Source organism: Aeromonas sp. BIGb0445 (genome assembly GCF_024809075.1).
In the GTDB taxonomy this organism is placed as follows: domain Bacteria; phylum Pseudomonadota; class Gammaproteobacteria; order Enterobacterales; family Aeromonadaceae; genus Aeromonas; species Aeromonas rivuli.
The window spans coordinates 1-56,003 of record NZ_JANUES010000014.1; the positions used below are offsets into that span (position 1 = coordinate 1).

The window sequence follows — 56,003 nt, forward strand, 5'->3', positions numbered from 1 at the left end:
CAAAAATTAATTTTGATGCTCGATGCTGTGAGTGCCCACACAGATTGCTTGATTCAAATTGTTAAAGAGCGTTGCAACGTTTCGTCGCTGCGGGATTGGCATTCTACTCAACCGCCTTCTCGAGTCAAGCCTTATTTGGTAAGGCTTTTTTCGAGGCACCGACCAGCTTGTTTGCGTTGCCGCTTGCCCTGTCGATGTGGCGCATTATAGAGAGATTGATCGCGCTGGCAAGGGGCCAACTGCAATAAAACTGTAAAAATCGGCACTTTATGAGTTATTCATAACCAACCACAGCTTTTATACAAACTTATCCACAGAATCCGCACCGAATTGCTAGAATGGCCGAAAACAAGGAGGCCGAGATGGACCTGAGACTGAGACCTTACAAGGGAAAAAGCCCACAACTGGGAGCCCGAAGCTATGTAGACCCCTGCGCCACCCTGGTGGGAGACATCCAGCTCGGTGACGATGCCAGCATCTGGCCCATGGTGGCCGCTCGGGGGGACGTGAACCACATCCGCATCGGCGCCCGCAGCAATATTCAAGATGGCACCATATTGCACCTCAGCCGCAGGAGTGCCAGCAACCCCGATGGCTATCCCCTGCTGATCGGCGAGGATGTCACCGTCGGTCACAAGGCCATGTTGCATGGTTGCACCATAGGTAATCGGGTGCTGATCGGCATGGGCGCCATCATTCTCGATGGGGTCGTGGTCGAAGATGAGGTGATGGTGGGTGCTGGCAGTCTGGTGCCGCCAGGCAAGCGACTAGCGTCGGGCTTCCTTTATATGGGCAATCCGGTGAAGCAGGCTCGCCCCCTCAAACCCGCCGAGATAGCCTTCCTCAAGACGTCGGCCGATAACTATGTCCTACTCAAGGATGAATACCTGCAAGAAGCCTGATAATGAAAGACCCGGCCCTGATGTGATCTCGGGCCGGGTCTGCATTCACAATGTGTCCTCTATATAAGGAGGAGAGCTACGCCCTTGCTATTAATGGGCCTGATCCCAGTTGTCACCCGTTCCGGCTTCCACGACCAGGGGGACATGCAATTCGGCCGCCCCCGACATCAGTGCCTTGATGAGGGGCACATACTCTTCAACCTTGTCCGCCCGGACTTCGAACACCAGTTCATCGTGAACCTGCATCATCATGTGGATGGAGTCATCCTCAATGCCGTTCAGCCATGCCTCGACCTGGATCATGGCGCGCTTGATGATATCCGCCGCAGTCCCCTGCATGGGGGCATTGATAGCCGCGCGCTCGGCACCTTTGCGCAGCCCCGCGTTACGGGACTTGATGTCAGGCAGATAGAGGCGACGGCCGAACAGGGTCTCGACATAGCCCTGCGCCTCGGCCTGCTGGCGAGTGCGCTCCATGTAGTCGAGCACCCCCGGGTAGCGTTCGAAATAGAGATCCATGTATTTCTGCGCTTCGGCACGGCCGATCCCCAGCTGCTTGGCAAGGCCAAAGGCGCTCATGCCATAGATCAGGCCGAAGTTGATCGCCTTGGCACTGCGGCGCATGTCGGTGGTCACCGCATCCAGTGCAACGCCAAATACCTCGGCGGCGGTCGCCTTGTGGATATCCTTGCCCTCGGCAAAGGCGGTCAACAGCCCCTTGTCTCCGGAGAGGTGCGCCATGATGCGCAGCTCAATCTGGGAGTAATCCGCCGCCACCAGTTTGTAACCCGAAATGGGCACGAAGGCCTGACGAATACGGCGTCCCTGTTCGTTGCGGATGGGAATATTCTGCAGGTTGGGATCGGTGGACGAGAGTCGGCCGGTCGCCGCCACCGCCTGATGATAGGAGGTGTGCACCCGTCCGGTCTGGGACTTGATCATCAGCGGCAGCTTGTCGGTATAAGTCGACTTGAGCTTGGCTAACGTGCGGTGTTCCATCAGAAGCCGTGGCAACTCATAGTTCTCGGCCAGCTCGGCCAGCACCTCTTCCGCCGTGGAAGGCGCCCCCTTGGGAGTCTTCTTGATGATGGGCAGTGCCAGCTTGGTGAAGAGTATCTCTCCAAGCTGTTTCGGGGAGGAGAGGTTGAACTCCTGACCCGCCAGCTCGTGAGCCTGACCCTCCAGCTCTTTGAGACGCTGCTCTATCTCCTGGCTCTGTTGATGCAGCAGCTTGGGATCTATGGTGGTGCCCAGCAGTTCCATGCGTGCCAGCACCGGCAACAAGGGCAGCTCTATCTCCTGGAACACCTTGACCAGGGAAGGCTCCTGAGCAAGCTGGCCCCAGAGAGCGTGATGCAGGCGCAGGGTAATGTCGGCATCTTCCGCCGCATAGGGGGCGGCTTGTTCCAGCTCAATCTGGTTGAAGGTAAGCTGCTTGGCGCCCTTGCCGGCGATCGCCTCGAACGAGATGGTGTCCACCCCCAGATACTTCTTGGCCAGGGAGTCCATGTCGTGACGGCTGGCAGTGGAGTTGAACACATAGGATTCGAGCATGGTGTCGAAGGCGATACCCTGCAGGTCGATGCCATGATTGAGCAGCACGTTACGGTCGTATTTGAGATTCTGACCCACCTTGAGGCGGGTGCTATCTTCCAGCAGCGGCTTGAGCTTGCCCAGTACCACCGCCTCGGTCAGCTGAACCGGCGCCCCCAGATAATCATGGCCAAAGGGCACGTAGGCGGCTTTGCCTGGCTCGATGGCGAACGAGACGCCGACGACGCGCGCCTCCATGTAATCGAGACTGGTGGTCTCGGTGTCGAAGGCAAACAGCTCGGCCGTGGCCAGCTTGCCCAACCAGCTGTCAAATTCAGCCTCGGTCAAGACACACTGATAGTCGGTCTCGATGACAGCGGCCTTGTCTGACTCGGCCTGTACGTCTTCATTAGCAGTGGCATCGTCACTCCCCTCCAGCTCCTTGACCAGGTTGCGCAGCTCATATTCCCGGTAGACGGCCAGCAGTGACTCCTTGTCGATAGGGCCCAGCACCAGCTGCTCAAGGGATTGCTCCAGCTCAACGTCGGTCTTGATGGTCGCCAGCTCATAGGAGAGCCGCACTTGCGGCTCCTGCTCGCGGAACTTGTCGGCAAATGCTTTGGAGCCACGAAAACCCAGGGCGGCGACCTTGTCCAGATTGGCGGCGATCTGGTCGATGCTGCCGATCCCCTGCAGCAGGGCCAGCGCCGTCTTCTCACCGACGCCCGTCATGCCGGGGATGTTGTCGACCTTGTCCCCCATCAGGGCCAGATAGTCGATGATGAGTTCCGGCGGCACGCCAAACTTCTCGATGACACCCTCCCTATCGGTCTTCACATCCTTCATGGTGTCGATCAGGGTGACATGGTCAGAGACCAGCTGCGCCATGTCCTTGTCACCGGTGCTGATAAGCACCGGCAACTGCTTCTCGGTCGCCTGGCAAGCCAGGGTCCCTATCACATCGTCGGCTTCGACCCCCTCGATCATCAGAAAGGGGAAACCCATTGCCTTGATCATCTTGTGGATGGGGGCAACCTGACTGCGCAGATCATCCGGCATGGGCGGGCGCTGAGCCTTGTAGTCCGGATAGATGTCATCGCGGAAGGTCTTGCCTTTGGCATCGAACACCACAGCCACATGACTGTCGGGGTACTGTTTGCGCAGGCTGCGCATCATGTTGGCCATCACCCGCACGGCGCCACTTGGCAATCCGGTCGAGGTACGAAGGTCAGCCTGTTGGGAGGCGAAGAAGGCGCGATACAGGTATGAAGAACCGTCGACCAGAATGAGGGGATTGCTAGGGGCCATGAAGTCGTCCTGCCAGAGAAATAAACAGCCGCTAGGATGCCACAGGGGCACGGCAGCACCAAGGGGGCTGGTCTAGCCGATTACTGGCTGAATGCCAACCAAAATCTGTGGATAACTCTGTGTCTAAAATAGCAATGCAGCAGCCAACCCTGTGATAAAACACAGAGACAAACAAAAAAAACATTTAAAACCAAAGACATACAAAGCAACAGCGATGTGATGTTGCAGCTTTGATGATCTAGGCAAATGTGGAAAAAATTTTAAGGGGATTGGTAAGGCAGGATCCAAAACGAAACAATCCTAGCACAGCACTGTGACTTGACCAGTCGGGGGTGAACGATAACCATACCAAAGTGCCAGTTTCCATCCTGGCTCACATTTTCGACAACCAGGAGTATCCCCATGAAAAAAGTGGCCGTGATCTTGAGTGGCTGTGGTGTGTTTGATGGCAGTGAAATCCATGAAGCGGTGATCAGCCTGCTGGCCCTGGCACGCCAAGGCGCAACGTATCAGTGCTTTGCCCCCGATGTTCCCCAGCTGCATGTCATCAATCATCTGACCGGAACGGTCAGTGAGGGAGAGAGCAGAAACGTGCTGGTCGAGGCGGCCCGCCTCTGCCGCGGCCAGATCCGTGATGTGGCCGAGCTAGATGGCGCCGACTTTGACGCCCTGTTGCTGCCAGGAGGCTTTGGTGCGGCCAAAAATCTCTGTGATTTTGCCGTCAAGGGCGCGCAATGCCAGATCCAGCCGGACGTGCTCAAGGCGTGTCGAAGCTTTGCCAATGCCCGTAAGCCCGCCGCCTATATCTGCATCTCCCCCGCCATGATCCCCCTGGTTTATGGCGCTGGCACCCTGGCCACCATAGGCAATGACCCAGATACTGCCACCGCCATGGAGACCATGGGCGCCAGCCACCTCGACTGCCCGGTCAACGAATGCGTGGTCGATGAGGAACGCCGGGTTATCTCGACCCCGGCTTACATGCTGGCCAATAACATAGTCGACGCCGCCGATGGGATAGAGAAGACGGTCAAGCGGCTGCTCGCTATGTGTTGAACGCTACTCCAGAGAGTCAGGGACTGGTTGAGGGTCTGCGAGCTGCATCACACACCTTGGCACTCTGATGTCAGCAAAGAAAAGGCCGCTCCATGAGCGGCCTTTCAGCGTGCAGCGGCGGATCGTTTAGATGGCTTCGTCCATCTGATCGATCTTGCCGAGCAGGGCGCGCAGACGCTCTTGCCAGGCAACGTGCTCATTGCGCAGTTGATGGTTCTCATCTTGCAGCTGATTGTTCTGCTGCTTCAGATCGTCCAGTTCCATCTTCAGCAAAGAGATGTTGTCGACGGCGGATTGGACTTTGGATTCGAGTTGTTCAAGGACTTCTAATGACATGATGCCTACCTATTTGTTCAATTGCGATGCCCCACAGAGGGCGATTCCAGCGCGTGAGGCCAGCATACCCTGAGCCGCTCGGCACAAACAAGCCGGAGCGAGGGAAAATGGGGTCTCAACGCCCTCCCAGCTCAAATCTGCGTCTATTTCCTTCACATCAGCCTCTGCCTCAGCCAGACCAGGCCAGGTAACCCCCAATCAACAGGCAGGCGACCAGATACATGAGGGCTCCGTAGAGCAGATTCCAACGCAGCAGCAGGGCAGCACTCAGGTTGTAGCGAGCGGCCAGCGCCAGGTTGGACCCGGACAGCGGGCTGGTCCCCGTCGCCAGTCCCCAGCCAAGCAGGAAGCACATGCCGAGCAGGCTGGGATCCGGGTTCAGGGGCCAGATCAGGGGAGCCAGACCCGAGATGCTGATCAACGGATGCACCCCGAAGATGGCGACCACCAGCATGAACAACAGGGTCAAACAGGCTTCGAGCCAGCCGAAGTGATTGAACAACGGCAGACCGTGATCGCCGAAGGCAAAGGTGGAGAGAGCGCTGTTGATGCTGGCCGCCAGCAGACCCGCCCCGAGGAACAACACCAGCTGGCCACCAATGGCGGGGAAACGCTCCACCACCTGGCGCTTGAGCGCCATGGCACGCCCCTGAGACGGCATGAATACCAGGGCAAGGGCGGGTGCCACCAGGGCGATCACCGCCAGAATGCTGAGTGCAGGCCAGAGCTGCTTGACCACTACCACCACCACGGCCAGGGCCACCGGCAGGAGCAGGGTCTGCAAGCGCAGCGGGTAGCCTTGAAATTCCGCTATGGCTCCCAGCCTCTCCACCTGCCAGGCGGTGATCCCCATGGCCAGCAAGGCACCGACGATACCGAACGGCATGATGCTTGCGAGCTGCATCCCTGGGGCATAGGTCAGGGCAACGGCCATGGCCACGAAGAAGGGTGACCAGAAGGCGGCAGCGCAGAAGATACGGCTGAGCACCATCACCTGACGCCGCTCCAGGCTGTTATTGCGCTCCAGGCGATCACCGATGATGAAGAGCACAGACAGGTTGATGACGGCGCCGAGCAAATTCAGGCTCGCCATCGTGCTCCACAGTCCTTTGCGCCCCGACCATGCGTTAGTGCCGCCCTGCAGGCCGGCACTGGCCAGGTTGAGGGTACTCACGGCGGCAAACATGGTCAGCATATTGATGTTGGGTAGCAGCCAGTCCCCGAGGGAGAGACTGGCGCCGCGCCAGAGGGAGAACAGCAGTAGCAACAATGCGGCGCCATAGAGTGCCATGGCTTGCCGTTTTGCCGCCCCCGCCAGCCTGGGCCAGGTCAGCAATGAGGCGAGCCAGGCAGCCAGCGCCGCTGGCCAGGGCGAGACCCCCCCGTAAAGATGCAGCAGGTTGAGCAGCCACATTGCCAGGATCAAGTATCCCGACCACAACTTGGCCATGAGCCCGCCTTAATGAGAGTTCAGAGACACTGGTCCATGTCCAGCGAGGGTTTGTCACAGTCGGGATGGCCCACTATCTTGGCGGGCACGCCGGCGACGGTCGTATGGGGGGGCACCGGGTTGATCACCACGCTGCCCGCCCCTATCTTGGCGCCCATGCCGACCTCGATATTGCCGAGCACCTTGGCGCCCGCCCCTATCATGACCCCTTCACGGATCTTGGGATGGCGATCGCCACCCGCCTTGCCGGTCCCGCCCAGGGTGACGCTCTGCAAGATGGAGACATCATCCTCGATCACCGCCGTCTCGCCGACCACAATGCCGGTGGCATGGTCGAACATGATGCCCTTGCCGATCCGGGCCGCGGGATGCACATCCACCCCGAACACCACGGATATCTGGTTTTGCAGATAGAGCGCCAGTGGCCTGCGCCCTTGCATCCATAGCCAGTTGGCAACCCGATAGCCCTGCAGGGCATGGAAGCCCTTGAGATAGAGCAGTGGCGTGGAGAAAAACTCGACCGCAGGATCGCGCTCCTGCACGGCGCAAATATCCGCAGCCACCACGGCCAGCAGGCCAGGATCGCTACGCAGCGCCAGTTCTATTACTTCGCGCAGGACGATGGCGGGCATGGTGGCGCTGTCGAGCTTGTTCGCCAACTGGAAGCTCAAGGCCGAGCGCAGCGTCTCATGATTGAGAATGGTGGAGTGGAAAAAGCTGGCCAGCATGGGCTCTTCCGCCGCCATCCTGCCCGCTTCCTGCTGAATTTTTTGCCACGTGTGGGCAACCAGATCATCCATGTTACTGCCTACTGTTGTTCGATTGGAGGGCCTTGCTGTTCCTTGAGCACCACTGAGATGGGGTCCATATGTATGATGACATCCATCCGCTCAAACCCTTGGCGCACCGCCATTTCCGCCTCATCGGCGATCTGGTGGGCCTTGACCAGGGGGAGCTGATCATCCAGCTCAAGGTGCAACTGTACAAACCGGGTGGGGCCGGATTGGCGAGTACGCAGGTCGTGGACCCCATGTACGCCTGGGACCTGACAGCAAAGAGTTATTATTCTCGCTTGTTCCTCCTCTGGCAACTGGCGATCCAGCAGCGCCTGTACCGATTCATAGCCAATCTGGATGGCACCCCATACCAGGAACAAGCCAATCACTATGGCAAAGAGACCATCCGCCCAGAACCAACCCTGCCCCGCCAACACCAGGGCGAGCAAGACGCCCGCGTTGAGCAGCAGATCGGATCGGTAGTGCAGCATGTCCGCCTTGATGGCCACACTGCCGGTGCGCGCCACCACCCATCGCTGGAAAGTCACCAGTGCCAGGGTCAACACTATGGATCCCGCGCTCACCCATATCCCCGCCTCCAGCCGCACTATGGGATCCTGCTTGAGGAGAGAAGAGATGCCGTGCATCACCAGCAGCAGGGCAGAGCCCGAGATGAAGGCTGACTGGACCAGCCCGGCCAGAGACTCTGCCTTGCCGTGACCGAATTTGTGCTCTTCATCGGCGGGTACCAGGGCATAGCGGATGGCAAACAAGTTGATGAGGGAGGCACTGACGTCCATAAAAGAGTCGGTCAGTGAGGCCAACAGGCTGGAGGAGTCGGTCATCAACCAGGCAATCAGCTTGGCGGTGATAAGCAGGCTCGCGGTGCCGACGGCAGCCACGCTGGCCAGGGTGACCCAGCGGGAATATTGTTGATGGCTCACAACCGGCTTTCCTCTTGCGGTTAAAAAACTATTATACCCTGACCCTGCCTTCTCTTTGGCGCGAAAAATGATCGGAACTGGCGACAGATGAACAGAATCCTGCTGGTCGATGACGACCTGGACCTCACCCAACTACTGCACGAGATCCTGACCCTGGAAGGCTTTCAGGTCACCGTGGCCGACGACGGTGAACAGGGGCTGCAACGCCTGGCAGAGCAGGCGTTCGACCTGATATTGCTGGATGTCATGATGCCCAGACTCAACGGGTTCGCCATGCTGGCCCGCCTGCGCGAGCACCTCGACACCCCTGTGTTGATGCTGACCGCCCGGGGAGACAGTCAGGACAGAGTCAATGGCCTTGAAGCGGGCGCCGATGACTACCTGGCCAAGCCATTCGACGACCGGGAATTGCTCGCCCGCATTCGCGCCATACTGCGCCGTACTCAGCACTCCAGCACGCAAAAGCTGGGTGCCGATGAAGTGTCGTTTATGGACATTCAGCTACAACCCGGCTTGCAGCAAGCTCGCTGTGCCGGAAGAGAGCTGGATCTGACCGCAACCGAATTTGGCTTGCTCGAATGCCTGCTGCGCAGCCCGGGCCAGATCATCAGCAAGAAACTGCTGTCCGAGCAAGTACTTGGCAAGAAGCTCGAACCCTTTGATCGCGCCATCGACATGCATCTGAGCAACCTGCGCAAGAAGCTGCCGGAGCGGCCCGATGGCCAGCCCCGCTTCAAGACAGTGCGGGGCCGCGGCTATCTCTGGCTGGAAGCAACATGAAACCCCACAACATCCACGGCCTCTCCAGCCAGATCTTTCTCTGGTTCTGGAGCATGTTGCTGCTGATCCTGGCAGTCGTGATCAGCCTGCCATCCCTGGATCCCCGCAACACCATCCCCCTGCCCCCCAAAGAGCAGCTCTACATGAAGCAGCACGTCAGTGCCCTGCTGCAGGGGACCCCCCCCGACCAGGCGTTCGACTTGCAGCAGGCACTGCAGGTCGCCGGTTTGATGCAGGTGGGCAGCATCTATGTGCGGGACCAGGATGGTCAGGTGCAGTCCACCACGCCACCGGACAAGTTCGTGATGCGCTTCATGTTGGAGGTGGACCAGCTGACCAGCCCCATGATGGGCCGGGACCATGATGACGCCATCGCCGGCCCCTTCCTGCTCGAGCACAATGGCCACAGCTACCATGTCTACTTCGGGCTCAATGTCGATAACCCTTATCTGTTTCTGGTGATCCAGATCCTGGATCACCCCGTGCTGATCCTGCTGGTCGCCATGTTGATCAGCACGCCGCTCTGCCTGCTGCTCGCCATGCGGCTGACCCGCCCCATCCAGCAATTGCAGCAGTCTGTCTCCCAAATTGCGGCCGGTGAGCTGGAAACGCGCATCCCCAATCTCGAGAGGCGGGATGAGATAGGCCAGTTGGCCGATAACGTCAGCCACATGGTGGAGACGCTCAAGCTGATGATCCAGAAGCAGAAGCAACTGCTCTCCGATATCTCCCACGAGCTGCGCAGCCCGCTCACCCGCATCCAGCTCGCCCAAGCCCTGATCCGCCGCAAGCAGGGTGACAGCAACGAGCTGGCAAGGATCGAGTCTGAGATTGGTCGGCTCGACAAGCTGATCGGCGACCTGCTCGATCTCTCCCGTGCCCAGCAACACGTGGAAGCGCCGGGCCACCATCAGCTCGCCGACCTGCTCGATCCCATACTGGATGACGCGCTGTTCGAGGCTCACCAGAGCGGCAAACAGCTCAGAGTGCCTCCCTTGCCCGATATTGCCCTGCGGATGTGGCCGGAGCTGCTGGCTCGCGCCCTGGAAAACCCGCTGCGCAACGCTCTCAAATACGCCACTGACTTGATCGAAGTTGACTGGAGCAGCACGGATCAGCACTGGATCATGACCATACGCGATGATGGCGCCGGGGTACCCGCCGATCAGCTGGCACTGCTGTTCCAGCCTTTCTACCGGGTCGATGATGCTCGTAACAGTCAGACCGGGGGCACAGGATTGGGACTCGCCATCGCCGCCGAGGCGGTGCGCCGCCACTGCGGCACCATCACGGCCGGCCATAACGAGCCCCATGGCCTGCTCATCACCATCACCTTGCCGTTGACCTGAGTCTCTTTTCATTGCCGCGGGTGCTGGGTATGCTGGCGCCCCTTCAGGCCCCTATCAGGATGTTGTCATGCTCGACATAGTGCTCTACCAACCGGAAATTCCCCCCAATACCGGCAATATCATCCGACTCTGTGCCAATACCGGCTATCGGCTGCATCTGATAGAACCCCTGGGTTTTGAGTGGGACGACAAACGGGTAAAGCGCGCCGGACTGGACTACCACGAGTTTGCCGAGGTGAAGCGTTGGCCCAGCTTCGAGGCTTTCATGACCGGGATAGCCCCTGCCCGCGTGTTTGCCTGTACCACCAAGGGCAGCCGAGCGCACTCGGCCGTCCACTTCGCCCTCGGTGATGCCCTGCTATTTGGCCCGGAGAGCCGTGGCCTGCCCATGGAGATCATCGAGAGTCTGCCCCCCGAGCAACGGTTGCGCATCCCCATGGTGCCCCAGAGTCGCAGCATGAATCTCGCCAATGCGGTGTCCGTGTTTGTCTACGAGAGCTGGCGTCAACTGGGCTACCAAGGCGCCCAGTAATCGACCCGGAAAGGGTATGCCCTAAACAAGAAGAGCCCCTTTGCTAGCAAAGGGGCTCTCTCATTCTGGCGGAACGGGGCAACTGTGCGGCCACTTAGCCGCAGGAGGCAAGCAGTCGACCATCGCGCTCCATGCGCCAGCAGAGCAGGCCAAGACTTAAGCCCCGGCCGACCATGAGCGCCGCCATCGCCGCCCAGAGCGCACTGCTGCCCAGCGGCTGACATAGCCACCAGACCGGGAAGAAGCCAGCAAATACGGCGATCAACATGCTGTTACGCATCTCTCTAGCCCGGGTTGCACCGATGAAGATCCCATCGAACAGGAAGCACCAGACCGCCAGCAGCGGCATGACTACCAGCCAGGGCAAGTTGCGCTGCGCCTCCAGTATCACCTCTGGCAGAGAGGTGATACTGGCGATCAGGGCCTGGCCCGCCAAGCCAAATATCAGGGTGAAGCCCGCGGCTACCAGCAGGGCCCACCCCAGATTGAGCACTATCACCTCCCGCAGCCCCTGCCTGTCACGACGACCGATGGCACGCCCCACCATGGCCTCGGCGCCATAGGCAAAACCATCCAGCCCGTAAGAGATCAACATCAGCAGATTGAGCAGGACAGCATTGGCCGCCACCGTCACATCACCGAGCCGGGCCCCTTGCAGCGTCATGAAGGCAAAACAGAGTTGCAGGCAGAGAGAACGGATGAAAATATCCCGATTCAGTCCCAGCAAGCGCAACAAGGCTGGCCACTGCCGCCAACGGCTCAAGGCACCTTGCCAGACATCTGGCGCAAGGGATCGCAGGCGGCGACTCACCAGCCAGATGCCCACCCCGAGTGCACAGTAATCGGCGATGAGGGAGGCTGCCGCCGCCCCCTTGACTTCCCAACCCAGCCCCAACACGAATAGCGCATCCAGCACCATGTTGATGAGATTGCTCAGGATCAACAGTGCCATTGGGCTGCGCGCATCCTGCAATCCCAACAGCCAGCCCATGATCACCAGGTTGCACAGCGCCGCAGGCGCACTCCAGATGCGCACGGCCACATACTGACCCGCATAGTGTTGCACTTCGGCCGAGCCCCCGCTCAAGCCGATGATATGTGGCAGCAGCGGCAACACCAGCGCCATGACCAACACTCCCATGACCAGGGCCAACCCCATGGCTCGGGCCAGGGTATCGAGCAGATCCCGGCCGCTGGCCGCGCCATGGGCTTGCGCCGTCAGCCCTGTGGTCGACATGCGCAGGAAGCCGAGCAGCCAGAAAATCAGGTTGATCAGGGTCGCACCGACCGAGACACCGCCAAGAAACCAGGCCTGGCTCAGATGACCGATGACCCAGGTATCCACCAGGCCGAGCAGCGGGGTAGTGATGTTGGAAAAGACCATGGGTAGCGCCAGGGCGAACACGGCGCCATGGCGGGCGGGGTCCCGTAACCAGGCTGGCAAAAGAGACATGAACTCAGCTGCCGGACAGGGTCAGAATGCGGGAAAAATCCGATACCAGCGTTTTCATCACCACATGAGGCACCTGACCCGGGGCCGAGTCGGGCCGGAAGATGGCCTGCAACTGCCCCTGCGGATTGACCAACACTATGGAGGCTGAGTGATCGATCAGGTAGTCCTTCTCGCCCTGATCGGCGATGGAGTAAATGAGGCCGAGGTTGCGCACGAAAGGGAACAGGTTCGCGTGGGGGGCAGTCGCCGCCTTGAATTCAGGCTGGAAGAAAGCGACATAGCTCTTCAGACGCTCTGCGGTATCCCGCTGGGGGTCCGCCGAGATAAATACCACTTGGCTACGGGCATCCAGCGCCTTCAAATCGGGATAGATGGACCTCAGATCAGCTAGCGTGGTAGGGCAGACATCGGGGCAGAAGGTATAGCCAACAAACAGGAAACTCCAATGCTCCTGCAGACTGGCGGGTGTGAAGGGTTGGCCATCAGCATCGGTCAGGGCGAAGGCGCCGAGATCGCGTCCGACCGGATAATAGGTCGCCTCCTCAGGCTCTTTGGGTTTATGGATAAACCAGGCGGTGGAAACACCCGCAACAAATACCAGCAACAACAGGGAAAAACGCCACTTAACCATAATCAATCCAGTGATCCGCCAACAAGACAATGAAGAGTACCATCAGGTGTGTGATGGAAAATTTGAAGCAGTGTATCGCAGTCTGTGCATCCGGCGAGAACTTGAGGCGCCAGGCCCACTGAATGAACCTCAGGTTGAGGCAGACACTTCCGAGCAGATAACCCCACCCAGCCATGCCAACCACCCAGGGCAACAGGCAGATCAGGGTCAGCAACAGGGTATAGAGCAACACACAGGTCTTGGTAAATTCGATGCCATGGGTCACCGGCAACATGGGGACATTCGCCCGCGCATATTCATCGCGCCTGTGAATGGCCAAGGCCCAGAAATGGGGGGGGGTCCAGGTAAAGATGATGGCCACCAGCAGCAGGGCGTGGGGATCCAGGGAGCCCGTTACCGCCGTCCAGCCAAGCAGAGGGGGCATGGCGCCCGCCAAGCCGCCGATCACTATGTTCTGCGGTGTCGCTCGCTTGAGCCAGACGGTGTAGACGACGGCATACCCGATCAAGGAGCAGGCCGTCAGCCAGGCGGTAAGCCCGTTAACCCCCAGCCAAAGCGTGCCTATACCGCCAACACACAACAAGAGAGCGAAGGCCATCGCCTGCTGCGTCTCTATCCGGCCCCGCGCAACCGGTCTGTGATGGGTACGCGCCATGCGCAAGTCTATGTGCCTGTCCAGCACATGATTGATGGCGGCCGCCCCTCCCGCCGCCAGGCCAATCCCGGTCAGCGTCAAAAACACCCGACCGAGACTAGGCACCTGACCGGTGAGGTACATACCCACCAGCGCGGTCAGTAACAGGAGAGCAACCACCTTGGGTTTGGTAAGCATCAGATAATCTTGCCAACGCGACCAGGCCGTGGCGTACAACCCATGGGTTCGAATCATGTCATATCTCCCTTATCCGGCCTGACTGGCGACCGAGCGCAAACCAGATGGTCACCATGGTGAGTAGCAGCAAGGCAGCAACCCCATGATGGGCCAGTGCCACCGGAAGCGGCAGCAACAAACCTATGTTGCTCACCCCCAAGACTATTTGCAGCAATACCAGGCTCGCCAGCACCAATCCCAAACCCAACCGGCCCTCTCGACCTAGTCGCCAAGCCAGCAGCAGCAGGGTAAGCCCGGTGACGACGGCCCAACTTCTATGGGTTAGCTGTATCGTCATGCGAGCACCATATGGCAATACGCCGAATTGATAACTATCGCTAGGCGGCGGTATGGGGTCGAAGGCCTGGATAAAATCGAGCCAGCGCCACCAGGGCCCATCACACCAGGGCAGTTGATGGCAGGTGAGCGCCGCATAGTTGGCCGAAGTCCAGCCGCCTAATGCGATCTGCAGCACCAAGACCCCTAAACCGATGCGGGTCAGCCAGAGAGTGCGGAGGGGATAGGGCGTCGAGGGCGTTGACTCGGTGCCCGCCGACCAATGCCTCAAGTTAGCCAGCCAGAGCAGCGCCAATATGGTCATCCCCCCCAATAAATGGCCCATCACCACCAAGGGGAAGAGATTCATGGTCACCGTCAGCATACCCAGTGAGGCCTGGCCCAGTACCAATCCAAACGTCAGGCAGGCGAGCAGTCGGCCCTGTCGCCGGAGGAGGGAAACCAGTGTCATGGCAAGGATGATGAGACCAAGCACCCCGGCACAATAGCGATGGAGCATCTCATTCCAGGCGAGGTGCGGCTGCAATGGGGTATCAGGGAAACGATGCTCGGCCAATGTCAGCTCATGGCTCTGACTGGGAACCATGTGAAAACCATAGCATCCTGGCCAGTCCGGACAGCCGAGGCCCGCCTCCGTCAGACGGGTATAGGCCCCAAGTACGACTACCACGGCCGTGAGCAACAAGGCACACAGACTGATCCAGCGCATATCACCCCCAAGGCCCATGAGGCCAGATGGTTTATTGTTTTTATCCGATTCTTGATAATTTCAATAACTTGCGAAGGTCTGCCAACAGAGCCTCCCCGGCCGACAGTTCATTTCCTGCGGTAAGGGCAATGGGATAACGCAAGACCAACTGTCCTCTGGGGTCGGCGATATAGATGTAACCCTCCGCCAGCCCGGTCTGATTCACCGCAGTCTTGATCAGTGGATCCAAACTCTCGCTGCCCAGGCGCATGGGAACCACCCGGTCCCGCTCCTGGCCCAGTGCTAACCAGCTCTGGTGCAACAGATAGACGCCCGCCGAGCAGCGGGCATCGCAAACGGTATCGGTTGGCAACAGCAGATGCCAGCGGCCCTGTTGGGGCACCTGGCCCTGCACCCATTCTCCCTGGGCGGTTGCCCCCCCCTGAAACCAATGCTGGCTAAGCACCAGCCAGGCAATAGCAGGAGACGCCAAAAACACCAGCACCAGGACCAATAGTGGTGTCGCCTTCATTTCGCCTCCTTATCTCTGTGCGCATGTTCAGCCTCAACCTCGTGGGCTGTCTTGCGCCACCACCAAACAGTCAGGCCAATCAGGGTCAACGTCATGACAAACCACTGCACGGCATAACCTATATGCCGGGATGGTGCCATCGGCATCTCAGGCTGGCGATGTACCAACTCAGGCCAGGCCCCTCCTTCCTCTAGCACCAGTACGAAGGGCAATACCGGCTGATGCCACTGCTTAGCCAGCCAGGGAACATCTATCGCCTGGAGCCGATGTGGCCACTCTTCCTCCGCGTCGCCGAGGTGCAGAGGGGGACGATAGGGGCGAGCCACCCGTCCTCGAACTCGGTACTCTCCTGCCGGTTGTGAAACAGCTGGTATAACCTGACGATCTTGTCCTTGGGGCAGCCAACCCAGATCGACCAGCAATAACCCCTGTGCCGTAACCATAGGGCGTAAAACCTGGTAACCCGGCCGCCCTTGATAAACCTGGTTATCGAGGAAGAGGGTGATCCCTGGGGCAAATCCCCCTTCCATTGAGAGTTGATAGCCATACCTGTCCTCCTTGACCAACAGGTCCTGCAGACTCAGTTCGACTTGGCCACGCTGATGCATCTGGTCAAGCAACTGGCGCTTTTGCGCTGCACGAGTCAGCTGCCAACTGCCTAGCCAGACCATGAGCAACGCCATGGCAAAGGCCAGCACTAGCAGACCAACTCTTCCTTTTGCCCCTGCAAAGCCACCTATAATCACGTCATCGCCCGGAGAGTAACGACCATGATCATCAAATTGCTCCTGTTATCACTGCTCGCCATGGTACTGATTTCCCTGTTCAGGGCCCTGTTCCAACTGGTCAAGGGCCAGACTCACCTGCCAGCAAGCCACTACCTGGGACGCAGAGTGCTCTTCTCCGTGCTACTCGTCGCCCTGTTACTGCTGGCCATGCTGAGCGGCATGTTGACCCTCAACCCTTCGCCTTTATGAGCGCTCTCTAAAGGATATAGACGAAAACAAACAGGCAGAGCCAGACCACATCAACAAAATGCCAGTACCAGGCGCTTGCCAGAAAGGCAAAGTGTTGATGAGCATTGAAATGTCCCTTCATCACCCTGAGCCACATGATGAAGAGCATGAGGGAGCCGAGGAATACGTGCATGCCGTGGAAGCCGGTCAGCATGAAGAAAGTATTGCCATAGATGCCGGATTTGAGGGTCAGCCCCATCTCTGTATAGGCGTGGTAGTACTCGAAAACCTGCAATGAAAGGAAAAGAAGACCGAGCAGGACAGTGCTGCCGAGCAATACCTTGACCCTATTCCTATGTCCCTGTTCCAGGGCCTGGTGGGCAAACTGCAAGGTCACCGAGGAGCTGAGCAGTAACAGCGTGTTGGCCAGTGGCAATCCCTGCCAGGGCATGGCTTCAGTACGGGTGCCGCCGGGAGTGGTCACCAATGGCCAGATGGCCTTGAAATCAGGCCAGAGCACTTCGTGAGTACTGAGGTGATGAAAATGTTCCCCACCCAGCCAGGGAACAGATAGCACCCTTGCATAGAACAGCGCACCGAAGAAAGCGCCGAAGAACATCACCTCGGAGAAGATGAACCAGCTCATTCCCTGACGAAAAGATCTGTCCATCTGCTCGCTGTAGAGCCCGCTCATGGACTCATTGATGACGTGACCAAACCAGCCAAACAGCATGACTATGATGGTCAAGATGCCCGCCAATAACAGCCATCCTCCCGGGCTGCCATGACTTATCAGGGTACCGGCTCCGGATGCCATCAGGAACAGACCCACAGCCCCCATGATGGGCCAGGGACTCTGCGCCGGGACATAGTAGCTATTCGCCATACTCGCCTCCGATACGGGGCTCGAGGCCTCGTCATGTGGGATCTCTTCAGCCATTCTGACCACCCTGCCCCATCGCCTTGGTCACGTCATACAGGGTGTAGGAGAGTGTCAGGGTATGCATCTCGGCTGGCAGGGCCTGATCGATATAGAAACGCAGCGGCAGCTCCGCTCTCTCCCCGATGGCCAAGTGCTGCTGCTGAAAACAGAAGCACTCTGTCTTGTGCAGATAACGGGCCCCCAGCCCGGGGGTCACTGAGGGTACGGCTTGCAAGACCCTGGCACTATCCGCCAGATTCTCGACCATGAAATGGGTGCTACTCAGCTCGCCAGGATGCACTTCTATCCGTTGTACGATCGGGGCAAATTTGCCCTCGAAGCCCGGGAAGGGATAGGCAACCAGTTCCAATGTCACTGTGCGGGATCGGTCAACCTCTCCGCTGGCGGCCGCAGCCGCCACCGGCTCAGTCTTGCCGTTTATCCCCGTGATCTGGCACAGAACGTCATACAAAGGCACAAGCGCATAACCAAACCCGAACATCAGTAGCGTGATCAGCACCAGTTTGAGGGTGAGCTTTGCATGCATGTCACTTCACCTCGGGAGGAGTTGTGAAGGTGTGGTATGGCGCTGGCGATGGCACTTCCCACTCCAGACCCTGGGCACCATCCCAGGGTTTGGCTGGTGCGGCGGCGCCACCTCGGATGCATTTGATCACCACGTAGAGAAAGATGAATTGGGACAGACCGAATGCGAATCCCCCCAGGCTGACGATGCTGTTCACATCGGCAAACTGGATTGAATAATCAGGGATCCGCCGTGGCATGCCTGCCAGACCGAGGAAATGCATCGGGAAGAACAAGACATTGACCGAGATGACGGAACACCAGAAATGCCACTGGCCGAGCCGCTCGTCATACATGTGCCCTGTCCATTTAGGGAGCCAGTAATACGCCGCAGCCATGATGGAGAAAATGGCCCCCGTCACCAGTACATAATGAAAATGTGCCACCACGAAGTAGGTATCGTGATACTGAAAGTCCGCCGGTGTGATGGCCAGCATCAGCCCGGAGAATCCCCCCATGGTAAACAGCACTATGAAGGCAATGGCGAACAGCATGGGCACCTCAAAGCTGAGCGACCCGCGCCACATGGTAGCCACCCAGTTGAATACCTTCACGCCAGTTGGCACCGAAATGAGCATGGTGCAATACATGACGAAGAGTTCGGCGAACACCGGCATGCCAGTGGTGAACATATGATGAGCCCACACCAGGAAGCTCAGCCCGGCAATCGAGGCGGTGGCATAGACCATGGAACTATAGCCAAACAGTGGCTTGCGAGAGAAGGTGGGGACTATGGCCGAGATGATGCCAAAACTCGGCAATATCATGATGTAGACCTCGGGGTGACCGAAGAACCAGAAGATATGCTGGAACATGACGGGATCCCCACCGCCGGCGGCATCAAAGAAGCTGGTACCGAAATATTTGTCGGTCAACACCATGGTCACCACGCCGGCCAGCACGGGCATGACGGCGATCAGTAAGAAGGCAGTCACTAGCCAGGTCCAGACGAACAGAGGCAGCTTCATCCAAGTCATGCCTGGCGCCCTCAGGTTACAGATGGTCACTATGACGTTAATGGCCCCCATGATGGAGCTGATCCCCATGATATGGATGGAAAAGACAAACAGTGCCGTGCTGTCAGGGGAGTAGTGGGTAGAGAGCGGCGCATAGAAGGTCCAACCGAAATTGGGGCCCCCACCCTCGGTGAACAGTGACCCCAGCAGGATCAGGAAAGCGAATGGCAGTATCCAGAAGCTCCAGTTGTTCATGCGCGGCAATGCCATGTCTGGTGCCCCAATCATCATGGGGATCATCCAGTTGGCCAATCCGGTGAACGCGGGCATGACGGCGCCAAATACCATCACCAGACCGTGAACCGTGGTCATCTGGTTGAAAAAGGCGGGCTCAACCAGTTGCAATCCCGGCTGGAACAGCTCGGCCCGGATCACCATGGCCATGGCTCCCCCGGTTAAAAACATGGCGAAACTAAACCAGAGATAGAGGGTTCCAATGTCCTTGTGGTTGGTGGTCAGCAACCAACGCAGCAAGCCTCTGGGCTTATGGCCATGTTCTGCCTGATGATCGACATCCGTGACGACACTCATCTTGCTCTCTCCTACCTGGTTTTTCCCTTGAGGAAGGCATCTACATCCTTGGCCTGCACTTCATCGCCCTTGTTATTACCCCAGGCATTGCGCTCATAGGTGATCACGGCTGACAGCTCCTGCAGACTTAGCTGATTGGCGAAGGCCTGCATGGCCGTCCCTGGTTTTCCGTGCAGTACCCGCTCCAGGTGATCCGCCTTGGGGCCCATCGCAATGGGGCTGCCTTTGAGAGCGGGGAAAGCACCAGGCACCCCTGCTCCATTCGCCATATGACAGGCGGCGCAGTGGCCCAGATAGATCTTCTCGCCAAGTTTCATCAATTCGTCCCGACTCATGGTCATGGCCAGCAGTTTCTGCTCCTGCTCCTTGGCCGCCAGCTGCTCGGTTCGGGTCTTGCTCAACCACTGATTAAACTCGTCCTCAGACTTGGCGATCACCACTATGGGCATGAAACCATGTCCCTTGCCGCACAACTCGGCACATTGGCCGCGATAGATACCGGGTTGATCGATACGGGTCCATGCCTCGTTGATGAAGCCTGGGTTGGCATCCTTCTTCACCGCGAAAGCGGGCACCCACCAGGAGTGGATCACATCTTGGGAGGTGATGAGAAAACGTACCTTCTTGCCAGTGGGCAGCACCAAGGGGCGATCCACCTCGAGCAGGTAGTTCTCTCCTTTGTTGCGCTTGTTATCGATCTGCGCCTGAGGCGTCGCCAGCAGGCTGTAGTATTCGACGCCATCATCGAAGTAGCGGTAATGCCACTTCCACTGCGACCCCGTTATCTGCACAGTCAGGTCGGCATCGGTTGTATCTTCCATGGCGATCAGGGTACGAGTGGCCGGAATGGCCATGCCAATGAGGATGAGGAAAGGGATCAGGGTCCAGAGGATCTCGACTCTGGTACTCTCGTGGAAATGGGCGGCTTTCGCTCCCTTATCCTGCCGATGGTGCCAGATGGCCCAGAACATGACCCCGAACACCACCAGACCTATCAAGGCGCAGATGATGAGAATGGTCATGTGCAAGTCATAAACGTTACGACTGACGGCGCTGACACCCTCCGTCATGTTGAAGCGCATACCATTGCCGAGCGCAACACCGCTCCAGGCACACAGGAATATTGAGAGAGTAATCAGGACTCTTTTCACTCTGCCCCCATTTTTAGCGCTGCCCTGTCGGGCATTTCTTCCCTGAGATTGGTCTTTGGTGCCAATCGACAGGTTAAGTAAAGCAGCAAATGAGAATGTGTGAAAAAAGTGTTAAAAAAGAATTTGAAAAAACAGGCGGGAATAACAAGGCCCCTCAACGGGGCCTGGGGTTACATCCAGTCAGCGTTGCGGATCACGCCAACCGCCAACCCCTCAATGGTGAGATGCTGACTCGCCAGATCGACGGCGATGGGTTGTAACTCTTCGTTTTCGGGTAGCAGCCACACTTGGCTACCTTTACGCTGGAAGCGTTTGACAGTCACATCCTCATCGAGGCGCGCCACCACGACTTGACCGTTGCGAACCTCTTGGGTCTTGTGTACCGCGAGCAGATCACCATCCATGATACCGATGTTCTTCATACTCATGCCCTGCACGCGCAGCAGGAAGTCGGCTCTCGGGTGAAACAGAGCGGGATCGACTTTATAGTGGCTCTCGATATGTTCCTGGGCCAGGATGGGCTCGCCGGCCGCGACCTTGCCGATGAGCGGTAAACCCTGATCTTCGTTCGCTGCCGCCTCGACATCGTCGAGCAAGAGACGAATGCCACGGGAAGTGCCTGGTAGTATCTCTATGGCCCCTTTCTTGGCCAGGGCTTTTAGATGTTCTTCAGCAGCATTGGCCGACTTGAAGCCGAGTTTCTGGGCGATCTCGGCACGCGTCGGCGGCATACCGGTCTCGCTCATGTTGGCCTTGATAAGATCCAGCACCTGAGCCTGGCGGGGAGTAAGGGGTTTCATAAGATTGGCACCTGTTTTTTTATACAGCACACTGGCAGTATATACAGTGTGTTGACCAAGGCAAGGTTCGACTGACAATTGTCGCGCTCTGAGCTCAAATAACCCGGATCCCGTCCCCTAACGCGGACTCATCGTACCTCTCGGCGACAAGCACGGCATGATTTGCTATGCTCACGCCGCCTTTTTTTGGAGAGCAGACGCATATGTCCCTTGGGCAGAGAATTTCCAGAGCCATACTGCAGTGGCCGGTCAGTGGCTTGGTCAATCACAAGAGCCTGCCGGAAAATCCCATCGCAGAGCTCGACCTGGACCCGGCCAGACCCATAGTCTATGCCCTGAAAACCAGTTCAATCACCGATCTGCTGACCCTTCAGCAGTGCTGTGAAGATCTCGACCTGCCGGGCCCTTTCACCCCCCTGACACTGGGAGGAGAAACCGTCCCTCGCTACGTCTGCCTCGACCGCCCCCCCCCCCTGTTTGGTGCTCGCAGCAAGCCACTCCCCTTCCTGCAAGAGTTTCAGCAGTTACTGGATCTGCATAAGCGTGATGCCGGGCTGGACGTACAGATAGTGCCCATCACTCTGTTCTGGGGCCGCGCCCCGGGCCGTGAAGGAGAAGAAGCCTCCGGCTGGAACATCATCAGTAGCCTGGCCCCCAACCGGCTCAAGAAAGCGCTGATCGTGATCCTCAAGGGCCGGGAAAACCTGGTGCGCTTCTCGCCGCCGCTCTCCCTGCGCCAGATGGCTGACAAACATGGCACAGATCAGGCCATCGCCCACAAGCTGGCGCGAGTCGCTCGCATCCACTTCAGTCGCCAGCAGCTGGCCGCGACCGGCCCCAAGCTGCCTAATCGCACCCTGTTATTCAGGCAGCTTCTGGACTCCGGGGTGATTCAGCAGGCCATAGAGGAAGAGGCTGAGCGCGATAATATCAGCCTCGACAAGGCCCAGAAGCGCGCCCATGACTACATGGATGAGATCGCGTCTGACTTCTCCTATCGGCTGATCCGGCTAGGGGAGAGCTTCCTCGGCTGGCTCTGGAACAAACTCTACCGCGGCCTCTCGGTCAATGGCGCCGAGAAGGTACGGCAACTGGCCCAGGAGGGCCACGAGATCGTCTATGTGCCCTGCCATCGCAGCCACATGGACTATCTGCTGCTCTCCTACGTCATCTACCACCAGGGCATGGTGCCGCCTCATATCGCCGCGGGCATCAACCTCAACTTCTGGCCGGCCGGTCCCCTGTTCCGCCGTGGCGGTGCTTTCTTCATTCGCCGCACCTTCAAGGGCAATCCCCTCTACAGCACTGTGTTCCGTGAATACCTCAACCTGCTGTTTGCCAAGGGTTATTCGGTGGAGTTCTTCACCGAGGGCGGACGTTCGCGCACCGGTCGCCTGCTCCCCCCCAAGACCGGCATGCTGGCCATGACGCTGCAGGCCATGATGCGTGGCCTGGACAGGCCGGTGACTCTGGTTCCCGTCTATCTGGGCTACGAACACGTGATGGAGGTCAACACCTACCATAACGAGCTCAAGGGCAGCCGCAAGGAGAAAGAGAGCTTCCTGCAGGTGCTGGGCATACTGCGCAAGCTGCGCAACTATGGCCGTGGCTTCGTCAACTTCGGTGAGCCACTGACCCTCAATGGTTATCTCAACGAGCATGTGCCCGAATGGAAGGCTGATATTGGTCGGGACGAACGCCCGGAGTGGATGGCGCCCACCGTCACCCGGCTGGCCGAGCTGCTGATGACCCGCATCAATGACGCCGCCGCCGTCAACGGCCTGACCCTGAGCGCCCTGGCACTGCTGGCCGCCGAGCGTCATGCCTTGACCCGCGACGAGTTGCAGGCCCAGCTCAATACCTATCTGGATTTGCTCAAACAGGTACCCTACAGCGAGCACAGCACCTTGCCGGAAGCGGATGCCAAGGATCTGCTGGATCAGGCCATGGAGCTCAACAAGTTTCAGGTCAGCGAAGACAAGCTGGGGCAGATCATCAGCCTGGACCGCTATCAGGCGATCCTGCTGACCTACTACCGCAACAATATCTTGCACCTGTTCGCCCTGCCCTCCCTGGTGGCGGCGTTGATCGAGCGTTGCGAGGGGATCTCTCGCAACGAGATTGTGGCTCGCTGCATCGACATCTATCCCCTGCTCAAGACGGAGCTGTTCCTGCGTTATGAAGAGGATGAGCTGCCCAGTCTGATCGATGCCCTGCTGGCCGAGCTGCAACGCCAGCAACTGATCGAGTCCCGAGATGGCGGTCACTGGGTCAACCTCGGTAACCAGATGCGCCTGCTGTTGCTGGCCGAGAGTATCCAGGAGACGCTGCAGCGCTATGCCATAGTGCTGACTCGCATGCTTGCCCAGCCTCGCATAGAAGCTGAACAGCTGGAGGCTGACGGCCTGATGATGGCGGAGCGACTCGGTACTCTGCATGGCATCAATGCCCCCGAGTTCTTCGACCAGAAGCTGTTTAGCACCCTGATCCATACCCTGCGCAGCGAAGGGTATCTGGACTCGGGCAGCAAGCCCGACCTCGGGCGCTTCCAGGCCCTGGCCGACAACATACTGCCCCTGCTCAGCAACAAGATCCGCCGCACCATACGGGCGGGCAACCAGTAAGCCAGACCCGCTGATTGAATGGGAGTGCAAAGCAAGAACCAAGGGGCCCCAGCACGGGGCCCCTTGTCTATGCCGCGCCCCCATGACGCGGCCCACACCAATGCAATGAAGGCCGCACGGGCGGCCTTCATTGCACTCAATCGTCCAGGGTTTACCAGTAGTGCAACACCAGACCTGCAAACACCAGGGCGCCGGCATAGTTGTTGTTCAAAAAAGCCTGAAAGCAGGCCGCGCGATCTCGCTCGCGAATGAGTCGCTGCTGGTAGACAAACAGGATGGCGGCACCGAGCAGGCACCAGTAATAGCTGGCGCCTAGCGCCATCATTTGGCCGATCCCCAGCAGGATCAGCAGGGTCGCCAGTTGCAGTACTCCGATGATCAACTTGTCGAAGCGACCAAACAGTATGGCGCTCGACTTGATGCCGAGTCGCAGGTCATCATCTCTGTCCACCATGGCGTACTGGGTGTCATAGGCGATGGTCCACAGCAAGTTGGCCAGGAAGATGAGCCAGGCTACCGGCGGCAGCGCATCGGCCGCCGCCGCATAGGCCATGGGAATGGACCAGGAGAAGGCCAGGCCGAGCACCAGCTGGGGAATGGAGATAAAACGCTTCATGAAGGGGTAGCAGACAGCCAGCAGCAGACCGGCAAACGACAAACCTATGGTAAGCGCATTCTGGGTCAGCACCAAGGCAAACGAGAGCAGAGCCAGCACAGCAAACAGCAACAGCGCCTCTCTCGGGCTCACCTTGCCCATGGGCAGAGGTCGCCCCGCGGTACGCTTCACATGGCCATCGAAATGGCGGTCCGCATAGTCGTTGATGACACAACCCGCCGAACGCATGGAGAAGACCCCGATCACGAACACCAGCAAGGTACCAAGATTGGGCAGGCCGTCGGCCGCCAGCCAGAGCGCCCACAGGGTCGGCCAGAGTAGCAACAGCGTGCCGATCGGCTTGTCGAGCCGGGCCAGCTGGGCATAGGCCAGGCCACGCTCCTTGGTCAATACAGTCACAGCAACTCCTTGTATAAATTCGGGAAAATCAAGGCTGACAGAGAAAGCAGCCTGAGGGCTGACGCCCCCGCCCTGGGGCAACCGGAGCCTCTCCATCACCCCAGTTGTCGAGGGGAGGATTGCATCGCGCATCCCAATCCGGGCAGCAATACCTCATGCACCAAGAGGGGCCAGCCGTTGAGATAGAGCCGTGAGCGTCGCCCCCAGACCACGCCAGCATCACCCGCCTCATCCATCAGCTCGAAACGGGCCAGCTGCAGGCAGTCACGCTGAGCGGGGGCCACCCCGAAAATGCGATCGCCCAAAGGCTGTTCGCCCAGCTGGTCGAGTGCGGCTCCGCTCAGGGCCGCATCGGCAAACAGAGTCCAACCTAGGACGGCAGGCCCGCCATCCCCATGCAGGATCACCTCCCGCCGCAGTCCGGTCACGACGCCGAGCAGATCCTGTTCATCCGGCGTCAGTGCCTGATGGTGGTGACCGAGCAGCTCCAGAGAGAAGTGAGCATTGTGGCGGCGCAGACGCGCCGTCATGGACCCGGTATCGAGTAGCCAGGGGGTCAGTTCGGCTGGCGGCATGGCACTGGCTGGCGCCAGCCAGTCGCTTATCCGCATGAGGGGAACAGTCAGCTCGGATTTCACCGCATCACCATCCAGAGAGTTCCGTTATCAGGTTAAAATCCGGTTTATTATCCGTAAATCGATCGAAAAATGTAAGGAAATCCGTGCTTGACGCCCCAGCAGGCAACATCAAAAATGGGACATCTCACCAGTCTGAGTCCCCTACCATGCCCTATGTACTGAAACACGCTCGCCAGCTCGTCATGTTGCTGCTTGTTCTGCTGGCCAACCCGGCTTGGGCAGAAGAGTCCACCACCGATGCCGCCGCCCAACAGGATGGGGTTGCCTACCATCCCCTGGAGCCGGATATCATCACCAACTACCTGAGCGAGGGCAAGACCCTGGGCTATGTGCGGGTCACCGTCGAGCTCATGGCCGAAAACCATGGGGATCTCAAGTTGCTGGAGACCCATGATCCCTTGATCCGTGACGCCATCATACGGCTGATGGGCAGCAAGACCGCCGAACAGATCAAGTCTCTCCCTAGCCGCGAAGAGCTGCGCAAGGAGTGCGAGGCCAGAGTCAATGAACTGCTGGTGCGTGAGACGGGCAAGAAAGCGGTCAAGGAGCTGATCTTCACCAAATTCCTCTACCAGTGAACCCGTTGCGGGCCCACTGTATTAGTAATGCAAATCGATTAGAATACGGCGATACATTAGCCAAGGTGGTCGGATCCTATGGGCAACAAGACCCTCTGTGAGTGGCGCCGCCACGAGATCCCCTTCGATCTCAAGGCCCTGCGCAAGATAGTGCGCAAACCCAAGTTCATCTGCGGAAAATGCGCCCGCAGCGCCAATGACAAGAGCTACCTCTGCCAGCCGCTGCGCCTCAAGGAGTAGTCACCCGGCCTCCTTCCTGTCACACGGATCGGCAGGAGGCGGTGGCTATCCTCGTCAGCACCATCATGGGCAGGGTGAACTCACCATGCCCCCTGAACCTCTACTGATCTGTCCAGCTCTGGCGCCCCTGAGCAAACAGCTTGCGCGCTTGCGCATCATTGGGGCAGACCCCGCGATACTCCTCGCCTGAGCGCCCCGCCAGATAGAGGTGCTCGGGGCGACAATACCAGGCCAATCCCCTCTTGCGGCCCTGTTCCCAGAGAGCTTCATCGACCTTGATACCGCACTGGGTCTGATGGAACTCGACCCTCTGTTCGGTAAACCCCAGCTTGCCATCGGCTTCGCCAACCTGATCCCACTGCTTTTCACAGGGGTCATCCGAGTTGGAAACACAGCCGCCAAGCAGGGCGGCGCAGAGTATGAGTAATGGGCGCATCTTCATCCTTGAGCGTCATTCGGGCTTTCATTCTAACGAGCCGATGCCCCACCACCAAGCCCGCTTTGCGGGTGCCAAACAAATCAGGCGGGCCCTTGGCCCGCCTGAACTTTTACTACCCGGTATCATTGGTCGTCTAGGTCGTCGTCAAACTGCCAACTGTCGTCGTCCAACTCCTCCAACTGCTCTTCCCAGGATTCCGGCTCCCAGTCATCGTCGAGCTCGTAATCCGGCTTGTGTCCACCCATGCTCATTCTCCTTGGATAGTGCACCCGCCCTCAAAGTCTATCCAGAAAAATGGAGGCTGCCAGTCAGGCAGGTTCTAGCCTTGCAGCTTAATCACCGTCCAGGCTGGCTAAACAGCGGGAGAGCGTGCGCGCCAGTGCCCCTTGATTGCGCAGCACCACGGCACGGGCCTGCTCACCCATGGTGCGGCGGGCGCCTCCATCGGCGAGCAGTGCGCTCACCCGGTTTCCCAGCTCGTGCTCATCGGCCACCACCAGGCCCCCGCCCTGAGCCACTAGCTGACGGGTGATATCACTGAAGTTGAAGTAAGCGGGTCCGGTCAGGCAGGGCTTGCCCAGGGCCGCCGGTTCCAGCAGGTTGTGACCGCCGACCTTCACCAGACTGCCGCCGACGAAGGTCAGATCGGCCGCCGCCAGCATCAGTGGCAACTCCCCCATGGTATCGCCGAGATAGACCTTGTCACCCTCTTCGACCCGTTCAGCCTGACGCTGATGCTGAGAGCGACGCACGCAGCCATAGGAGGCACACAGCGCCGCCACGCTGTCGAACCGCTCCGGATGGCGCGGCACCAGGATCAGCAGGGCAGACGGATGTGCCCTGAGCACCCGATCGAAGGCGGCCAGCACCTGCTCGTCTTCCCCCTGATGGGTGCTGGCGGCGATCCAGACCGGCCGTTCCTGTCCAAGCTGCTGGCGCAGGGCGTGGCCCTTGCTCTGCACCTCATCACCAAACTGGATATCGAACTTGATGGAGCCCGTCACCGCCAACCTCTCTTTGCCTATGCCGAGCCGATGAAAGCGGTCCGCATCATCCTGATGCTGACAGAGCAGCAGACTGAGCGGACGACTCAATGCATCAAAGGCCCCCTGAAAGCGGCCATAACGCTGGCAGGAGCGCTCGGAGAGACGCCCATTGATGATGGTCACAGGCAAGTGATGATGGGCGCAGGCGTGCAGCCAGTTCGGCCACAGCTCGGTCTCCATTATCCAGAGGGCACGAGGCTGGAAGCGCTTGAGGAAGGCGGCGATCGCCCAGGGATAATCGAGGGGCGCATAGCGGTGCACCACCAGATCCCCGAGCTTGGCCGCCTGTTCGGCGCCGGTACGGGTGGTGGTGGTGAGCAGAATGGGCAAATCCGGCCGCTCGGCCTTGAGGGCGCGAATGAAAGGGCTGATGGCCAGGGTCTCACCCACGCTGACCGCGTGGATCCAGAGTGGCGCCTCCTGGCCGGTCGGCGGTACGCGGCCCAGATGCTCGGCCCAGCGCGCACCAAACCCCGGCTTGCCTCGCTTCGGCTTGTAGAGCGCCAGCAGCGCCAACGGCAAGCCCAGATGGATCAGCAGGTTGTAGAGCAGCCGATAGAGCATGCTATTCCGGCTCCGACCGCTTGCCCGCATTGGCAACAAAATGCGGTGGGTCAACCAGCTGTAGCGCTATCGGCTGAGCCGCCGACTCGCCGCACTCCAACCGCTTGCCCGCCTCTATCACCTGTTCCGGCATCAGCTCGATCAGGCACTTGAGGTGACCAAACTTGCAGGTGCGCTTGAAGCAGGGACGGCATTCGATGTCGGTGTGCACTATCTCGACCCTGTCTGCCAGCGGTGGCGTATAGAGTGGCGAGGTGGAGCCATAGACCCCGATCAACGGCCGGTTGAGGGCGGCGGCGATGTGCATCAGGCCGGAGTCATTAGAGATGACCCGCCCGGCCAGCGCCATCAGATCGATCGCCTCATACAGGCTGGTCTTGCCCGCCAGTACATGGCAGTTGGGCCGTGACAGGGGATTGATCCGCTCGCGGATGGTATTGGCCACAGGCACATCCTTACCCGAGCCGAAGATCCATACCTGCCAACCTTCATCCAGATGCTTCTGCGCCACCACAGCATAGTGCCCTTCCGGCCAGCGCTTGGCCGGACCGAACTCGGCGCCTGGGCAGAGCACCAGTACGGGACGAGCACTGCTGAGCCCCAATCGCTCCAGCGCCTTGCCCTGATTGACCAGATCGACATTGAGCGACGGATGGGGAATGACGGGAATATCGGCCCGGCTCTTCATCTGCGTCTTGGGATAGGCCAGCGCCAGATAGGCCTCTACCATCAGCGGAAAGGCAGACTTGTTGCTGCGCATGTCGTTGAGCAGGCCGAAGCGGTGCTCCCCCTTCCAGCCGGTGCGCACCGGTATCCTGGCGAACCAGGGGATCAGTGCCGACTTCATGGAGTTGGGCTGGATGATGGCCTGATCGTACTTCTCGGCAGCCAGCAGCTTGCCGAGCCGACGCCGCTCCCCCAACTTGAAATCACCGTGACCAAGGGGCATGGCGACCGCCTTGTCCACCTCGGGCATGCGTTCGAGCAGAGCCCTGCACCAGGCCGGCGCCATCACATGCAGCTCACAGTCCGGGTGGTTGGCCTTGATCGCCTTGTAGAGGCTCTGGGACATCACCATGTCGCCGACCCAGGAGGGGCCGATCACCAATATCTTCATGCTTGTTCTGTTCCTGCGTCTTGCAACATGCCGCTCACGAAGTCGTCGCCAGATACCCAGCTGAACACCTCATGGGCCTTTATGTGAGTCTGAAAATAGCTGTGCAGACCATAGTGATGATAACCATCTCGTCTGACAGTACGGCCCCACCAGCGTTTGAACCGCTTCTCCAGCCGGTCCTTGGCATGCAGATCGTGCATCGTCTCCATGGCGACCACTTTCTCTTTTTGGCGCGCCAGCGTCAGGGGGTGGCTGTAACAGTGCCAAGGCCCCAGCCTGGAGTGTTCACTCTGCCAGGGGGGCAAGGTGGTGCCCGCATGCTCGGGGCCATAAGGGAAATCATGGACCTTGCGCAGGTGATTCGCATAGAGCAGCACCCGGGACGGGCAGTGCCCGCTCTGCTGGATAGCCAGCGCCAAGGCTTGGGCAGTGGCAACGTGGTCGCCATGGGGATCCACCTCGGGGTGGGTCACCAGGACGCTGCTCGGACGCACCCGCATCAGCAGCGCCGCGAGATCGGCCACCAGCAACCGTCCGCGGTTGGCAGCCTGCTCGTCACCCGGCAAGGGTTGGGGATTCCAGCGCCGAAACGGCGCCGGTGTCAGTTCGGGTAACTGAGCATGGGCGACCAGGCTGTCCGGGTCAGCTACCAGCTTTGCCAGGCTGTCATTGAAGTAACCCAGGCAAAACAGGCGAGCGGCGCTCACCCCAGTCAGCAGAGGCGTGGTCACACTGTTCCAGGCCCGGATCATCCCCTTGCGCGCCGAGGCGCTCGCCAAGTCGCCATCCAGGCCGGGGATATATTGGCGATCCAGCCGGCCAAGCTTCTCCCCCGCACTCAGGGTCACTATCCAGCTTCGTTCGGCATGGTCGCTGTAGAGGCCAAAGGCGGCCAGCTCGGCATCGTCCGGATGAGGGGAGAGAATAAGCACGGCCCCATCTTCCAGTGCCGGATTGGCAAAGGCCAACAGGCGGGCTTCTGCTTGCCAGCGACAATCCCGTCCCTGCAGCGCTATCTCGTCCAGCCGGGTCAAGCCGGTCAGATTGAGGAAACGCCGGCCACGCTGGTTCGCCTCGAAGAACTGCTGCTGGCCAGACGCTGCCCCGGCGATGCCGATGCGCCCCTGGCGCCGTTTGTGGGTCGCTTCATAACCAAACTCCAGCAACAGGGTGTGATTGACCAGCTCACCCACGGCGCTCGCATCCAGTTTGCCATCCGGCGACAGCGTGACGGGGGAAACCCAGCTTGGGGCCAGGGGGTAACTGTGATCCAGCATCGTCATGATTTAATCCTCAATGAGGGCGAGGAAACGGCGGGCAATCTCGCCATCGTCGAACCGGTCAACCCAGTGGGGCTGGATCTGGACAGGGTCAGCCAGGGCTTCACGCATCTTGGCGGCCAGGGCGGCCTCATCATGGGCGGCCAACAAGCGGGTCTGTTCTTCGATCAGCACCTCGCGAATGCCACCCGGTACATCGGTGGCAACGGCCTGGGTGCCGCAGGCCAGGGCTTCAATAAGCACCAGCCCAAGTCCCTCGGTCCTGGAGCTGAGTATGAAGGCCTCGGCCCCTGCAACCCAGGGATAGGGATTGGCTTGATGGCCGAGCAGTATCACTCGCCCATCCAGCGCCAGAGTCTGTATCAGCCGCTCCAGCGAGGCTCGCTCGCTACCCTCTCCGATAATCACCAGCTTGCAATCGAGTTCGGCCCGCTTGAAGGCCCGCAGCAGCAGGGCCTGATCCTTCACAGGTACCAGGCGTGCCACGTGCACCAGGAAAGGTCCCGTAATGGGGGGATCTTGAGCGAGCTGCGCCAGCCGACGCACCCGCGCCAGCGGGACACCATTGTGGATCACCGCCTGTCGTGCCGGCCGGACCGAGAAGTGTGACAGCATCTGTTGCAGCACCTCGGCGATACCCTGGGAAACGCAGATCACCTGCTTGTCCTGGAACAGCTTGGCGGCGAGCCAGCCGCCGAATCGATAGTGGCGCAGCTTGGAAGAAGGTCCCTCCACCAGTTGCCAGCAGCGTGGGTCATGCAAGTCCCACAACAATTCGAATGCCCCCTGGCCCCGGATCAGGATCTGATCGAAGGCACCATATTGCGCCTCCCACTCGGCGATCCTGCGTCTGGCCAGCGCGCTGGTGCGCCAGCCCGTCCAGACGAAGCCCGAGCCAGGCAGCAGATGCTTGAGCAGACCCCGCCCGAGCAGATCGCAACTCAGCCCCAACAAGCCGCGCCGGGCTTCCCGCTCGATATCACCGCCCGCATGGAGATGCACCGCGGGATCCGGCATCAGTCTGGCCTCGCCACGCAGCACCCAGACATGCACCTCATGACCCTGGGCTACCATGGCGTTGGCCAGCGTGATAGTGGCCTGCTCTATGCCTCCTGCCTGCAAGCGACGCAATATGATCAGAATGCGCTTCATCTGACTTGATCCGTACAACCCTGCGGATAGCGGCGGCGCCAGCAGAGAGTGATCAGACCCCCGAGGATGATGTTGAACACGAAGGTACCGGTACCAAACGACATATAGGACTCAAAGTTGTTCACAATGACCCAGAAGACGAAGAAGCAGAAACCGAACACCAGTACATCGGTCGGCATCAGCCGTGCTCGCCAGGTAAGCCAGCAGTCACGGCCGATGACAATGGCCAGGGCGAGCAACATGAGCGAACCAGCCAAGCCATAGCTGAGCTGAACTTCGAGGAAGTAGTTGTGCAGATGACCAAACTGCTGTTTGACCCAGTCGGGCAACACATCGGAATGACTGATGACCCGACTGCGGGCCTGGGAGCCCCACCCAAACCAGGGACGCTCAGCTATCTTGTCGGCAGCCACTTTCCAGGTGTTGGCCCGTATTCCAACGCTGGTATAGGGGATATCGTCCCAGTCACCATGCAATAGCTGCTGAATGACAGGGGCCTCCTGCTCATACCGCTTCTCGACATGGGAGAGACCCCGTTGTCCCAAGCTGACAAATAACAGGGCTGTGCCCATCAGCAGCAACGCCAGCACCCAGCAGCGCGGTCGCTTGAGCCAGATCCAGAACACCAGAGCCAGCAGCAGAGCCGCGAAAATCGCGATGAAAATGGCCCGGGTCTGGGTCACGATGATCCCCAGTACCGCCACCCCCAGCACCCCAGCCCAGAGCGGCAGCCGCCACCAGCGCTGTGCGCCGACCGATAACCAACGCTGGCTAAAACAGAGGCAACCCAGCATCAGGGTACCGAAATACATGGCGATATGCTGGGCGTTGCGGATGCCAAAATCGACTCTCTGCCCTGACAAGCCTTGCTGCCAGGTGCTCCAGTCGGCTGGCGAACCCAGCACACTAAACAGCAATCCCAAGGCGGCGATGCCCCACAGCCAGAAGACATTGCGCAGCCTGCCCGCCAGCAACACGGCGGTGGCAAAGAAGAAGAAGATCTTGGTCAGCCGATCGAGATGGGGGTTTGAGCTGGTAATGACGGTCGGTTCCAGCAGGCCCAGTAGCCAGGGGATGAGCTGGACCAGCAACGCCAGCCACACAAACTTGAAGTAGACGTCCAGACCCATGCGCCTGTGGGAGCTCAGCATCAGCAGCAGCGTCATGGCAAGGAACCCGACTTCCATCGCCTTGCCTATGCCACCGAACCAGATACGACAGAGCGCATAGATAAGCAGGCAGGCCACCCCCAGCATTCTCAAATAGGGGGTCATCCCTTCCCCAGGGACGCTGCTCCATTGCCCATCCAGACTTTTTATTATGTTTTTATCCAATTTATGGTGCTCGGTCAGGCAGGGACAGGGCCTCAAACTGAGGCAATACGCTCTCGGCGAGGAAAGCCTGGTAATAGTCGGCAGTGATAGTCACAGGAGAGGCATCCATCCGGCCGATGGCATCGGCCAGCGCCACCTCATCTTGCAATGGCACCAGGAAGGCGGCCAACTCGCCGGTCAGTATCTCTTTCGGGCCAGAGGGGCAATCGACACTGACGATAGGAGTACCCAGAAACAGCGACTCGATCAATACCCTGGGTAACCCCTCCCCATCCGAGGTGAGGATCAGCGCCTTGGCATGCTTGATATAAGGATAGGGATTGGTCTGATAGCCGGGCAGGATCACCTGCGCCTCCAGATCCAGCTCACGAATGAGCGCTCGCAATCGCGCCTCCTCTTCCGGCTTGCCCTTGCCAAGCAGCAGTAGGGGAGTGCTCACCCCGCTGGCTTTATAGGCTCGCAACAGCCGATCATGACGCTTGCGATGCTCAAAGGTGCCCACGTTGATCAGATAGTCCCCGGTCGGCACAGCGGCAGGTTCGGCAGCCATGCGCACGAAGCCATCTCGCTCATAGGGGTTATAGATGGCCAGGATCCGCTCAGGTTTGAGCTCGGCATCCTGCAGCAAACCGTCGACCACCCCCTGAGAGCAGCCGATCACCTTGCGGCCATTGTAGAAGCGCTGCAGCTTGGCCTTGGCTTTCGCCTTGCTCTTGGCGGTATAGCGGGAGGCGAGCATGTTGCTCTTCACCCAGAACCAGAGGTTGGGGTGTTTGATATGGCGAGTGATCTTGTCACAGGAGCAGGAGAGCACCACATGGGGATCGAGACGGCGAATGGCCCGGGCGATGAACCAGGCTTGCCACTTTTCAACCAGCACATTGGAGATGGCCTTGGTGATGCCATTGACCAGCGCCAGGTTGATCACCTCGAGGCCGGGGGGAAGACGATGCTCGATCAGGTCACGCAGTATGAAGACAGTCACCTGATGACCGCGTTGACGCAGCCCTTCCGCCGTGTTGATGAGAGACTTCTGCGCGCCGCCACCATACAAATCTTCAATCACGAATACGAAACGCTTGGAGTTCATGCATCATCTCATCAAGGAATAACATCGATAACCGAGTCGGCTGCTGGCCGACCCGTCAGCCGTGCTCCTATAGCCAGTCACACCCGCGGATGGGCTGCTTGCGACAGGGGTGAATAACACCCTGGTCCGGGTGAATATTCATCCTGGCTGCCAAAAAATTAATTGCCACAGCCATAAATCTGCGCAACTCATGCTTGGCGAGCAAATCATATCCGGCGATTTTCCGTGACCCCCTGCGGCAAGTCAAACTTTGCCCACCAAACTTGAATCAGGATAGAATGGGGCTCACCTCCCTTTGCCGGTTATTTCCATGGAACAACAAGAAGCTGTCACCCTGGCGGTGGCCCTGACCACCTTTAACAGCATGCGCTGCCTGCCAATGGTACTGGACAGTGTGCAAGGGCTGGCGCAGCGTATCGTGGTCGTCGATTCAGGCTCCACCGATGGCACCCGCGAGTATGCAACCGAGCGCGGCTGCATCGTCATCGAACGTCCCTGGCCCGGCCCGCTCAAGCAGAAAGTCTTCGCCATGGAACAGTGTGCTCCGGCCAAGTGGATCCTGCTGCTCGATTCCGACGAATCCCTCGAGCCCGAGCTCAGAAGCGACATGGAACGGGTACTGCAAGAAGACGATCTGACCATCAGTGCCTGGGAATTCCAGCGCAAGATCTGGTTCCTCGGCGGCTGGCTGCATCACATGTATCAGCCGGAATGGCGTCTGCGCCTGGTGCGCAGCGATCAGTGGCGCATGGAGGGCAAGATGGACCTCTATCACGACAAGCTGGTCACGGACGGCAAGGTCGGCAAACTCAAAGGCATCTGCCGCCATGACTCCTATGCCGACATCAAAGATGCGGTGATGCGGGCCCAACGCTACGCCGAACGCGCCGTTGGCCGGGAAATGAAAGGGGGCCGCTGGTATGACTTCGCCTGGTGCATCGTCGATGTGCTATGGCGTCACGGTATTCGTCAGCGCGCCTTCCTCGATGGCAAACGCGGCCTCATCATGCTCGGCATTACCATGGCCTCCAAGCTGATCCGTCAGGCCTACTTCTGCCAGCAGCGTCTGCAACCGCCCAAGAAAGATTGGGAAAACCCGGTCGTCTAACCGACCCACTTGACCAACAGGTTATCATCAGGGCCCATAATGGGCCCTGAATCATTTCTGTCACCGGTCAGCTCGCCTGCCAGAGCGGCTTGCCCCATTGGGCGATGGCACTGGCCATGGTCTTGGGATCGAGCTGACTCATGTCCTCCGGATGATCGCTGTCCTCCGGCGGGCTGAAGGCCAGGTGGCGTCCCTCTTGATTGAGGGGGCGCCAGCGCAGCGGCGTGGCAGAGCGATGGGCCGGGAAGAAGCCCACCGTCGGCACATCCAGGGCGGCGGCAATGTGCAGAGGGCCTGTGCTACCGGCCATAAACAGAGCGGCATTGGCCAGCACCTGGCAAAACTTGGGCAAGCCTTCATCCGAGCGATAGATCCAGCCATTGCCGCCATGGGCCAGCAATTCGGCCGCCAACTGCTCCGCCTTGCTCTCTTCCCCCGGACCTGCCGTCAGCACACACTGCAACTCGGGACAAGCCTGGTTGAGTTTGATAATGAGCCGGGCGTACTGCTCGATGGAGAGGTTATTGGCCGAGCCGCCACTGCCGGCATGGACCATCAACCAGGGACGCGTCACATCGAGGCCCAGCTTTTGCGCCGTCTGACTGCGTACCTCCACAAGGGACTGGCCATCGAAGCGCAAGTAGGGCGCTTGTGGCTCAATCACCTTCGCCTGTTGATCGGTCAGGAAGTGACGGATCAAGTCGAGATTGTATTCATACTCCGGCTTCTGGGAGCGAGAGCGGCGCTGCACCAGCCGCTGATTGTAGAGCACTTGCGCCAGCTTGGTCGCCGGCGCCAGCCGGTAAGGGATATGGGCTTTCCACACCAATTTTGCATTGCGGGTATTGGAGAAGAGGCAGATAGAGGCATCGAAGGCGGCGGCCTTGATGCGTGCCAGCAGAGCACGCTGCTGCTCCTTGTCGGCCTGGGCGCCCGGATCCAGGATCACCTCGTCAATCCAGGGACAGAGCCGGGCCAGCGGTGCCGTGTAGCCGGGAACCAGGGCCGTCACATGGCAGTTCATGGAGTGCTTGAGCATGGCAAAACTTGGCCAGGCCAGCATAAAGTCACCAATCTTGTCATTGCGAACGACCAGAATGCGTTTCATAAGAGATCCCTTTGCTCCCCACACCCAAAGCGGGGAGGCTGAATGCGCGATGGGGGTATTCTTGCCTGATGCACTGCTATTCTCAAGCGACGACCTTATAATGCGACCAATTTTCCGGTTGCAGGACGCCAACACATGAGCACCAGGGTTATCTATCCGGGGACTTTTGATCCCATCACCAATGGCCACACCGATCTGGTGGGCCGTGCCGCCCAGTTGTTTGACGAGGTCGTGGTCGGCGTCGCCAACAGCCCCAGCAAGCGGCCGCTGTTCGATCTGGCCGAGCGGGTCGCCCTCGCCCGTGAAGTCACGTCTCATCTGGGCAACGTCACCGTGGTCGGCTTCTCCGGCCTGCTGGTCAATTTTGCCCGGGAGCAACATGCCAATGTGCTGATCCGTGGCTTGCGTGCCGTCTCCGACTTCGAATACGAATTCCAGCTGGCCAACATGAATCGCCGGCTGATGCCGGAGTTGGAAAGCGTCTTCCTGACCCCGGCCGAGGAGAACTCCTTCATCTCCTCCAGCCTGGTCAAAGAAGTCGCCCTGCACGGCGGCGACATTCATCAATTTGTCGATCCCAGAGTCTGCCAGGCAATCGCCGCCAAGCTCGCCAAGTCGTGACCCAGGCCCCCTAAACCACAAGATTCATCGCAAAAGAGCAGGCCAGGCCTGCTCTTTTTCATTCACCCCGGTAAAACAGCGCCCGGCCGGATAGCGCCAGGGTATCCAGCCACTCATAACGGCGCCGATACATGGCCCGCTTCTTCGAGGCTATCTCCTGCAGCGACTTGCGCCCAGCGGGCATCAGGGTCACGAAGTTGCTATCCAGCTCCTGCGCACCAAACTCCTGCCACAACTCGTCATAATCCGCCTGCAGGTTTGCCTTCTGTTTGCTGCTGTAGCGCCTGGCCTGAAACACATGAGCCCGCTTGCACACCGCATCGACTCGCACTGCTCCCATCGCCTCGGCCAACCCCAGCACCAGCATCACCACCAGGGACTTGGGTCTCAGACCATGACCCTCCTTGGTCAGCTCCCGCACCCTGTCCTGTGCCTGCGCAACCCCGGGTTCGGGGCCCTGCACCGAGCCAATCACCAGACGCAGGGCATCAGGCTGTCCGGCAAAGGAGAAGGCGCAGCTATAGAGCCGCCGCCCCTGCTTATCAATGATGGAGACGGCCAGCTCGGCCTCGCGCCTGAAGGTACCATCGTGACGCAACAGGATGCGGCAGCCACTCTGGGGATAGAGACCCAATTCGATTCCCTCCGCCAGATAGAGAGGGGCTATCAACGCCGGGTAGCAGAGTTGCAATAGGCGATAGTGCTCGACCAGCATGGCTGCCCGCTGGCGAGCATTGGAGCAGGCAAAACGATAGGGGCGCAGCGGCTTGTCGAGCAGCTCTGGATATTGACCTGGCAGGGCCTTGAGTGGCTCGCTGCGAAACAGTTCAAACACCTGGCTCATGGATTTGCGGTAAAACAGACTGCGCAGCACGAATTTGCCACGCTTGAAGTGCAAGCGACTGCCACCATCCGGGTAGAGGTAACGCGCCATGGCGAGCGCGCCGTAATGGGGCTGACGGGATAGTTGCTCCCAACCGAACGAGTTGCTGGTCATACCTTGCTCTCCAACTGCCTGAATGGAGGGCGATCCTAGGGATGACGCTCTGGCACTTCAATCGACTGGCAACACTTGCTTACAACTTCCCCAAATAAGTCCTAGTGCTGGCAGTGGCTGCAGAACACGGTGGTGCGCTGACCGATCCGGATCTCGGTCAGTGGCAGCTGACACTGATAACAGGGTTGGCCGCCCCGGCCATACACTTGCAACTGCTGCACGAAATAACCGGGTTTGCCATCGGCACTGGTGAAGTCCTTGAGGGTGGTGCCCCCCTGCACGATGGCGGCGGCCAACACCCGCTTGATCTCGGCGACCAAGGTTGCCAAGCGCTCGCCGCTCACCTCACCTGCCGCCCGCCTGGGGCTAATGCCAGAGGCAAACAACGCCTCGTTGGCGTAGATGTTGCCAACACCGACCACCACATGGTTATCCATCAAGAAAGTCTTGATCGCTATGCTGCGTCCCTTGGCCCGGCTCTGCAGATAATCGGCATTGAAGGCATCGGTGAGGGGCTCAGGGCCAAGTTTGGCGAGCAGGGCATGGGCCTCGGCGGGCTCGCGGGTCCAGAGCAGGGCACCGAAGCGGCGCGGGTCGTTGAGGCGCAGCAGCTTGCCGTTGGCCAGCTCGATATCCACATGATCGTGCTTCTCGGCCGGGGTGCCGATGTTGAGCACTCGCAGGCTGCCGGACATGCCCAGATGCAGGATGGCGGTGCCAAAATCGGTCTCCAGCAACAGGTATTTGGCGCGGCGACTGACCCTGCGGATGGTGAGACTGACCAACTCCTGGATCTCCCCCGGTATTGGCCAGCGCAGCCGACCATCGTGCACCACCACGCGGGTCACTTCGATGCCGGTAAGCCAGGGAGAGATGCCCTGGCGGCTCACTTCAACTTCGGGTAATTCGGGCATCTTATCCTCGCAGACTCAGGGTGTGGGTTTGAGCAGGGCGCGATACTGCTCCGCGCTAAGCGCCAGCCAGCGCTCCTCACCCAGGCGAACGGCATAACGGCCATTGTCCTGATAAAGGGCCAGCCTCAGAGGTTCTCCCTGTCCGGCCAACCAGAGCCTGAACTCGACCGGGCTGCCACGCAGCGGCTCACTCGGCGGCAACTGCCAGCCTTGCCATTGTTCAATCTGGCGGGTCAGAGCCAGGTTATCCAGCCCCAGATCCGGCACAGTGCGCCAGCCTTGACCCAATCGCTCCAGGGTCCAGCTCGGCCCTTGCCAGGTCAACACCACGGCACCCTCGGGCAACAGGTTGTGCAAGCGCTGGGCGCTGTTCTCCTGCTGGGCCTGCTCAAGGCGATGCAGCAGCACTATCACCACCAATACCGCGATGATGATGACGTTGTTCCAGCCTTTACGACTCAATTTCAACATGGCAAGCCTCCGTTCTAGTCGGCAGTGTACTGAATTTGAGCCATAAAAAAACCCGGCACGAAGCCGGGTTTTTGAGACAAATTCAAGTGGTTACTTGATTTTGCCTTCTTTGTAGATCACATGCTGACGAATAACGGGATCAAATTTCTTGATCTCCATTTTTTCGGGCATGGTGCGCTTGTTCTTGGTAGTGGTATAGAAGTGACCAGTACCGGCGCTGGAGTTCAGACGAATTTTATCGCGAATACCTTTAGCCATGATCTAATTCCTTATACCTTAACGCCGCTGGCACGCAGTTCAGCCAGAACCACTTCAACGCCGCGCTTGTCGATGATACGCATGCCTTTTGCGGATACGCGCAGGCTCACGAAGCGTTTTTCACCCTCAACCCAAAAACGGTGAGTGTGCAGGTTCGGCAGGAAACGACGCTTGGTAGCGTTGTTAGCGTGCGAACGGTTGTTACCAACTGCCGGGCGCTTGCCGGTTACTTGGCATACTCTAGACATGTCAGTCTCTCCAAATCTTACTTCATTGCTCGAGCAAATATCTGCCCCGCTGGCCTTCGATTGCGGGGCAAACAGAAGGCGGCATTTTATACAGCATCCGTGATCAAAGATCAACTAATACAGAGCCAGAGCCCGGTTATAACCAACCACGCTCTGCAAAAGAAACCGTGATGCCGTCACCGATCACCAAGTGATCCAGCACTCTGATATCGATCAGGGCCAAGGCGGCCATGATGCGATCTGTGATCTGACGGTCGGCCCGACTGGGCTCGGCCACGCCAGACGGGTGATTATGCGCCAGAATCACGGCCGCTGCATTATGTTTGAGTGCTATCTGCACGATTTCTCTGGGCCAGACGCTCGCAGAATCCAGCGTACCGTAGAAAAGTTCGACAAACTTGATCACCCTGTGCTGATTGTCGAGCAGCAACAACGCAAACACCTCCCGCGCCCTGTCCCTAAGCTGAGCCTGCAAATAGTCCCGAGTCAGCTGGGGCGAGGTGAGCGCATCACCCCGCTGCAATTGCTCGGCCAGATGGCGCTTGCTCATCTCCAGCACCGCCTGCAACTGGGCATATTTTGCCGGCCCCAGGCCATGGGCGGCGCAGAAAGTCTGTTGATCTGCACCGAGCAGCGCTCGCAATGAACCAAACGCCCACAATAATTGCCGGGCCAGATCCACGGCGCTCTGACCATTGACCCCGGTTCGCAGGAAGATGGCGAGCAATTCGGCATCGGACAGACCCGCCGCCCCCTGCAGCAACAGTTTCTCGCGGGGACGCTCCTCCGCTGGCCACTCTTTGATACTCATATGTTTCCCCACCTGCACTGTTGACAGAAAACATAGCAAAGATTGACGAGAGCCTGACCACAAGTCCCCCATGTCAGCCTCTGTCGTCACCCTCAGGCTGTGCTATCTTAGCCGACCAGTCAGAACGAGCCGGAAGCAAAGCAGATGAGATTGGCCGACAAACGCATCCTGTTGGGTGTCAGCGGTGGCATCGCCGCCTACAAGAGCGCCGAATTGATACGTCGCCTGAAGGATCAGGGGGCCGAGGTACGGGTGGTGATGACCCGTTCCGCCAAGGAGTTTATTACCCCGCTGACCCTGCAAGCGGTCTCCGGCAATCCTGTCGCCGATAGTCTGCTCGACCCCGCCGCCGAGGCGGGCATGGGCCATATCGAACTGGCCAAGTGGGCGGATCTGGTGCTGATCGCACCGGCCAGCGCCAATCTGATGGCGCGCATGGCCGCCGGCATGGCCGACGAGCTGCTGACCACCCTCTGCCTGGCAACCCCCGCCCAGGTGGTCGTCGCCCCCGCCATGAATCAGCAGATGTATCGCAACCCGGCCACCCAGGCCAATCTCCAGACCCTCGCCAGTCGAGGCATTCTGCTATGGGGGCCGGACTCCGGTAGCCAGGCCTGTGGCGATGTAGGTCCGGGCCGCATGCTGGACCCTCTCGATCTGGTAGAGCGCTGCTGCCAACAGTTGACCGTCGATCCCCTGCTCGCAGGCGTCAGACTGCTGCTCACCGCCGGACCGACCCGCGAGGCCCTGGATCCGGTGCGCTACATCAGCAACCACAGCTCCGGCAAGATGGGTTACGCCATCGCCCGCGCCGCCCGTGAGGCGGGTGCAGAAGTGACGCTGGTGAGCGGCCCGGTCGCCCTGGCCACCCCAAGCGGGGTAGCGCGGGTCGATGTGGAGAGCGCCCTGCAGATGCATCAGGCGGTGATGAGCCGGGTTCATGAGTGCGATCTCTTCATTGGCTGCGCCGCCGTGGCCGACTACCGCCCCGAACAGGTGGCCAGCCAGAAAATCAAGAAGACCGGCGACAACAACCAGATAGTGCTGACCCTGGTCAAGAATCCCGACATCATCGCCGCCGTGGGGGCGCTGCCGAACAAGCCCTTCACCGTCGGATTTGCCGCCGAAACCGTGGATGTGGAACAATATGCCCTCGGCAAATTGCAGCGAAAGCGGTTGGACATGATAGCCGCCAACGATGTGTCCCAGTCCGGGCAAGGCTTCAACGCCGATGACAACGCCCTCACCGTCTTCTGGCAAGGGGGTCAAGCCACCCTGCCGCTGGCCGATAAGCTGACGCTGGCTCGTCATCTTGTCGCCCTTATTGCGCGTCACTATCGACCCTGAGTCCCCAGCCTTGGGGCCATTCCAACTGACGAACGATCCATGACGACCCGGATAGCCTTGAAGATCCTGGATGTCCATACAAGAACCCATTGAAAGCTAACGATTCATGACAACACAAATAGAACTGAAGATCCTGGATGCCCGCATCGGCACCGAATTCCCCCTGCCTGCCTATGCCACACCAGGTTCTGCCGGTATGGATCTGCGCGCCCTGCTCGACCAGGCCATCACGCTGGCACCGGGTGATACCACACTCGTCCCTACCGGTCTGGCGATCCATATCCAGGATCCGGGCTTGTGTGCCACTATCTTGCCCCGCTCCGGCCTCGGTCATAAGCACGGCATCGTATTGGGCAACTTAGTCGGCCTTATCGACTCCGACTATCAGGGCCAGTTGATGATCTCGGTCTGGAACCGTGGCAATGACAGTTTCACCGTTCAGCCAGGGGAGCGCATCGCCCAGCTAGTGATCATGCCCGTGGTGCAGGCCAGCTTCCAGCTCGTCGAAGAGTTTGATCAGAGCGAACGAGGTGAAGGTGGGTTTGGTTCTTCCGGTCGCCAATAACAGGACCCAACGCAGCCTTGGTTGCGTGGCTAACAATAGAACCAAGCCATTGTTTTTTTAGGGGAATCCATGGCAAGCAGTAATCAGAAACAGAGTCGGCGCGACCAGATCCTGCAGGCGCTCGCCCACATGCTGGAAACCAGCCCGGGTCAGCGTATTACCACGGCCCGGCTCGCGGCCGAGGTCGGCGTTTCGGAAGCGGCCCTCTATCGTCACTTCCCCAGCAAGGCACGGATGTTCGAGGGGCTGATCGACTTTATCGAGGATTCCCTGCTGTCACGGGTCAACATGATCCTGGCCGACGAGAAGGACACCATGACCCGCTGCCATCACATTTTGCAGCTGCTGCTGGTGTTTGCGGAGCGCAATCCCGGCATCACCCGCATCCTCAACGGCGATGCGCTGCTGGGTGAGCATGACCGGCTGCGGGATCGGATCAGCATCCTGTTCGACAAGCTGGAGACCCAGCTCAAACAGGTGCTGCGAGAGAAGCGGCTGCGAGAAGGTCAGGGTTTCCAGCTCGACGAGACCATGTTGGCCAACCTGCTGCTGGCCTATGCCGAGGGGCGGATCAGCCAGTTCGTTCGCTCCGAGTTCAAGCTCAAACCGACCGCGGACTTCGAAGATCAATGGCAGTTCATCCGCAGCCAGTTGCTGCAGAGTTGACCCAAACGATGAGGAGGCACTTGGCCTCCTCAGCTTTTTATGGCAAAAATTAACATCTTGCGAACCACAACGACCCAAACTGTCGCAATGCGCTGTTATAGTCCGTGGTTTTGATTAATTAGCCCAACAGGAAGTGTTATGGAACCCGAAATGCTCACCAGTGCTCAGACCTGGCTCGTCAACAATCAGGGCCTGCTGCTCGAGTATGGCGTCAACATCACCGCAGCACTGATCACCCTGCTGCTCGGTTATATTGCCACCAACCTTATCAGTGGCGGTGTCGAGAAGGTCATGAAGGCCCGCAACCTCGATGCCACCATTACCCACTTCGTCGGCAGCGTGCTCAAATATGGTCTGCTGGTGTTCGTGGTGCTCGCCGCCCTGGGCCGCGTTGGGGTCCAGACGACCTCCTTCATTGCCATCATTGGTGCCGCCGGTCTGGCCATCGGTCTGGCGCTGCAAGGCTCACTCTCCAACTTTGCGGCCGGTTTCCTGCTGATTATCTTCCGCCCCATCAAGTCCGGTGAGTTCATCGAAGTGGCGGGTACTGCGGGTATGGTGCAGTCGGTACAGCTGTTCACCACCACCCTCACCTCCGCTGACAACAAGATGGTGGTGGTGCCCAACTCCGCCATCCTCAACGGCAACATCATCAACTACTCGCGCATGGACACCCGTCGGGTCGACATGACCTTCGGCATCGGCTACGGCTCAGATCTTCGCAAAGCCAAGTTGGTACTGGAGCGTCTGGTCAACGAAGAGCCACGCATCCTGAAAGAGCCGGCGGTCACCATTGCCGTTGCCGCCCTGCTCGACTCCTCGGTCAGCATAGTCGTGCGTCCCTGGGTCAAGACCGGCGACTACTGGGGTGTCTGGTTTGACTTCCACGAGCGGGTCAAGCTCGCCTTCGACGCCGAGGGCATCGAGATCCCCTTCCCGCAGATGGCATTGCACATGCACAAACCGCAAGCCTGACAGGCTGGCAACAAAAAAGCCGCTCACTGAGCGGCTTTTTTTATGGTGCTGTCCCGTCCTGAATATGGTTTACACCTTTCCCCCGAATAAATGGAGAGCCCGATGGGACAAGCTGTGAAACGAACCCAGCGCGATGACTCGCTGACTTTTAAACTGGCCCTGGTCGAGCAGATTGAAAAAGGCGAGCTCACCTACAAACAGGCTCAGGCCCGTTAGACAGAAAAAGTGACCGACCGGGAGGCGGTAGCGGCCGCCATGGCACGGCCAGAAATTGTGTCATTAAACCCCGAACTGGGCGCGGTAGGCCTGCATGGCGGCCAGTTGCTCGGCCAGCGCGGGCTGCTCTGCCTGCTTCTCTTCCAGCTTTTCTTCCAGATAAGCGATCAGGTCGCTCATCTGGATGATGGCGATGATGTGGGCGCCGTAGTCACGCCCCACTTCCTGGATGGCGGAGAGCTCGCCCTTGCCCTTCTCCTGGCGATCCAGGGCGATCAGCACCCCGGCCAGGGAGGCACCGTTGGCCTGGATAAGATCCATGGACTCGCGGATGGCGGTGCCGGCGGTGATGACGTCGTCCACCAGCATGATGCGCCCCTTGAGCGGGCTGCCCACCAGATTGCCGCCCTCGCCGTGATCCTTGGCCTCCTTGCGGTTGAAGCACCAGGGCACGTCCACGTCGTGCTGCTCTACCAGCTGCACCGCGGTGGCGGAGGCGATGGGGATCCCCTTGTAGGCCGGGCCAAACAGCACGTCGAATTCGATGCCGGCATCCATCAGGGCGGCGGCATAGAAGCGGCCGAGGCGGGCCAGATCGCGGCCGCTGTTGAACAGGCCGGCGTTGAAGAAGTAGGGGCTCTTGCGGCCGGATTTCAGGGTGAACTCACCGAATTTGAGGACCTGTTTCTCCAGGGCGAACTCGATAAATTGACGCTGGTAGGCTTTCATTCTGGCTCCTTGCTTGGCTTGTCGTTGACTGGTGTGGGGGTATAAAAAAACGCGGTCAATGCCGCGTTTTTCAAATCAGAAATTCAGGAGAGCGCCTGCTTCTGCAGCGCGATGATGTCGTCGATGCCGCCCTTGGCCAGCGCCAGCATCGCCAGCAGCTCCTCGTGGGTGAAGGGCTCGGCCTCGGCGGTGCCCTGCACCTCTATGATGCGACCGTCTTCGGTCATCACCACGTTCATGTCGGTCTCGGCGGCGGAATCTTCCACGTACTCCAGGTCGCAGATAGCCTCGCCCTGATACATGCCGACGGAGACGGCGGCGATCATCTGCTTGAGCGGGCTCTGCTTGAGCATGCCTTTCTCGACCATCCAGTTCAGCGCGTCCACCAGGGCCACGCAGGCACCGGTGATGGCGGCGGTGCGGGTGCCGCCGTCGGCCTGCAGCACGTCACAATCCACCGTGATGGAGTGCTCGCCGAGGGCGGTCAAATCCACGGCGGCGCGCAGGGAGCGGGCGATCAGTCGGGAGATCTCCAGGGTGCGACCACTCTGCTTGCCGGCGGCGGCCTCGCGGTTCATGCGCGAATGGGTGGAGCGCGGCAACATGCCGTACTCGGCGGTGACCCAGCCCTGACCCTTGCCTTTCAGGAAGCGCGGCACGCTGGTGTCGACGCTGGCGGTGCACAGCACGCGGGTGTGGCCGAACTCCACCAGCACAGATCCTTCCGCATGCTTGGTGAAGTTGCGGGTGATGGTAACCGGGCGTACTTGCGCGGCACTGCGATCGCTGGGACGTGACATGGAACTGACCTCTGGGCTGGCTCAAATTGGCGAAGGAGTATAAGCGATTGCGCCCCAAATATCAGCCGCTAAGAAACCGTCATGCTTGGTCGCGAGCCATCATCTCAACGGTGAGGAGCCGCATCGAAACCGGCGTCCATCACCCACAAGAGCCGGGGCCGTGGCGGACCTGGGCCCCGCCACAGCCGGAACAGGTTCTAAAGCCACCGCTATGGCTGACGGGGCAAGCCTGGCTGAGTATACTGGCCGCACACTTCATCAAGCCCGGAACAATCAATGATTCACAGCATGACCGCCTACGCCCGCAAGGAATTCAAGGGCGACTGGGGCACAGCCGTTTGGGAAATTCGTTCGGTCAACCAGCGCTATCTGGAAACCTACATCCGCCTGCCGGAGCAGCTGCGCAGCCTGGAGCCGGTCCTGCGTGAGCGTTTCCGTGCCAAGCTGCAGCGCGGCAAGGTGGAGTGCAACCTGAGGTTCGAAGCCGCTCAAGCCGCCGCCAGCCAGCTGCACATCAATGAGGAGCTGGCCAAGCTCATCATCGACAGCGCCAACTGGGTAATGAAAGAAGCGGGCCAGGGCCAGCTCAACCCGGTGGACGTGCTGCGCTGGCCGGGTGTCATGGCCGCTGCCGAGCAGGATATGGATGCGGTAGGAACCGAGCTGATGGGTGGTTTCGATCTGACCATGGAAGATTTCCTCGCCTCCCGTGCCAGCGAAGGGGCCAACCTCAAGGCCTTGATCCAGCAGCGTCTGGACGGCATCCAGGTGGAAGTGAAGAAGGTGCGCGTACACCTGCCCTTGATCCTCGAGTGGCAGCGCCAGAAGCTCACCGACCGCCTGACCGAGGCCAAGGTGGAGCTGGATCCGGCCCGCATCGAGCAGGAAATCGTGCTGCTGGCCCAGAAGATCGACGTGGCCGAAGAGCTGGATCGCCTGGAGATGCACATCAGCGAAACCATCAAGATCATGAAGAAGGGTGGCGCCTGCGGCCGTCGTCTCGACTTCATGATGCAGGAGTTCAACCGCGAGTCGAACACGCTGGGTTCGAAATCCATCAACGCCGAAGTGACCCAGTCCGCCGTCGAGCTGAAGGTGCTCATCGAGCAGATGCGCGAGCAGATCCAGAACATCGAGTGAGTACCATTTTCTATCTGTATGCCCCAGCCCCCTCATGATGAGGGGGTTTTCGTATCCACAGCACTACCGCTTGCATGGCCCCCCAGATCCAGTCCCACTCACCGAGATCTACCTCACGCGAGGTTCTCCGCTCACAATGGCGAAATCTCTCTTTGAATGGGCGCCCATGCAGAGAAATCAACTTTTCAGCGCAATGAGTTGCGCAAAAACAAGCATGAATAACCATTCTGCAAGTTATGCCAGTTATTATCACTACAATGCGCAACTAGTTGCGCACTCTGCACAGCACCACATCACCACTCTTATATAACATATTGTTAATTATCAATTTAATCTAAAAATAACCATTGGCACGCTTCTTGGTTTAGTGCTTGGCAGGTTGCGCATCAGGCGCCGCCACCATCCAATCAACTAGGAGCATTACCATGCCAACTCCGTGTTATATCAGCATCGAAGGTAAAACCCAGGGCAACATCACTGCCGGTGCCTTCACCTCAGATTCCGTCGGCAACATCTTCGTACAAGGTCACGAAGACGAGATGCTGGTGCAAGAGTTCCAGCACGTCGTCACCGTACCGACCGACCCGCAATCCGGTCAGCCTGCTGGCCAGCGTGTCCACAAGCCGTTCAAGTTCACCGTCGCCCTGAACAAAGCCGTGCCGCTGATGTACAACTCCCTGGCCTCCGGCGAGATGCTGCCGACCGTGACTCTGAAGTGGTATCGCACCTCAGTGGAAGGCAAGCAGGAGCACTTCTTCTCTACCGTGCTGACCGACGCCACCATAGTCGACATCGACTGCCAGATGCCCCATTGCCAGGACCCGGCCAACTCCGACTTCACCCAGCTGATCCAGGTCTCTCTGGCCTACCGCAAGATCGACTGGGAGCACACCGTCGCTGGCACCTCCGGTGCTGACGACTGGCGCGCACCGATCGAAGCCTAACTCTCTACTTGGGAGCCTGAATAGGCTCCCTCTTATCTCCCTTTAACGAGGATGCATGATGCCAAGAGAATCTTTCTACCCGGATGTCGGTGAACCCCACATCCATCTCCACAGAGGTGGCGCCACCTTCACCGATGTCGGCCATAACCACAGAACCCTGGTCAATGGCTCCCTGGTCTACCGAGGCGTTGTCCGGGAAGTGATCGCAGAGCTGGAAACCCGCGGCGATGCCCGCAGTCGACAGATAGCCAGCTACATCCAGACCAACCTTGCCTGATACCAGGGCCGGCTCTCCGGCCCTTTTCGCTTAACAACTGGCCTCTTTCTTCTGCCCGTTCGCCCCGAGAGCGAGCAACAGAAAGATAACCATTGCCCCCTGCCGCACGCTGTCACAAGCGTGCGGTAGCCATGGCGCCGAAAACCTGGCACCGATGGCGCATCTCTTACCCCTTCCCGGCTCACCCCGGGAATTTGACCCCAGAGGCTCACCGTCATGGCAGACAGCACAGGACTTCAGTTCACCATCAAGGTAGGGGCCTTGCCCGAATCCACCTTCGCCCTGGTCGAGTTCACCCTCGATGAGCAGCTGAGTCGCCCCTTCAGCCTGCGGCTCGATCTCGCCAGCCATCAGGCCGATCTCCCCTTCGCCGACCTGCTCGACCAGCCCTGCGAGCTGCTGGTCTGGTACAACGGCGAATTGCAGCGCCGGGTCAGCGGTGTGGTCAGCGACGCGGCCCAGGGAGACAGCGGCTTTCGCCGCACCCGTTACCAGCTGGAGGTCAAACCGGCCCTGTGGCGCCTTGGCCTTCGCCGCAACGCCCGCATCTTCCAGGCGCAAAAACCCGATGAAATCATCAGCATCTTGCTGCAGGAGGCGGGCATCACCGACTACGCCTTCGCCCTGAAAAATGACCATGGCCAGCGGGAATATTGCGTCCAGTACCGGGAATCCGACCTCGACTTCGTCAACCGCCTCGCCGCCGAGGAGGGCATCTTCTACTTCCACGAGTTTGAGCAGGGCAAGCACCGCATCGTCTTCGCCGACGATGCCGCCGCCCTTGTGGCGGGCCCCGAGCTGTTCTTCAATCTCGGCAACCGCTCCCTGGAGCAGGGTTCTTATGTGCGCCAGTTCCACTACCGCGAATCGGTGCGCACCAGCGATGTGGAGCTCAAGGACTACCATTTCCAGACCCCGGCCTATGGCCTCTCCCATCAGGCGGTGGGCAGCGCCCTCGACCATCAACGGGATGCCTATCAGCACTTCGATTACCCGGGCCGCTTCAAGGCCGACCCCAGCGGCAAGGCGTTCAGCCAGTACCGGCTCGATGCCCTGCGCAATGACGCCGTGACCGGCCGGGGCCAGTCCAACTGCGCCGCCCTGCAGCCAGGCCAGCGTTTTACCTTGAGCGAGCACCCCAACGCGGCCCTCAACGACGACTGGCAACTGGTCAGCATCCAGCACACCGGCAAACAGCCCCAGGCCCTGGAAGAGGAGGGGGGCAGCGAGCCCACCGTCTATTACAACCAGTTTGCCGTGGTGCGCGCCAAGCAGAGCTGGCGCCCCCAGATCCCCCACAAGCCCATGGTCGACGGCCCGCAAATCGCCTTCGTGGTGGGGCCGGCAGGCGAGGAGATTTACTGCGACCACCATGGCCGGGTGAAATTGCAGTTCCCCTGGGACCGCTATGGCAGCTCCAATGACATGAGCTCCTGCTGGGTGCGGGTCAGCCAGGGCTGGGCCGGTGGCCAGTACGGCCTCATGGCCATCCCGCGCATCGGCCACGAAGTCATCGTCAGCTTTTTGGAAGGGGATCCCGACCAGCCCATCGTCACCGGCCGCACCTTTCACGCCACCAACAGGCCCCCCTACGAGCTGCCTGCCCACAAGACCCGAACCGTGCTGCGCACCGAGACCCATCAGGGCGAGGGCTTCAACGAGCTGCGCTTCGAAGATCAGGCCGGGCAGGAGGAGATCTACATTCACGGTCAGAAAGACCTGAATGTGCTGATAGAGAACGATGCGACCTGGCACATCAAACACGACCAGCACAGCGACATCGACAATGAACGAGTCACCCGCATCAAGGCCAATGACCATCTCACTGTGAATGGTGAGAAACGCGATCACATCAAGGGCGATCTGTCGCTCAGCGTGGATGGCGCCATGCACCAGAAGCTGGGGCAGAGCTGGTTGAATCAGGCGGGTCAACAGATACATATCAAAGCGGGCGCCAAGGTGGTGCTGGAGGCGGGCAGCGAGATCACCGTCAAGGTCGGTGGCAGCTTTATCAAGGTGGACCCCAGCGGGGTAACAGTGGTCGGCCCCACCATCAAGATGAATTCGGGCGGCAGCCCGGGCGCTGGCGCTGGTTGGGCGGGCAAGACACCTATCCTACCCGGTGGTGTAGAGGTGCCGGCTTATACACCCCCTCCTCCGTTCAAAGGTGGGGAGTATTGTCCCATGCTGGCTGAACAAAATGCCGCCATGTCTATCAATGAGTGTGAATAACCATGATCCAGACACTGTTTGACACAACAGTCATACAAGATGGCGCCCTTCAGGATCCCATCATGGCCTATGCCATCCTTAATCCTTTGTCTGAGCCCAATCCACTTCTTACCTGGATTGAACAGGAGTGGGTAGGCGAATATCTGCCTCTCTATATTCAAACGCCCCTGGACACCGTACTCAAATCCAGCCCCTGGTTACTGCAACTCAACCCAAGAAAAGCAAGCGAGATCCAAGAATGGCTGATGGCGCAAGCACCGGATAGCTCCTGGGGCTGGCTCTATACCAGCAAGCAAGATTGGCAGGCCCAACGCCAACATTGGCAACAGTATCTACGTATCGTCATTGACGATGACCTTAAAGCGGTTCGCTTTCAAGATCCTAGGGTCGTTGGGCTCTGGTTGCCACACCACAGTGTGGCGCTCTGGCAAGGATTGCTTGCCCCACTAATAGATATTCGCCTGCCGAATCATGCTCTTTACCATAGACCCTGCGATCAGCAACTCATCAATGAGCAGTTTCCCTGGGTTCTTCCTGAAGTGCTGAGTGAGGCATGGCACCACAGCGACATCGGCATTCAGGCCAAGGTGTTCAACTTGCACACCGATCTCTGGGAGCAATCCCCAGAGCAGGCTGAGGCTTGGGAAGCCCAAGGCATAGCGCTGGCTGAGCAGTTGCGGGGCTGGTTAGTCCAAAGAATTGAACAGGGCCTCGGGGTAAAAGAGGTGAATGTGGCAGCGGCATTGGCCTGGCTGGCAAGCACCCACAATGCAGCAGAAAGGAATTCCGTATCATGAGCGCCGAAGGTTGCGTCGATTGTAAGAAACTCAAACACAGCGTTGATCTACTGCTAGTGGATGAATTGGATCAACCTATCGCCAATGTCCCCTACACCCTGCATCATTCGCTAAGCATGGCCAGCGACAGCATAGGCGGCAAGGTTGCCCCCCGTACTGGAGTCACTGGCAGCGATGGTAGTATCAAGGAGAAGGAGCTGCCAGCCGGGCCGGTCAAGCTGGTATTGGCGGCAGATCCGCTGGCAACCACCCTGCAAGAGCCGCATCGCTATCTGCGCCTGTCTCGCAAGGAGGAGGAGTCGGCGGTCAGGGCCAAAGCGCTCGGTCAGGGGCGGCAGTACCGCTATGCCCGCATGGGAGAACTGGTCGACGAGTCGCCAACCAATATCGCTGACTGGGAAGATGATCTTCCACCTGCTTACCACTTTCCCCATGCTGAGCAAGGCTTGCAAGGGATGAGGCTGGGGTTGCTGCCAACGGCGGGCGGCCCCCTCAAGCTGACCGTAGAGGTATGCCCGCTGCGGGCCTGGGTGCTGGCGCTTAACCATAGCCCGGATTATGACCTGGGCAATGCCCACAATCTGGCGCTGATGGCGGCGCTGGCCTATGCCGATGGCGAACAAAATGAAGCAGGGGTCTTTAGCGGTTCAATCCAGCATTTCTTTACCGAGCAGATGCAGGATCTGGCGCGCCAGCCCTATCAAGTCAATGGCCTGAAGGCCAACCCCCTGGTCAGGGATGTGCCCTTCGATGATCGTTATCGCCCCCCCGTATTTATCAATGCAGCGCAGGAGGAGAAGTCCTGGTTCAAGTTCAAATTTGATACCCAGTTCTTCTATGTGGAGCGGCCGGGGGAGCTGCTGGTCAGCTGGCGTGGCACGGCCAGTGGCTATGATGCGCTGACCGATCTGAATTATCAGCCCGTACCCTGTCCTGATATTACAAAAGTCGGGGAAATTCACGAAGGTTTCTACCGCCAATATAAAGCCGTGGAACAACACCCAGTCAAAGAAATCAGGGTAACTTACAATGATATTTCATTGAAACTTGGCGATGGCTTGAAATTATTTATTGCCGGCCATAGCCTCGGTGGTGCCCTGGCACTGATCCACGCAGTTAGTCTCAAAAAGTACTCCCCCTGCCTTTACACCTATGGTATGCCGCGCACCTTTACCAAAGCGGCGCTGGCCGAGATAGGGCCGGACAGTACCATTCACTATCGCCATATCAATGAGGCGGACCCTGTCCCTTCTGTCCCTCCTGGTAGGGAAATGGATAACCCTACCTTCGCCGTACCCGGCTTGGGTTATGTGCTGGCACCGATCACGGCCCCCCTGGCGCTGCTCAACCCCTTCGAGGGAGACCCTTATCAGCATCACGGCAAGGTGGTGCACTTCTATCGCTCCCATATTCGATACAGGGCGCCCAAGTTACCGGGGCAGGGCGGATCTCGTGGCGATCGGGATCAGGTGCAGGACTACCGACCCCTGCCCAAGCAGGTCAAGCTCTATCTGGTGCCAGCATTGGCCCGGCAGGAGAAAGCCGAGTTGCAAGAGCGGGAGCAAGCAGCCGAGCAGCGGGCAGAGGTGAAAGGGTTGTTTCCGGCGGGGGATAATCCGGAGACCAAGGTGGGGCTGGGCCCGGCGGCCCACTCCAGCCTCGAATATGCCGGTTATATTCGCAAACGAATCACTGGCTTGCTGGCCGAGCAGCACCAGCAGCCAGACCCCTTTGTAGAGCAGAAATCGGAGTATCTTGCTGCCCTGACAGCACATCAAAAACAGCTTTATTACAAGGTCGCCAAGCGGGAAAATGCGTTGCTCTGGCTGGATCAGCGACTGAACATTGCCCTGCCGGAGGCAGATGAATTACCGTTGCGCAATGGGTTGGAGCGTTTCTGGCTAAGTAATCAGGGAAAGTATTAAGGAGAAATATATGAATATTGTGAGAATGGTTTTTTTGGGTAGCGCTCTATTAACCAGCGGTTGCAGCAGTGCCTATGACTCTGCACCACTAGACCCACCGCAAGAGAATAATCAATGGATCACCATCAAGGGGGTTATTCCGCCAAATGTCACTGCAACTATTAATCCCAAATATCGCTCATCTGTTTGTAAGAAACCGAGAGCCATGTCGGATGGAACCGTGGGTGCTACGGATAACTTGGCCGGCTTCGAAGTAACGATTCAGCCCCAGGCAGATGGCTCCTATGAAAATAGAGTCGCGATACAGGGTGGAAGTCGCTGTGACTGGCAGCTGTACGACATACTTTTGTTTACTGAGCCTAAAAACGCAGCGCTATTTAAAGGTGGGTTGCCAAATAAATACAAAAGCACCACTTTTGATACATCGGCCAAATACGTAACAGTATCACTCAACACATCTTATCATCGTAATATTTCAAGCTCAAAAATAGATATTAATCCAAAATATTATCCAGTTTTTTTGTTAGAGCTCCCCGTTAAGGATAACACGAATGGAATGTTGTTTATTGAGCCAGCAGGCATAGTGAAAAAAAAATACACATTCAATAACACAAATAAAAATCCAACCTTAATTCACTTCTCCCCCAACATAGATAATAACTACACAGTATATGTTATCGACAGTGGTTCGTTGAGAGATAAAACGGCTAAGAGGGTAAAGTATTATCCAAATGGGGATGAATCCCAGGGTGAGTATGGGTTTAGACCTTATAAATACTATGAGAAAAATTAATATATTGACTCTGTTACATCACTAATTGACGTAAGTACCGATAGCATTATCCACTATCCCCATATCAACGAGGCGGACCCTGTCCCTTCTGTCCCTCCTGGTAGGGAAATGGATAACCCTACCTTCGCCGTACCCGGCTTGGGCTATGTGCTGGCACCGATCACGGCCCCCCTGGCGCTGCTTAATCCCTTCGAGGGAGACCCCTATCAACATCACGGCAAGGTGGTGCACTTCTATCGCTCCCATATTCGATACAGGGCGCCCAAGTTACCGGGGCAGGGCGGCTCTCGTGGCGATCGGGATCAGATGCAGGACTACCGACCCCTGCCCAAGCAGGTCAAGCTCTATCTGGTGCCAGCACTGGCCCGGCAGGAGAAAGCCGAGTTGCAAGAGCGGGAGCAAGCAGCCGAGCAGCGGAAAGAGGTGAAAGGGTTGTTTCCGGCGGGGGATGTTCCTCTAAAGGTTGCAAGCCAAGCCAATGACATGACCAATATTGGTAAAGCACATGTGCTCTATGACATTAGCACCACCGGGGTGTTAAGTGTCCCTGTCTATATAGATGGTATTGGTACTGAAAATGGGGAAGGAGACACTGGTGCTGGACAAGGTGCCGATACTGGGAGCACCTCAAGTCTGGCCAAAGTTGAGCAGGCCTGTAAAACCAAGATTGTCGAGGAACTCAAACTACAGCTAGGACCAACGCTCAATACCATCGACTGTATTCACAAGATCGACTTTGATGTATTTGGTTTTAGCCGAGGGGCTTCAGCGGCCCGTCAGTTTGTTAACATCATCGATCAGCAAGCAGAACACCTCTTGGCTGAGGCCGTCGGAAGTGAGAATGCGATTAGGCTTAAAGCCGGTTTTGACTGGGCTAGTCGTGAAGATTGTCGCATCAAGTTTGTTGGGTTGTTCGATACAGTGACAACCTCCGCAAAGAAGCGTCATGTGACCCTATCGCCAGACTGCGCTGAACGGGTAGTCCATCTCATTGCAGCCGATGAATGGCGCTATTTCTTTGCCCTGACCCGTATCAGCGATGATATTGCTGGCGCTAACATTGCACCCAACTTTACTGAGGTCATCATTCCGGGATCTCACTCTGATGTTGGTGGTGGTTATTACAGCCGCTGGAGTTTGAGCAATCCCAATAGCGATCCTGCTATCACCGAACAAATTGCTATCAAAGTTTGTCGGAGCGAGGAGTCGTCCATGTTCTTCGACCCCAAGAAAAGCCGAGCCTACCAAAGAGCCAAACTGTATGCCGAGGAACAGGTGATTAAGGGGTGGGGTAATGAGGTTGTTGATTTACCTAATGTGGCGAGTGCGCCAGTAAGGAATAAGCTCAGCCTTCGTGTGCGAGTCCGCCGACATCCCAAAACAGATAAAATGAGCGTCGAGGTTGAAGTGCTTCTCAATCGTGTAGTCGAAGGTGAATACTCACGAATTCCACTTCACATGATGGTCGTAGCAGCTCAGGATGTTGGTGTGCCATTCCGCGAGTGGGATCACGCCGATAGAGCGTTAATGCTCGATAGTGGTGCT

Annotated in this window: 58 protein-coding genes (1 of these 58 running past the window's edge); 23 read left to right on the top strand and 35 right to left on the bottom strand. The window is 58.8% G+C overall.

All coding sequences use genetic code 11. From position 1 onward, the window contains the following. Window positions 1-362: 362 nt before the first annotated feature. Entirely contained in the window at window positions 363-902 is a 540-nt protein-coding gene (locus M2367_RS18165; protein WP_259237632.1) for a gamma carbonic anhydrase family protein, read from the top strand. A 90-nt stretch (window positions 903-992) separates the two neighbouring features. On the opposite strand, the gene polA is transcribed toward M2367_RS18165, so the two are convergent. Then, window positions 993-3,743, bottom strand: a complete 2,751-nt coding sequence (gene polA / locus M2367_RS18170; RefSeq protein WP_259237634.1) for a DNA polymerase I — start codon at window positions 3,741-3,743, stop codon at window positions 993-995. Between the two features lie 402 nt (window positions 3,744-4,145). Here polA and elbB point away from each other — a divergent pair, with 402 nt between their 5' ends. Beyond that, window positions 4,146-4,799, top strand: coding sequence for an isoprenoid biosynthesis glyoxalase ElbB (gene elbB, locus M2367_RS18175; RefSeq protein ID WP_042042725.1), 654 nt, complete (start codon window positions 4,146-4,148; stop codon window positions 4,797-4,799). 126 nt (window positions 4,800-4,925) lie between these two features. Here elbB and M2367_RS18180 read toward each other — a convergent pair whose 3' ends face one another. From M2367_RS18180 to M2367_RS18195, 4 genes are all read right to left on the bottom strand, one after another. Then, entirely contained in the window at window positions 4,926-5,135 is a 210-nt protein-coding gene (locus M2367_RS18180) for a cell division protein ZapB (RefSeq protein ID WP_042042726.1), read from the bottom strand. A gap of 169 nt (window positions 5,136-5,304) precedes the next feature. Next, entirely contained in the window at window positions 5,305-6,585 is a 1,281-nt protein-coding gene (locus tag M2367_RS18185; protein WP_259237640.1) for a hypothetical protein, read from the bottom strand. Between the two features lie 20 nt (window positions 6,586-6,605). After that, window positions 6,606-7,385: a serine O-acetyltransferase gene (cysE, locus tag M2367_RS18190; protein ID WP_042042730.1), complete on the bottom strand. Its 780-nt coding sequence runs from the start codon at window positions 7,383-7,385 to the stop codon at window positions 6,606-6,608. A gap of 8 nt (window positions 7,386-7,393) precedes the next feature. Then, complete coding sequence (locus M2367_RS18195; protein WP_042042732.1) at window positions 7,394-8,305, bottom strand: cation diffusion facilitator family transporter; 912 nt, start codon at window positions 8,303-8,305, stop codon at window positions 7,394-7,396. An 87-nt stretch (window positions 8,306-8,392) separates the two neighbouring features. Here M2367_RS18195 and M2367_RS18200 point away from each other — a divergent pair, with 87 nt between their 5' ends. The 3 genes from M2367_RS18200 to trmL all read left to right on the top strand — a co-directional run bounded on the left by M2367_RS18200 (window position 8,393) and on the right by trmL (window position 10,966). Next, entirely contained in the window at window positions 8,393-9,085 is a 693-nt protein-coding gene (locus tag M2367_RS18200) for a response regulator (RefSeq protein ID WP_259237642.1), read from the top strand. Continuing rightward, window positions 9,082-10,434, top strand: coding sequence for an ATP-binding protein (locus M2367_RS18205; RefSeq protein ID WP_259237646.1), 1,353 nt, complete (start codon window positions 9,082-9,084; stop codon window positions 10,432-10,434). The genes M2367_RS18200 and M2367_RS18205 overlap by 4 nt, the downstream gene beginning before the upstream one ends. A 67-nt stretch (window positions 10,435-10,501) precedes the next feature. Beyond that, window positions 10,502-10,966 carry a tRNA (uridine(34)/cytosine(34)/5-carboxymethylaminomethyluridine(34)-2'-O)-methyltransferase TrmL gene (gene trmL, locus M2367_RS18210; RefSeq protein ID WP_259237648.1) on the top strand — a complete coding sequence of 155 codons (465 nt, stop codon included), beginning with the start codon at window positions 10,502-10,504 and terminating at the stop codon, window positions 10,964-10,966. 94 nt (window positions 10,967-11,060) lie between these two features. Here the strand turns inward: trmL and dinF are convergent, their stop codons facing one another. From dinF to M2367_RS18240, 6 genes are read right to left on the bottom strand one after another with little or no spacing between them, the layout of a single operon-like run. Continuing rightward, window positions 11,061-12,419: an MATE family efflux transporter DinF gene (gene dinF / locus M2367_RS18215; protein ID WP_259237650.1), complete on the bottom strand. Its 1,359-nt coding sequence runs from the start codon at window positions 12,417-12,419 to the stop codon at window positions 11,061-11,063. A gap of 4 nt (window positions 12,420-12,423) precedes the next feature. Further along, the gene (locus tag M2367_RS18220) at window positions 12,424-13,050 is read right to left on the bottom strand and encodes an SCO family protein (RefSeq protein ID WP_259237652.1); all 627 of its coding nucleotides are present in this window, start codon (window positions 13,048-13,050) and stop codon (window positions 12,424-12,426) included. Further along, entirely contained in the window at window positions 13,043-13,939 is an 897-nt protein-coding gene (gene cyoE / locus M2367_RS18225) for a heme o synthase (protein WP_259237653.1), read from the bottom strand. Before cyoE ends, M2367_RS18220 begins: the two co-directional genes overlap by 8 nt. 1 nt (window position 13,940) lies before the next feature. Then, window positions 13,941-14,927, bottom strand: a complete 987-nt coding sequence (locus M2367_RS18230; RefSeq protein ID WP_259237655.1) for a heme A synthase — start codon at window positions 14,925-14,927, stop codon at window positions 13,941-13,943. Window positions 14,928-14,967: 40 nt separating this feature from the next. Continuing rightward, window positions 14,968-15,438, bottom strand: coding sequence for a hypothetical protein (locus M2367_RS18235; RefSeq protein ID WP_042042740.1), 471 nt, complete (start codon window positions 15,436-15,438; stop codon window positions 14,968-14,970). After that, window positions 15,435-16,121 (bottom strand): SURF1 family protein, encoded by a 687-nt coding sequence (locus M2367_RS18240; RefSeq protein ID WP_259237658.1) that lies wholly within the window; start codon window positions 16,119-16,121, stop codon window positions 15,435-15,437. Before M2367_RS18240 ends, M2367_RS18235 begins: the two co-directional genes overlap by 4 nt. A gap of 87 nt (window positions 16,122-16,208) precedes the next feature. Between M2367_RS18240 and M2367_RS18245 the strand changes: the two genes are divergently transcribed. After that, window positions 16,209-16,415, top strand: a complete 207-nt coding sequence (locus tag M2367_RS18245) for a DUF2909 family protein (protein ID WP_224431548.1) — start codon at window positions 16,209-16,211, stop codon at window positions 16,413-16,415. A 7-nt stretch (window positions 16,416-16,422) separates the two neighbouring features. Here the strand turns inward: M2367_RS18245 and M2367_RS18250 are convergent, their stop codons facing one another. The 5 genes from M2367_RS18250 to lexA all read right to left on the bottom strand — a co-directional run bounded on the left by M2367_RS18250 (window position 16,423) and on the right by lexA (window position 21,399). Further along, window positions 16,423-17,280, bottom strand: a complete 858-nt coding sequence (locus M2367_RS18250; protein ID WP_224431549.1) for a cytochrome c oxidase subunit 3 — start codon at window positions 17,278-17,280, stop codon at window positions 16,423-16,425. 46 nt (window positions 17,281-17,326) lie between these two features. Next, complete coding sequence (locus tag M2367_RS18255) at window positions 17,327-17,863, bottom strand: cytochrome c oxidase assembly protein (protein ID WP_259237661.1); 537 nt, start codon at window positions 17,861-17,863, stop codon at window positions 17,327-17,329. Window position 17,864: 1 nt separating this feature from the next. Continuing rightward, on the bottom strand, window positions 17,865-19,448 hold the full coding sequence (gene ctaD, locus M2367_RS18260; protein WP_224431551.1) for a cytochrome c oxidase subunit I: 1,584 nt from the start codon (window positions 19,446-19,448) through the stop codon (window positions 17,865-17,867). 11 nt (window positions 19,449-19,459) lie between these two features. Further along, on the bottom strand, window positions 19,460-20,599 hold the full coding sequence (coxB, locus tag M2367_RS18265; protein ID WP_259237664.1) for a cytochrome c oxidase subunit II: 1,140 nt from the start codon (window positions 20,597-20,599) through the stop codon (window positions 19,460-19,462). A gap of 170 nt (window positions 20,600-20,769) precedes the next feature. After that, window positions 20,770-21,399: a transcriptional repressor LexA gene (lexA, locus tag M2367_RS18270; protein WP_042042748.1), complete on the bottom strand. Its 630-nt coding sequence runs from the start codon at window positions 21,397-21,399 to the stop codon at window positions 20,770-20,772. Between the two features lie 203 nt (window positions 21,400-21,602). Between lexA and plsB the strand changes: the two genes are divergently transcribed. Then, window positions 21,603-24,023 (top strand): glycerol-3-phosphate 1-O-acyltransferase PlsB, encoded by a 2,421-nt coding sequence (plsB, locus tag M2367_RS18275; RefSeq protein ID WP_259237669.1) that lies wholly within the window; start codon window positions 21,603-21,605, stop codon window positions 24,021-24,023. 151 nt (window positions 24,024-24,174) lie between these two features. Here plsB and ubiA read toward each other — a convergent pair whose 3' ends face one another. Together ubiA and M2367_RS18285 are read right to left on the bottom strand one after the other, a co-directional pair. Further along, a complete protein-coding gene (gene ubiA / locus M2367_RS18280) occupies window positions 24,175-25,038 on the bottom strand; it encodes a 4-hydroxybenzoate octaprenyltransferase (protein ID WP_042042751.1) in 864 nt (287 codons plus the stop codon). 95 nt (window positions 25,039-25,133) lie between these two features. After that, a complete protein-coding gene (locus M2367_RS18285; protein WP_259237671.1) occupies window positions 25,134-25,676 on the bottom strand; it encodes a chorismate lyase in 543 nt (180 codons plus the stop codon). Window positions 25,677-25,834: 158 nt separating this feature from the next. Here M2367_RS18285 and M2367_RS18290 point away from each other — a divergent pair, with 158 nt between their 5' ends. Both M2367_RS18290 and M2367_RS18295 read left to right on the top strand, forming a co-directional pair. Then, window positions 25,835-26,254: a flagellar basal body-associated FliL family protein gene (locus M2367_RS18290; RefSeq protein WP_042042789.1), complete on the top strand. Its 420-nt coding sequence runs from the start codon at window positions 25,835-25,837 to the stop codon at window positions 26,252-26,254. Between the two features lie 78 nt (window positions 26,255-26,332). After that, window positions 26,333-26,494, top strand: a complete 162-nt coding sequence (locus M2367_RS18295; protein ID WP_157014033.1) for a hypothetical protein — start codon at window positions 26,333-26,335, stop codon at window positions 26,492-26,494. A gap of 100 nt (window positions 26,495-26,594) precedes the next feature. Here M2367_RS18295 and M2367_RS18300 read toward each other — a convergent pair whose 3' ends face one another. The 8 genes from M2367_RS18300 to M2367_RS18335 all read right to left on the bottom strand — a co-directional run bounded on the left by M2367_RS18300 (window position 26,595) and on the right by M2367_RS18335 (window position 34,516). Continuing rightward, a complete protein-coding gene (locus tag M2367_RS18300) occupies window positions 26,595-26,930 on the bottom strand; it encodes a DUF2799 domain-containing protein (RefSeq protein ID WP_042042753.1) in 336 nt (111 codons plus the stop codon). Window positions 26,931-27,055: 125 nt separating this feature from the next. Continuing rightward, on the bottom strand, window positions 27,056-27,178 hold the full coding sequence (locus M2367_RS18305; RefSeq protein ID WP_152435948.1) for a hypothetical protein: 123 nt from the start codon (window positions 27,176-27,178) through the stop codon (window positions 27,056-27,058). An 87-nt stretch (window positions 27,179-27,265) separates the two neighbouring features. Beyond that, window positions 27,266-28,543, bottom strand: coding sequence for a lipid IV(A) 3-deoxy-D-manno-octulosonic acid transferase (gene waaA / locus M2367_RS18310; protein ID WP_259237675.1), 1,278 nt, complete (start codon window positions 28,541-28,543; stop codon window positions 27,266-27,268). Window position 28,544: 1 nt separating this feature from the next. Continuing rightward, on the bottom strand, window positions 28,545-29,660 hold the full coding sequence (gene waaF / locus M2367_RS18315) for a lipopolysaccharide heptosyltransferase II (RefSeq protein ID WP_259237678.1): 1,116 nt from the start codon (window positions 29,658-29,660) through the stop codon (window positions 28,545-28,547). Then, window positions 29,657-30,943: a PIG-L deacetylase family protein gene (locus tag M2367_RS18320; RefSeq protein WP_259237680.1), complete on the bottom strand. Its 1,287-nt coding sequence runs from the start codon at window positions 30,941-30,943 to the stop codon at window positions 29,657-29,659. The genes waaF and M2367_RS18320 overlap by 4 nt, the downstream gene beginning before the upstream one ends. Window positions 30,944-30,946: 3 nt before the next feature. After that, on the bottom strand, window positions 30,947-32,092 hold the full coding sequence (locus M2367_RS18325; RefSeq protein ID WP_259237681.1) for a glycosyltransferase: 1,146 nt from the start codon (window positions 32,090-32,092) through the stop codon (window positions 30,947-30,949). Next, window positions 32,089-33,366, bottom strand: a complete 1,278-nt coding sequence (locus M2367_RS18330; RefSeq protein ID WP_259237682.1) for an O-antigen ligase — start codon at window positions 33,364-33,366, stop codon at window positions 32,089-32,091. Before M2367_RS18330 ends, M2367_RS18325 begins: the two co-directional genes overlap by 4 nt. 61 nt (window positions 33,367-33,427) lie before the next feature. Further along, window positions 33,428-34,516, bottom strand: a complete 1,089-nt coding sequence (locus M2367_RS18335) for a glycosyltransferase (protein ID WP_259237684.1) — start codon at window positions 34,514-34,516, stop codon at window positions 33,428-33,430. Window positions 34,517-34,826: 310 nt separating this feature from the next. Between M2367_RS18335 and M2367_RS18340 the strand changes: the two genes are divergently transcribed. After that, complete coding sequence (locus tag M2367_RS18340; protein ID WP_259237686.1) at window positions 34,827-35,624, top strand: glycosyltransferase family 2 protein; 798 nt, start codon at window positions 34,827-34,829, stop codon at window positions 35,622-35,624. A gap of 67 nt (window positions 35,625-35,691) precedes the next feature. Here M2367_RS18340 and M2367_RS18345 read toward each other — a convergent pair whose 3' ends face one another. Continuing rightward, complete coding sequence (locus M2367_RS18345) at window positions 35,692-36,732, bottom strand: glycosyltransferase family 9 protein (RefSeq protein WP_042042762.1); 1,041 nt, start codon at window positions 36,730-36,732, stop codon at window positions 35,692-35,694. A 135-nt stretch (window positions 36,733-36,867) separates the two neighbouring features. On the opposite strand from M2367_RS18345, the gene coaD reads away from it, so the two are divergent. Then, window positions 36,868-37,353, top strand: a complete 486-nt coding sequence (gene coaD / locus M2367_RS18350) for a pantetheine-phosphate adenylyltransferase (RefSeq protein WP_042042764.1) — start codon at window positions 36,868-36,870, stop codon at window positions 37,351-37,353. A gap of 58 nt (window positions 37,354-37,411) precedes the next feature. Here the strand turns inward: coaD and M2367_RS18355 are convergent, their stop codons facing one another. From M2367_RS18355 to radC, 6 genes are all read right to left on the bottom strand, one after another. Next, a complete protein-coding gene (locus M2367_RS18355) occupies window positions 37,412-38,287 on the bottom strand; it encodes a VirK/YbjX family protein (RefSeq protein ID WP_259237748.1) in 876 nt (291 codons plus the stop codon). A 164-nt stretch (window positions 38,288-38,451) separates the two neighbouring features. Beyond that, window positions 38,452-39,264 carry a bifunctional DNA-formamidopyrimidine glycosylase/DNA-(apurinic or apyrimidinic site) lyase gene (mutM, locus tag M2367_RS18360; protein WP_259237690.1) on the bottom strand — a complete coding sequence of 271 codons (813 nt, stop codon included), beginning with the start codon at window positions 39,262-39,264 and terminating at the stop codon, window positions 38,452-38,454. Between the two features lie 15 nt (window positions 39,265-39,279). After that, window positions 39,280-39,735 (bottom strand): hypothetical protein, encoded by a 456-nt coding sequence (locus tag M2367_RS18365; protein ID WP_259237692.1) that lies wholly within the window; start codon window positions 39,733-39,735, stop codon window positions 39,280-39,282. A 90-nt stretch (window positions 39,736-39,825) separates the two neighbouring features. Continuing rightward, window positions 39,826-39,993 carry a 50S ribosomal protein L33 gene (gene rpmG / locus M2367_RS18370; protein WP_005323752.1) on the bottom strand — a complete coding sequence of 56 codons (168 nt, stop codon included), beginning with the start codon at window positions 39,991-39,993 and terminating at the stop codon, window positions 39,826-39,828. Window positions 39,994-40,004: 11 nt separating this feature from the next. Beyond that, a complete protein-coding gene (rpmB, locus tag M2367_RS18375; RefSeq protein ID WP_005321271.1) occupies window positions 40,005-40,241 on the bottom strand; it encodes a 50S ribosomal protein L28 in 237 nt (78 codons plus the stop codon). A 136-nt stretch (window positions 40,242-40,377) separates the two neighbouring features. Continuing rightward, a complete protein-coding gene (radC, locus tag M2367_RS18380) occupies window positions 40,378-41,052 on the bottom strand; it encodes a DNA repair protein RadC (RefSeq protein WP_259237698.1) in 675 nt (224 codons plus the stop codon). Window positions 41,053-41,196: 144 nt separating this feature from the next. Between radC and coaBC the strand changes: the two genes are divergently transcribed. From coaBC to M2367_RS18400, 4 genes are all read left to right on the top strand, one after another. After that, window positions 41,197-42,399, top strand: coding sequence for a bifunctional phosphopantothenoylcysteine decarboxylase/phosphopantothenate--cysteine ligase CoaBC (coaBC, locus tag M2367_RS18385; RefSeq protein ID WP_259237700.1), 1,203 nt, complete (start codon window positions 41,197-41,199; stop codon window positions 42,397-42,399). Between the two features lie 106 nt (window positions 42,400-42,505). Further along, window positions 42,506-42,964, top strand: coding sequence for a dUTP diphosphatase (gene dut / locus M2367_RS18390; protein WP_042042769.1), 459 nt, complete (start codon window positions 42,506-42,508; stop codon window positions 42,962-42,964). A gap of 69 nt (window positions 42,965-43,033) precedes the next feature. Then, a complete protein-coding gene (slmA, locus tag M2367_RS18395; RefSeq protein ID WP_042042770.1) occupies window positions 43,034-43,630 on the top strand; it encodes a nucleoid occlusion factor SlmA in 597 nt (198 codons plus the stop codon). A gap of 138 nt (window positions 43,631-43,768) precedes the next feature. Next, a complete protein-coding gene (locus tag M2367_RS18400) occupies window positions 43,769-44,605 on the top strand; it encodes a mechanosensitive ion channel domain-containing protein (protein ID WP_259237703.1) in 837 nt (278 codons plus the stop codon). Window positions 44,606-44,884: 279 nt separating this feature from the next. Here M2367_RS18400 and pyrE read toward each other — a convergent pair whose 3' ends face one another. Further along, window positions 44,885-45,550, bottom strand: coding sequence for an orotate phosphoribosyltransferase (gene pyrE, locus M2367_RS18405; protein WP_259237704.1), 666 nt, complete (start codon window positions 45,548-45,550; stop codon window positions 44,885-44,887). Window positions 45,551-45,633: 83 nt separating this feature from the next. Continuing rightward, a complete protein-coding gene (gene rph / locus M2367_RS18410; RefSeq protein ID WP_025328763.1) occupies window positions 45,634-46,350 on the bottom strand; it encodes a ribonuclease PH in 717 nt (238 codons plus the stop codon). A 276-nt stretch (window positions 46,351-46,626) separates the two neighbouring features. Between rph and M2367_RS18415 the strand changes: the two genes are divergently transcribed. From M2367_RS18415 to M2367_RS18450, 8 genes are all read left to right on the top strand, one after another. Then, window positions 46,627-47,490, top strand: coding sequence for a YicC/YloC family endoribonuclease (locus M2367_RS18415; RefSeq protein ID WP_259237708.1), 864 nt, complete (start codon window positions 46,627-46,629; stop codon window positions 47,488-47,490). Window positions 47,491-47,915: 425 nt separating this feature from the next. Continuing rightward, on the top strand, window positions 47,916-48,434 hold the full coding sequence (gene hcp1 / locus M2367_RS18420) for a type VI secretion system effector Hcp1 (protein ID WP_042042782.1): 519 nt from the start codon (window positions 47,916-47,918) through the stop codon (window positions 48,432-48,434). Window positions 48,435-48,492: 58 nt separating this feature from the next. Next, window positions 48,493-48,711 carry a hypothetical protein gene (locus tag M2367_RS18425; protein WP_042042784.1) on the top strand — a complete coding sequence of 73 codons (219 nt, stop codon included), beginning with the start codon at window positions 48,493-48,495 and terminating at the stop codon, window positions 48,709-48,711. 216 nt (window positions 48,712-48,927) lie between these two features. Further along, window positions 48,928-50,943 (top strand): type VI secretion system tip protein VgrG, encoded by a 2,016-nt coding sequence (locus M2367_RS18430; protein WP_310504095.1) that lies wholly within the window; start codon window positions 48,928-48,930, stop codon window positions 50,941-50,943. A 2-nt stretch (window positions 50,944-50,945) separates the two neighbouring features. Next, window positions 50,946-51,740 (top strand): DUF4123 domain-containing protein, encoded by a 795-nt coding sequence (locus M2367_RS18435; RefSeq protein ID WP_259237712.1) that lies wholly within the window; start codon window positions 50,946-50,948, stop codon window positions 51,738-51,740. Continuing rightward, a complete protein-coding gene (locus tag M2367_RS18440; protein WP_259237714.1) occupies window positions 51,737-53,665 on the top strand; it encodes a lipase family protein in 1,929 nt (642 codons plus the stop codon). Before M2367_RS18435 ends, M2367_RS18440 begins: the two co-directional genes overlap by 4 nt. A 10-nt stretch (window positions 53,666-53,675) precedes the next feature. Then, window positions 53,676-54,458 (top strand): hypothetical protein, encoded by a 783-nt coding sequence (locus M2367_RS18445; protein WP_259237715.1) that lies wholly within the window; start codon window positions 53,676-53,678, stop codon window positions 54,456-54,458. Window positions 54,459-54,566: 108 nt separating this feature from the next. Continuing rightward, window positions 54,567-56,003 carry the 5' portion of a DUF2235 domain-containing protein gene (locus M2367_RS18450; protein ID WP_259237718.1) on the top strand. Its footprint extends 228 nt past the window's final position, so the window shows 1,437 of its 1,665 coding nt (coding positions 1-1,437); it begins with the start codon at window positions 54,567-54,569; its stop codon lies beyond the right edge, outside the window.

Coding starts and splice junctions, on each gene's coding strand:
- M2367_RS18165 (WP_259237632.1), top strand. CDS start 363: ATGGACCTGAGACTGAGACCTTACAAGGGAAAAAGCCCACAACTGGGA.
- polA (WP_259237634.1), bottom strand. CDS start 3,743: ATGGCCCCTAGCAATCCCCTCATTCTGGTCGACGGTTCTTCATACCTG.
- elbB (WP_042042725.1), top strand. CDS start 4,146: ATGAAAAAAGTGGCCGTGATCTTGAGTGGCTGTGGTGTGTTTGATGGC.
- M2367_RS18180 (WP_042042726.1), bottom strand. CDS start 5,135: ATGTCATTAGAAGTCCTTGAACAACTCGAATCCAAAGTCCAATCCGCC.
- M2367_RS18185 (WP_259237640.1), bottom strand. CDS start 6,585: ATGGCCAAGTTGTGGTCGGGATACTTGATCCTGGCAATGTGGCTGCTC.
- cysE (WP_042042730.1), bottom strand. CDS start 7,385: ATGGATGATCTGGTTGCCCACACGTGGCAAAAAATTCAGCAGGAAGCG.
- M2367_RS18200 (WP_259237642.1), top strand. CDS start 8,393: ATGAACAGAATCCTGCTGGTCGATGACGACCTGGACCTCACCCAACTA.
- M2367_RS18205 (WP_259237646.1), top strand. CDS start 9,082: ATGAAACCCCACAACATCCACGGCCTCTCCAGCCAGATCTTTCTCTGG.
- trmL (WP_259237648.1), top strand. CDS start 10,502: ATGCTCGACATAGTGCTCTACCAACCGGAAATTCCCCCCAATACCGGC.
- dinF (WP_259237650.1), bottom strand. CDS start 12,419: ATGTCTCTTTTGCCAGCCTGGTTACGGGACCCCGCCCGCCATGGCGCC.
- M2367_RS18220 (WP_259237652.1), bottom strand. CDS start 13,050: ATGGTTAAGTGGCGTTTTTCCCTGTTGTTGCTGGTATTTGTTGCGGGT.
- cyoE (WP_259237653.1), bottom strand. CDS start 13,939: ATGATTCGAACCCATGGGTTGTACGCCACGGCCTGGTCGCGTTGGCAA.
- M2367_RS18230 (WP_259237655.1), bottom strand. CDS start 14,927: ATGCGCTGGATCAGTCTGTGTGCCTTGTTGCTCACGGCCGTGGTAGTC.
- M2367_RS18235 (WP_042042740.1), bottom strand. CDS start 15,438: ATGAAGGCGACACCACTATTGGTCCTGGTGCTGGTGTTTTTGGCGTCT.
- M2367_RS18240 (WP_259237658.1), bottom strand. CDS start 16,121: ATGGCGTTGCTCATGGTCTGGCTAGGCAGTTGGCAGCTGACTCGTGCA.
- M2367_RS18245 (WP_224431548.1), top strand. CDS start 16,209: ATGATCATCAAATTGCTCCTGTTATCACTGCTCGCCATGGTACTGATT.
- M2367_RS18250 (WP_224431549.1), bottom strand. CDS start 17,280: ATGGCGAATAGCTACTATGTCCCGGCGCAGAGTCCCTGGCCCATCATG.
- M2367_RS18255 (WP_259237661.1), bottom strand. CDS start 17,863: ATGCATGCAAAGCTCACCCTCAAACTGGTGCTGATCACGCTACTGATG.
- ctaD (WP_224431551.1), bottom strand. CDS start 19,448: ATGAGTGTCGTCACGGATGTCGATCATCAGGCAGAACATGGCCATAAG.
- lexA (WP_042042748.1), bottom strand. CDS start 21,399: ATGAAACCCCTTACTCCCCGCCAGGCTCAGGTGCTGGATCTTATCAAG.
- plsB (WP_259237669.1), top strand. CDS start 21,603: ATGTCCCTTGGGCAGAGAATTTCCAGAGCCATACTGCAGTGGCCGGTC.
- M2367_RS18295 (WP_157014033.1), top strand. CDS start 26,333: ATGGGCAACAAGACCCTCTGTGAGTGGCGCCGCCACGAGATCCCCTTC.
- M2367_RS18300 (WP_042042753.1), bottom strand. CDS start 26,930: ATGCGCCCATTACTCATACTCTGCGCCGCCCTGCTTGGCGGCTGTGTT.
- M2367_RS18305 (WP_152435948.1), bottom strand. CDS start 27,178: ATGGGTGGACACAAGCCGGATTACGAGCTCGACGATGACTGGGAGCCG.
- waaA (WP_259237675.1), bottom strand. CDS start 28,543: ATGCTCTATCGGCTGCTCTACAACCTGCTGATCCATCTGGGCTTGCCG.
- waaF (WP_259237678.1), bottom strand. CDS start 29,660: ATGAAGATATTGGTGATCGGCCCCTCCTGGGTCGGCGACATGGTGATG.
- M2367_RS18320 (WP_259237680.1), bottom strand. CDS start 30,943: ATGACGATGCTGGATCACAGTTACCCCCTGGCCCCAAGCTGGGTTTCC.
- M2367_RS18325 (WP_259237681.1), bottom strand. CDS start 32,092: ATGAAGCGCATTCTGATCATATTGCGTCGCTTGCAGGCAGGAGGCATA.
- M2367_RS18330 (WP_259237682.1), bottom strand. CDS start 33,366: ATGACCCCCTATTTGAGAATGCTGGGGGTGGCCTGCCTGCTTATCTAT.
- M2367_RS18335 (WP_259237684.1), bottom strand. CDS start 34,516: ATGAACTCCAAGCGTTTCGTATTCGTGATTGAAGATTTGTATGGTGGC.
- M2367_RS18340 (WP_259237686.1), top strand. CDS start 34,827: ATGGAACAACAAGAAGCTGTCACCCTGGCGGTGGCCCTGACCACCTTT.
- M2367_RS18345 (WP_042042762.1), bottom strand. CDS start 36,732: ATGAAACGCATTCTGGTCGTTCGCAATGACAAGATTGGTGACTTTATG.
- coaD (WP_042042764.1), top strand. CDS start 36,868: ATGAGCACCAGGGTTATCTATCCGGGGACTTTTGATCCCATCACCAAT.
- M2367_RS18355 (WP_259237748.1), bottom strand. CDS start 38,287: ATGGCGCGTTACCTCTACCCGGATGGTGGCAGTCGCTTGCACTTCAAG.
- mutM (WP_259237690.1), bottom strand. CDS start 39,264: ATGCCCGAATTACCCGAAGTTGAAGTGAGCCGCCAGGGCATCTCTCCC.
- M2367_RS18365 (WP_259237692.1), bottom strand. CDS start 39,735: ATGTTGAAATTGAGTCGTAAAGGCTGGAACAACGTCATCATCATCGCG.
- rpmG (WP_005323752.1), bottom strand. CDS start 39,993: ATGGCTAAAGGTATTCGCGATAAAATTCGTCTGAACTCCAGCGCCGGT.
- rpmB (WP_005321271.1), bottom strand. CDS start 40,241: ATGTCTAGAGTATGCCAAGTAACCGGCAAGCGCCCGGCAGTTGGTAAC.
- radC (WP_259237698.1), bottom strand. CDS start 41,052: ATGAGTATCAAAGAGTGGCCAGCGGAGGAGCGTCCCCGCGAGAAACTG.
- coaBC (WP_259237700.1), top strand. CDS start 41,197: ATGAGATTGGCCGACAAACGCATCCTGTTGGGTGTCAGCGGTGGCATC.
- dut (WP_042042769.1), top strand. CDS start 42,506: ATGACAACACAAATAGAACTGAAGATCCTGGATGCCCGCATCGGCACC.
- slmA (WP_042042770.1), top strand. CDS start 43,034: ATGGCAAGCAGTAATCAGAAACAGAGTCGGCGCGACCAGATCCTGCAG.
- M2367_RS18400 (WP_259237703.1), top strand. CDS start 43,769: ATGGAACCCGAAATGCTCACCAGTGCTCAGACCTGGCTCGTCAACAAT.
- pyrE (WP_259237704.1), bottom strand. CDS start 45,550: ATGAAAGCCTACCAGCGTCAATTTATCGAGTTCGCCCTGGAGAAACAG.
- rph (WP_025328763.1), bottom strand. CDS start 46,350: ATGTCACGTCCCAGCGATCGCAGTGCCGCGCAAGTACGCCCGGTTACC.
- M2367_RS18415 (WP_259237708.1), top strand. CDS start 46,627: ATGATTCACAGCATGACCGCCTACGCCCGCAAGGAATTCAAGGGCGAC.
- hcp1 (WP_042042782.1), top strand. CDS start 47,916: ATGCCAACTCCGTGTTATATCAGCATCGAAGGTAAAACCCAGGGCAAC.
- M2367_RS18425 (WP_042042784.1), top strand. CDS start 48,493: ATGCCAAGAGAATCTTTCTACCCGGATGTCGGTGAACCCCACATCCAT.
- M2367_RS18430 (WP_310504095.1), top strand. CDS start 48,928: ATGGCAGACAGCACAGGACTTCAGTTCACCATCAAGGTAGGGGCCTTG.
- M2367_RS18435 (WP_259237712.1), top strand. CDS start 50,946: ATGATCCAGACACTGTTTGACACAACAGTCATACAAGATGGCGCCCTT.
- M2367_RS18440 (WP_259237714.1), top strand. CDS start 51,737: ATGAGCGCCGAAGGTTGCGTCGATTGTAAGAAACTCAAACACAGCGTT.
- M2367_RS18445 (WP_259237715.1), top strand. CDS start 53,676: ATGAATATTGTGAGAATGGTTTTTTTGGGTAGCGCTCTATTAACCAGC.